The organism is Adlercreutzia sp. ZJ473 (genome assembly GCF_013185065.1).
GTDB lineage: Bacteria > Actinomycetota > Coriobacteriia > Coriobacteriales > Eggerthellaceae > CAAEEV01.
Window position 1 is genome coordinate 1 of sequence record NZ_JAAVTO010000013.1, and the last position, 48,061, is coordinate 48,061.

Annotated in this window: 38 protein-coding genes; 32 read left to right on the forward strand and 6 right to left on the reverse strand. The window is 61.9% G+C overall.

Translation table 11 applies throughout. The features are described 5' to 3' along the window. Both HRL41_RS03955 and HRL41_RS03960 read left to right on the forward strand, forming a co-directional pair. Positions 1-1,227: 5-bromo-4-chloroindolyl phosphate hydrolysis family protein (locus tag HRL41_RS03955; protein ID WP_172135649.1), on the forward strand; the 1,227-nt coding region annotated here is incomplete at its 5' end. A 106-nt stretch (positions 1,228-1,333) separates the two neighbouring features. Then, positions 1,334-2,485, forward strand: coding sequence for a toxic anion resistance protein (locus HRL41_RS03960; protein ID WP_172135650.1), 1,152 nt, complete (start codon positions 1,334-1,336; stop codon positions 2,483-2,485). A 109-nt stretch (positions 2,486-2,594) separates the two neighbouring features. Here the strand turns inward: HRL41_RS03960 and HRL41_RS03965 are convergent, their stop codons facing one another. Then, positions 2,595-3,431 (reverse strand): MBL fold metallo-hydrolase, encoded by an 837-nt coding sequence (locus tag HRL41_RS03965; RefSeq protein ID WP_172135651.1) that lies wholly within the window; start codon positions 3,429-3,431, stop codon positions 2,595-2,597. Between the two features lie 421 nt (positions 3,432-3,852). Here HRL41_RS03965 and HRL41_RS03970 point away from each other — a divergent pair, with 421 nt between their 5' ends. From HRL41_RS03970 to HRL41_RS04010, 9 genes are all read left to right on the forward strand, one after another. Further along, on the forward strand, positions 3,853-6,747 hold the full coding sequence (locus HRL41_RS03970) for a molybdopterin-dependent oxidoreductase (protein ID WP_172135652.1): 2,895 nt from the start codon (positions 3,853-3,855) through the stop codon (positions 6,745-6,747). 12 nt (positions 6,748-6,759) lie between these two features. Further along, positions 6,760-7,338 (forward strand): 4Fe-4S dicluster domain-containing protein, encoded by a 579-nt coding sequence (locus HRL41_RS03975; protein ID WP_165054430.1) that lies wholly within the window; start codon positions 6,760-6,762, stop codon positions 7,336-7,338. Then, positions 7,338-8,315 (forward strand): NrfD/PsrC family molybdoenzyme membrane anchor subunit, encoded by a 978-nt coding sequence (nrfD, locus tag HRL41_RS03980; RefSeq protein WP_165171807.1) that lies wholly within the window; start codon positions 7,338-7,340, stop codon positions 8,313-8,315. Before HRL41_RS03975 ends, nrfD begins: the two co-directional genes overlap by 1 nt. Before the next feature lie 170 nt (positions 8,316-8,485). Then, the gene (locus HRL41_RS03985) at positions 8,486-9,415 is read left to right on the forward strand and encodes a heterodisulfide reductase-related iron-sulfur binding cluster (RefSeq protein ID WP_172135653.1); all 930 of its coding nucleotides are present in this window, start codon (positions 8,486-8,488) and stop codon (positions 9,413-9,415) included. A 4-nt stretch (positions 9,416-9,419) separates the two neighbouring features. Beyond that, on the forward strand, positions 9,420-11,723 hold the full coding sequence (locus HRL41_RS03990; protein ID WP_172135654.1) for a molybdopterin-dependent oxidoreductase: 2,304 nt from the start codon (positions 9,420-9,422) through the stop codon (positions 11,721-11,723). 12 nt (positions 11,724-11,735) lie between these two features. After that, positions 11,736-12,599, forward strand: coding sequence for a DUF2064 domain-containing protein (locus tag HRL41_RS03995; protein WP_172135655.1), 864 nt, complete (start codon positions 11,736-11,738; stop codon positions 12,597-12,599). 99 nt (positions 12,600-12,698) lie between these two features. Continuing rightward, positions 12,699-14,021, forward strand: coding sequence for a radical SAM protein (locus HRL41_RS04000; protein ID WP_172135656.1), 1,323 nt, complete (start codon positions 12,699-12,701; stop codon positions 14,019-14,021). 190 nt (positions 14,022-14,211) lie between these two features. After that, positions 14,212-15,237 (forward strand): DUF169 domain-containing protein, encoded by a 1,026-nt coding sequence (locus HRL41_RS04005; RefSeq protein WP_172135657.1) that lies wholly within the window; start codon positions 14,212-14,214, stop codon positions 15,235-15,237. A gap of 24 nt (positions 15,238-15,261) precedes the next feature. After that, on the forward strand, positions 15,262-15,747 hold the full coding sequence (locus HRL41_RS04010) for a GNAT family N-acetyltransferase (RefSeq protein ID WP_172135658.1): 486 nt from the start codon (positions 15,262-15,264) through the stop codon (positions 15,745-15,747). Between the two features lie 147 nt (positions 15,748-15,894). Here the strand turns inward: HRL41_RS04010 and HRL41_RS04015 are convergent, their stop codons facing one another. Together HRL41_RS04015 and HRL41_RS04020 are read right to left on the reverse strand one after the other, a co-directional pair. Beyond that, entirely contained in the window at positions 15,895-16,542 is a 648-nt protein-coding gene (locus HRL41_RS04015; protein WP_172135659.1) for a flavin reductase, read from the reverse strand. Between the two features lie 140 nt (positions 16,543-16,682). Further along, complete coding sequence (locus HRL41_RS04020) at positions 16,683-17,138, reverse strand: PadR family transcriptional regulator (protein WP_172135660.1); 456 nt, start codon at positions 17,136-17,138, stop codon at positions 16,683-16,685. A gap of 420 nt (positions 17,139-17,558) precedes the next feature. Here HRL41_RS04020 and glmS point away from each other — a divergent pair, with 420 nt between their 5' ends. The 20 genes from glmS to HRL41_RS04120 all read left to right on the forward strand — a co-directional run bounded on the left by glmS (position 17,559) and on the right by HRL41_RS04120 (position 39,582). Further along, the gene (glmS, locus tag HRL41_RS04025) at positions 17,559-19,430 is read left to right on the forward strand and encodes a glutamine--fructose-6-phosphate transaminase (isomerizing) (protein ID WP_172135661.1); all 1,872 of its coding nucleotides are present in this window, start codon (positions 17,559-17,561) and stop codon (positions 19,428-19,430) included. Between the two features lie 382 nt (positions 19,431-19,812). Further along, positions 19,813-20,430 (forward strand): holo-ACP synthase, encoded by a 618-nt coding sequence (gene acpS, locus HRL41_RS04030; RefSeq protein WP_172135662.1) that lies wholly within the window; start codon positions 19,813-19,815, stop codon positions 20,428-20,430. A 726-nt stretch (positions 20,431-21,156) separates the two neighbouring features. After that, positions 21,157-21,783, forward strand: a complete 627-nt coding sequence (locus tag HRL41_RS04035) for a transcription termination/antitermination NusG family protein (protein WP_172135663.1) — start codon at positions 21,157-21,159, stop codon at positions 21,781-21,783. 244 nt (positions 21,784-22,027) lie between these two features. Beyond that, positions 22,028-22,930 (forward strand): glucose-1-phosphate thymidylyltransferase RfbA, encoded by a 903-nt coding sequence (gene rfbA, locus HRL41_RS04040; protein ID WP_172135664.1) that lies wholly within the window; start codon positions 22,028-22,030, stop codon positions 22,928-22,930. Positions 22,931-22,939: 9 nt separating this feature from the next. Further along, a complete protein-coding gene (gene rfbB / locus HRL41_RS04045) occupies positions 22,940-23,947 on the forward strand; it encodes a dTDP-glucose 4,6-dehydratase (protein ID WP_172135665.1) in 1,008 nt (335 codons plus the stop codon). Between the two features lies 1 nt (position 23,948). Beyond that, positions 23,949-24,608, forward strand: a complete 660-nt coding sequence (locus tag HRL41_RS04050) for a thymidylate kinase (RefSeq protein WP_172135666.1) — start codon at positions 23,949-23,951, stop codon at positions 24,606-24,608. Continuing rightward, positions 24,608-25,735: a DegT/DnrJ/EryC1/StrS aminotransferase family protein gene (locus tag HRL41_RS04055; protein ID WP_172135667.1), complete on the forward strand. Its 1,128-nt coding sequence runs from the start codon at positions 24,608-24,610 to the stop codon at positions 25,733-25,735. The genes HRL41_RS04050 and HRL41_RS04055 overlap by 1 nt, the downstream gene beginning before the upstream one ends. A 4-nt stretch (positions 25,736-25,739) precedes the next feature. After that, a complete protein-coding gene (locus HRL41_RS04060) occupies positions 25,740-26,690 on the forward strand; it encodes a sugar transferase (RefSeq protein ID WP_216662497.1) in 951 nt (316 codons plus the stop codon). Further along, entirely contained in the window at positions 26,683-27,606 is a 924-nt protein-coding gene (locus HRL41_RS04065; protein ID WP_172135668.1) for a D-isomer specific 2-hydroxyacid dehydrogenase family protein, read from the forward strand. Before HRL41_RS04060 ends, HRL41_RS04065 begins: the two co-directional genes overlap by 8 nt. Positions 27,607-27,608: 2 nt before the next feature. Next, complete coding sequence (locus HRL41_RS04070) at positions 27,609-28,955, forward strand: MmgE/PrpD family protein (protein ID WP_172135669.1); 1,347 nt, start codon at positions 27,609-27,611, stop codon at positions 28,953-28,955. Then, positions 28,952-29,872, forward strand: a complete 921-nt coding sequence (locus tag HRL41_RS04075; RefSeq protein WP_216662498.1) for a hypothetical protein — start codon at positions 28,952-28,954, stop codon at positions 29,870-29,872. The genes HRL41_RS04070 and HRL41_RS04075 overlap by 4 nt, the downstream gene beginning before the upstream one ends. Continuing rightward, on the forward strand, positions 29,865-31,139 hold the full coding sequence (locus HRL41_RS04080; protein ID WP_172135670.1) for an ATP-grasp domain-containing protein: 1,275 nt from the start codon (positions 29,865-29,867) through the stop codon (positions 31,137-31,139). The genes HRL41_RS04075 and HRL41_RS04080 overlap by 8 nt, the downstream gene beginning before the upstream one ends. 1 nt (position 31,140) lies before the next feature. Next, positions 31,141-32,283: an HpcH/HpaI aldolase/citrate lyase family protein gene (locus tag HRL41_RS04085; RefSeq protein WP_172135671.1), complete on the forward strand. Its 1,143-nt coding sequence runs from the start codon at positions 31,141-31,143 to the stop codon at positions 32,281-32,283. Positions 32,284-32,286: 3 nt separating this feature from the next. Next, positions 32,287-32,817, forward strand: coding sequence for a fumarate hydratase C-terminal domain-containing protein (locus HRL41_RS04090; RefSeq protein WP_172135672.1), 531 nt, complete (start codon positions 32,287-32,289; stop codon positions 32,815-32,817). Next, positions 32,810-33,682, forward strand: a complete 873-nt coding sequence (locus HRL41_RS04095) for a fumarate hydratase (protein ID WP_172135673.1) — start codon at positions 32,810-32,812, stop codon at positions 33,680-33,682. Before HRL41_RS04090 ends, HRL41_RS04095 begins: the two co-directional genes overlap by 8 nt. A gap of 88 nt (positions 33,683-33,770) precedes the next feature. Then, on the forward strand, positions 33,771-34,355 hold the full coding sequence (locus HRL41_RS04100) for a CatB-related O-acetyltransferase (protein ID WP_172135674.1): 585 nt from the start codon (positions 33,771-33,773) through the stop codon (positions 34,353-34,355). A 77-nt stretch (positions 34,356-34,432) separates the two neighbouring features. Continuing rightward, positions 34,433-35,566: a sugar-transfer associated ATP-grasp domain-containing protein gene (locus HRL41_RS04105; protein WP_172135676.1), complete on the forward strand. Its 1,134-nt coding sequence runs from the start codon at positions 34,433-34,435 to the stop codon at positions 35,564-35,566. Next, a complete protein-coding gene (locus HRL41_RS04110) occupies positions 35,554-36,603 on the forward strand; it encodes a glycosyltransferase (protein WP_172135677.1) in 1,050 nt (349 codons plus the stop codon). The genes HRL41_RS04105 and HRL41_RS04110 overlap by 13 nt, the downstream gene beginning before the upstream one ends. A gap of 8 nt (positions 36,604-36,611) precedes the next feature. Continuing rightward, on the forward strand, positions 36,612-38,057 hold the full coding sequence (locus tag HRL41_RS04115) for a flippase (RefSeq protein WP_172135678.1): 1,446 nt from the start codon (positions 36,612-36,614) through the stop codon (positions 38,055-38,057). A 163-nt stretch (positions 38,058-38,220) separates the two neighbouring features. After that, on the forward strand, positions 38,221-39,582 hold the full coding sequence (locus tag HRL41_RS04120) for an O-antigen polymerase (protein WP_172135679.1): 1,362 nt from the start codon (positions 38,221-38,223) through the stop codon (positions 39,580-39,582). A gap of 383 nt (positions 39,583-39,965) precedes the next feature. On the opposite strand, the gene HRL41_RS04125 is transcribed toward HRL41_RS04120, so the two are convergent. Both HRL41_RS04125 and HRL41_RS04130 read right to left on the reverse strand, forming a co-directional pair. Continuing rightward, positions 39,966-41,303: a transposase gene (locus tag HRL41_RS04125; protein ID WP_172135680.1), complete on the reverse strand. Its 1,338-nt coding sequence runs from the start codon at positions 41,301-41,303 to the stop codon at positions 39,966-39,968. Then, complete coding sequence (locus HRL41_RS04130) at positions 41,300-41,605, reverse strand: hypothetical protein (protein WP_172135681.1); 306 nt, start codon at positions 41,603-41,605, stop codon at positions 41,300-41,302. The genes HRL41_RS04125 and HRL41_RS04130 overlap by 4 nt, the downstream gene beginning before the upstream one ends. 331 nt (positions 41,606-41,936) lie before the next feature. On the opposite strand from HRL41_RS04130, the gene HRL41_RS04135 reads away from it, so the two are divergent. Beyond that, positions 41,937-47,417 carry a leucine-rich repeat protein gene (locus HRL41_RS04135; RefSeq protein ID WP_172135682.1) on the forward strand — a complete coding sequence of 1,827 codons (5,481 nt, stop codon included), beginning with the start codon at positions 41,937-41,939 and terminating at the stop codon, positions 47,415-47,417. A gap of 383 nt (positions 47,418-47,800) precedes the next feature. Here HRL41_RS04135 and HRL41_RS12305 read toward each other — a convergent pair whose 3' ends face one another. Beyond that, positions 47,801-47,926, reverse strand: a complete 126-nt coding sequence (locus HRL41_RS12305; RefSeq protein WP_256368267.1) for a hypothetical protein — start codon at positions 47,924-47,926, stop codon at positions 47,801-47,803. Between the last annotated feature and the right edge of the window lie 135 nt (positions 47,927-48,061).

Below are 48,061 nucleotides of genomic sequence, written 5' to 3' on the forward strand. Positions count from 1 at the left end.
AAGCCCGGCGCCGCCGGACCCGGCCGCGCCGGCGCGCCGGCCGACGGCATGTCGCCCGAGGAATTCGCCCAGATGTGCCGCACCATCGAGGAGTCGGTCTCCCAGGTGGCCAAGCTCGCCGTGGCGGGGCTCGGCAAGGCCGGCAGCGCCATGGGACAGGCGGCTGACGCCTGCCAGCAGGCGTACCGGGAGGCCGCGCGGAAGAGCGCGTGGCCCGCGCCGCCGGACGTCGCGCCCGCTCGGAAGGAGCGCGCGGGGGCCGCCCTCGCGAAGGCGCGCTTCCGCTCCACCGCGGGGCTCACGGCGTCGGGCGCCGTCATGGCCGCCGTCGGCGGCACGCTCGCCTTCTCGTTCCTCGCGTCGGCCGTCATCGCGCTGGTGGCGCCGCTGGCAGGCGCCGGCGTGGCCGTCGCGGCCTTCGCCGCCGCCTTCGCCGCGCTCTCCGGCTGGCTGCTCGCCGCAGGCGTGGGGCGCCTGCGCCTCGCGAGCCGCGCGAAGTCGTTCCAGCGCGTCTTCGGCTCGCGCGAGGTGTGCGACGTCTCCGAGCTCGCCCGGCAGCTCGGCGTGAGCGACGCCCGCGCGCTCGCCACGGCGCGCCGCATGCTGAAGCGCGGCCTGCTTCCCCAGGGGCACCTCGACGACGAGGGCACCTGCCTCATGGTGACCGACGACGCCTACCGCCTCTACCGCCAGGTGCAGCGCACCCGCGCCCAGCAGCTCGCCGAGGAGCGCGCGGCGCGTGAGCGCTCGCGCCTCGAGGCCGAGGCCGCGCGCGCGAGGGGAGAGCTGCCGGCCGAGGCGCGGGCGTTCATCAGCCAGGGAGGCGGCTTCCTGAGCCAGATGCGCGAGCTCGACGCGCGCATCGACGACGCCGAGGTGAGCGCGAAGATCGCCGCCCTCGCCGAGGTGATCGAGCGCATCTTGGCGCGCGTGGCGGACGAGCCGTCGGTGATGGGCGGCCTCGAGCGCCTGAACAGCTACTACCTGCCCACCACGGTGAAGCTCCTGGAAGCCTACGACAACCTCGAGGACCAGCCCTCCCAGCTCGGCAACGTCGCCAGCTCGCGCCAGGAGATCGAGCGCGCCCTCGGCGCTCTGCACGGCGCCTTCGAGAAGCTCCTCGACGAGACGTTCCAAGACCTCACCCTCGACGTGTCCTCCGACGTCAGCGTGCTGCACGCCGTGCTCGCGCAGGAGGGCCTGACCGAGGGCCCCTTCAAGAAGTGAGGCGGGCGGGCGGCGAGGCTCACCCTGCGCCGCCCGCCCAGCTTGCCGCAGGCGCCGGGCCGCATCGCGCGCCCGGGCCATCCGCCCGAGAGAAAGGAAACCACCCATGTCCGACGACCTCGCCTTCGACGGCGTCCCCTCCCCGAAGCTCACGCTCGAGCCGCTCGCCGACCAAGGGCCCGCGCAGGTGCTCGAGGCCACCCTCGTCAGCGCCTCCGCCCCCGCCGCCCCCGCGCTCGACGACGTGCTCACCGACGAGGAGCGCGCGCAGGTGGAGGCGTTCTCCCGCCAGATCGACGTCGCCAACTCCCAGCAGGTGCTCCAGTACGGCGCCGGCGCGCAGAAGAAGATGGCGGACTTCTCCGAGATGGCGCTCGAGAAGGTGCGCACGCAGGACCTCGGCGAGGTGGGGGACCTCATCACGGGCGTGGTCACCGAGCTCAAGGGCTTCGACGTCGAGGAGGAGAAGGGGCTGTTCGGCCTCTTCAAGCGCCAGACGAACAAGCTCGCCGCCATGAAGGCGCGCTATGACAAGACCGAGGCGAACATCGACAAGATCACGCACGCGCTCGAAGGCCACCAGATGACGCTCATGAAGGACGCCGCCACCCTCGACAAGCTCTACGAGCTGAACCTGACGTACTTCAAGGAGCTCACCATGTACCTGATCGCGGGGCGCCGCCGCCTGGAGGAGGTGCGCGCCGGGCAGCTCGCCGAGCTGGTGGCGCGTGCGCGCCAGACCGGCCGCACCGAGGACGCCGAGGCGGCGCAGAAGCTCGAGGCGTCGTGCAACCGCTTCGAGAAGAAGCTCTCCGACCTCGACCTCACGCGCACCATCGCCCTGCAGACCGCCCCGCAGATCCGCCTGGTGCAGAACAACGAGATGCTCATGATCGAGAAGATCCAGACGACGCTCGTGAACGCGATCCCTTTGTGGAAGGGGCAGATGGTGCTCGCGCTCGGCCTCGCCAACAACGAGGCGGCCCTGCGCGCGCACGAGGCGGTGACCGACATGACCAACGAGCTTCTGCGGAAGAACGCCGAGAAGCTCAAGACCTCCACGGTGGAGGTCGCGCAGGCGAGCGAGCGCGGCATCGTGGACATCGAGACGCTGCGCGTCACCAACGAGCGCCTCATCGAGACGTTCGACGAGGTCATGCGCATCCAGGAGGAGGGCCGCGCCAAGCGCGCCGAGGCGGAAGGCGAGATGCGCAAGATGGAGGCCGAGCTGCGCGACAAGCTGCTGCAGCTGAGGTAGCCGCGCGGCACGGGGCGGCGGCTGGCGGCTGCGGAGGCGACGGGCTACGTGCCCGCGATCCCCGCAGCCCTGCGCCGCGCCGCGCGTCGCAGGTGCCCCGCGCCCGCCGTCAGATCGCGAACGTCATCCCGTCGAGGGCCGCTTCCGCGCGGCCCTCGTACTGCTCGAGCCACCTCGACAGCTCGGCGTAGGTGATGGGCTCGTCGTAGTGCATGCACATATGCGTGAGGTAGATCTTCTTCGCGCCGAGCGCAAGCCCCTCCTCGACGCACTCCTGGACGGAGTGGTGGTCGTCAGGGCTCCAGTTGCGCTTCCAGAACGTGGCGTCCATCGCGAGCACGTCGCAGCCGCGCACGCGCTCGGCCGTCTTCTCGGGCAGGCGCGCGGTGTCGGACGCGTAGAACACCCGCGTGCCGGGGGTGCCCGCGGCCTCGTCGCCCGGCGTCTCGATGAGGTAGCCGTAGGTCCCCGGCGCGTGCGTCACGGGGCAGGCGGTGTAGCGCACCCCGTCGAACTCGTGGACGTCGAAGGGCTCCATCGCGTGCAGGTCCATGCAGTAGGTCATGTAGTGGAACTCGCCCGCGATCCCCGAGAGCGCCGTCGCGGAGCCGAAGACGGGCATCGTGCGCTTCTGGATGAGCTGCACGAGGTACTCGTACTCGCCGAGGCCGCCGATGTGGTCGAAGTGCGCGTGCGTGAACAGGATCTCGTCGACGCGGCGCACGTCCTCGCGCAGAAGCTGGTGACGCGCGTCGGGCGGCGTGTCGATCACGAGCGTGGGGACGCGCCCCGCCTCGTCGGCCTGCCCGCGTACCATGACGCCGCAGTCGCCGCGACGCAGCGCGGGGTTCGCGCGCGCCTCCTCGCAGGCGGGGCAGTCGCAGAAGAACGAGGGCACGCCGCAGCCGGCGGCGGTGCCCATGAAGGTGAAGGTGTGCTGGGGCATGCGATTCCTCCTCGGGGCGGGGCAGTTGGTGCGCGGGCGGGCCGATGGCGCTCGCCCGCCTCGATTATAGCCGCCTGAGCTCCACTTGTCGGAAAAGAATAAAGGGTGGTGGCAACTACTGAACGCAATCGGTATAATCCCGTACTTGGTTAGGTGCGTCTCGTGCCGTGACGTTGGGAGAGAGCGTCTGAGCAGGGGATAAGCCTGATCGCCGCGCTCGTGAGCCCCAGCGGCGGGCGTCGCGGCTCGTACCTCGGGGTGTAGGCCGTCCGGCCTTTTCCATCCTGCGGGTTCGATGCCTCGGCCCCTCCTCTCGGCTACACTGTTGCGGCAATTTGCGGACATGAGGGCGCGCTCGCGCTCGCGGTGCGCTCATTCATTGGTGATGCAAGTAAGAGACGAGAAGAAGAGGGGAAGGTAGATGGAAATTTCCAAGACGTCGACGGGCCTCAAGGACATCCTGTGTCCTGACACCGAGTCGACTGAGGTTGACATCCACGCCGACGGCGTTGAGATGATCAAGTCACTCTGCTACTTCTGCCATGCCAACTGCGGCGTTCTTGCCTACGTCAAGGACGGCGACGTGATTAAGATCGAGGGCGATCCTAATTACTCGAGCCAGGGCGGCCTGTGCTGCCGCGGCACCAGCGCGCTTCTGCATGTGAACCACCCGGCTCGCATCAACCACGCGCTCAAGCGCGTCGGCGAGAAGGGCGAGGGCAAGTGGGAGCAGATCGACTACGATCAGGCCATCCAGGAGGTTGCCGACCGACTCAACCAGATCAAGGCCGAGAGCGGCGCCGAGGCCGTGGCCTCCGCCGGCGGCACCACGCGTACCGACGACTGGGCGCGCCGCCGCTTCCTGAACCAGTTCGGCACGCCGAACGGCTTCCACAACGCGCTCCTGTGCTGGATCCCCACGTTCATGGCTGAGACCTGCGTGGCCGGCTGGTCGCCGTTCGAGACCGACCTGGGCGGCGCGAAGTCGCTGATCCTGTGGGGCATGAACCCGGGCGCTTCCACCCTGGGCGGCATGCACGGCTACACTGACCTGCAGAAGGCGGGCCTGAAGATCATCATGGTCGACCCGCGCTACTCCGAGACGGCCTCGAAGGCCGACCTCTGGCTGCCGCTGCGCCCCGGCTCCGACGCCGCGCTGGCGCTCGCCATGCTTCACACCATCGTGTACGGCGGCATGGCCGACTACGACTTCATCGGCAAGTGGTGCGACGGCTTCGATGACCTCATGGACCACCTGGCGCAGTACTCGCCCGAGTGGGCTGCGCCCATCACGTGGCTCGAGCCCGAGCAGATCCGCCAGGCTGCCATGATGTACGCCACCAACAAGCCCGGCTGCATCCAGTGGGGCTGCACGTGGGACCAGATCGGCCGCGCGTCGACCACCGGCTCCCATGCGATCGCGCTTTTGCGCGCCGTCACCGGCAACCTCGACGTCCCCGGCGGCGACGGCATGCCCGGCCCGGCCCTGAACTTCCTCACCGACGAGGAGCTCGAGCTCAACGAGTGCCTGCCCGAGGAGCAGAAGGCCAAGCAGATCAGCCGCTACAAGCTGACCTCCTGGCCCGGCTACCAGATCATCTCCGACACCGCGCGCCGCACGTGGGGCAAGACGCTGCCCACCGAGTGGTTCTGCGAGGCCCACGGCCCGAGCGTGTTCAAGGCCATCCTCACGGGCGACCCGTACCAGGTGCGCGCCCTCATCTGCAACGCCACCAACCCGGTGAACTCCTACGGCGACGCGAAGATGACGCTGGCCGCCCTCAAGGCCTGCGAGTTCCTCGTGGTCGTCGACTACTGGATGACCCCGACGGCGCTGTTCGCCGACTACGTCTTCCCGGCCGCCGGCGCGCTCGAGCGTCCGACCATCGTCACCCACTACGGCGCCACCGACTCCCTCATGGGCGGCCGCCGCGCCATCCAGCCGAAGTTCGATCGCCACACCGACATGGTGTTCTGGCGCAAGCTCGGCCTGGCCTGCGGCCAGGACCCGGCGAACTGGCCGTGGGAGACCGAGGAGGAGGCCTACTACGAGGTGCTCAAGGGCATCGGCCTGCCGGTCTCCAACTACAACGAGTTCGTGGACAACGTGCGCATGTACTACCCGCCGCTGCACCAGAGCAAGTTCGAGAAGAACGGCGGCTTCTGGACGCCGTCCGGCAAGGTTGAGCTGAACTCCACCATCATGCGCCAGCTCGGCTTCCCGGGCATGCCCACCTACATCGGCACCATCGAGAACCCGATCGACACGCCCGAGCTGCTCGACGAGTACCCGATCGTGCTCACCACCGGCGGCGGCTTCATGCCGTACCACCACTCCGAGCACTTCCAGATGCAGGGCATCCGCTACCTGTATCCCGACCCGTACTTCTCGATCAACCCCGAGCTCGCCGAGAAGCTCGACATCGAGTACGGCGACTGGTGCTGGATCGAGACGCGCCGCGGCCGCATCAAGATGCGCGCGAACGTGGAGCCCGAGGTGGATCCGCGCGTGGTGTTCGCGCCGCGCGGCTGGTGGTTCCCCGAGCGCGACGGCTCGGCCGACCTCGACAACCCGTTCGGCTGCCTCGAGTCCAACGTCAACACGCTGACCTCGGTCGACGAGGAGCACTGCGACCCGATGGGCGGCTCGTGGGCCAACCGCGGCCTGCTGTGCAAGGTGTACAAGTGCACCGAGCTCGACCATGAGTTCAAGCCCGAGGACGCCCAGTTCTCCATCCCGGGCAGCGTCGCCGAGCCGGGCATCCACGAGATGCCGAGCTCCCGCCCGCTGGCTCGCGAGGAGATCCCGTTCGAGATGCCCCAGTACGAGGGCGGCGAGGTTCCCGAGGGCTACGACTGGGTGTGGCAGAACAACACCCTGTACCAGAAGGGCACGAACTACAAGCTCGACGCCTCCGGCTGGCTCATCAACCCGCGCAACAAGGCGTACTACGACGCGTACACCGGCTGGCGCTACGACGCCGGCGAGGAGTGCCTCGTGGACGACGAGACGGGCAAGCGCTACACCATGGACCGCGAGGAGATCAAGTACATGGGCGCCTACCGCCTCTACCCCGGCGCCGAGGCCCCGTACGCAGTTCCCGAGCAGCTGGTGTGGAAGGAAGAGGGCTACGCCACGCTTCCCGGCCGCGACGAGCTGATCTACGACAGCAACTCCGGCTGGCTCGTGGACCCCGCGACCAACGTCTACTACGACGCCTACTATGGCTGGGCGTACGATCCCACGGCGAACTGCCTGATCGACATGGCGACTGGCAAACGCTACACCATGGAATACCAAGAGATGGCAGAATAGGAGGAGCTGAACATGACACGTTACGTAATGGTCATCGACCAGCGCCGTTGCATCGGCTGCCATTCCTGCACGGTTGCCTGCCGTACTTGGAATAAGCTGCCGCTCGACATCATCTACAACCCGGTCGTCACCGAGGGCGCGCAGGGCACGTGGCCGCACGTCCACAAGAGCTGGACGCCGCTTCTGTGCATGCACTGCGAGAACCCCGAGTGCGTTCCCTGCTGCCCGTCGGGCGCGAGCCAGCAGGACCCGGACGGCACCGTGTGGGTCGACCCCAAGAAGTGCCTGTCCTGCAAGGTGTGCGTGAACGCCTGCCCCTACGGCATGCGCGACGCGTCCCACCTCGAGTCCCGCCTGCACCGCTTCGTGCGCAAGTGCACCTTCTGCCGCGACAAGCGCCAGCTCGACCCGGACGCCCAGCCGTACTGCGTGCTCACCTGCCATCAGAAGGCGCGCGTGTTCGGCGATCTGGACGACCCCGAGAGCGAGGTCTCGAAGCTCATCGGCTCTGTGAAGACCGAGCGCCTCTTCGAGGAGTTCGGCACCGAGCCTCAGATCTACTACATTCCTGAGTTGGGAGGCAAGGCATAATGAAGCATCATTACTGGGAACCGCCTATCGCCCTGTACCTTTTCCTGGGCGGTCTGGCTGGCGGCATTCTGTTCCTGTCCGCCGTCTTCAACACCTTCGTAGTGCCGGGCTTCGCCGAGGTCTTCGCGATGCCCGTGCTCGTCTCGCTCGTGTGCATCGCCATCGGCTGCGTGTTCCTCGTCATCGACCTGGGCCAGCCCGGCGTGTTCTGGCGCGTGTGGACCACGGCGACCTCCATCATCAAGTGGGGCGCGACCTTCCTGGTCATCGCCGCGGTGTTCGCGCTGCTGTTCTTCCTGGCCTACCTGGGCGACGCCTGGCCGATCTTCGCGGGCCTGTCCGACCTGCTCAAGCCGGCTGCCGGCTTCTTCCTGGGCGTGGCGGGCTTCTTCGGCCTGTGCATCATGATGTACACCGGCATCATGCTCTCCACCCTGAAGGCGCATGCGTTCTGGGCGACCCCGGCCCTGCCGGTGCTGTTCACCGTGTCCGCCATCTCGACGGGCTGCGCGGCTGTCGTGCTGTCCATCGGCGGCTGGCCGGCTGAGGTGACGCTCGGCACGCTCATCGTGTCCGAGGTCGTGCTCGAGATCCTGCACGTGGTCGACATCATCCTGGTCATCACCGAGTTCATCATCCTGATGACCATGGTGCTCTCCTTCCTGGGCGCTGGCAACGTCACCGCCAAGAAGGCTGCGAAGCGCTGGGTGTGCGGCTCCTACGCGCCGCTGTTCTGGATCGGCATGGTGCTCGTGGGCCTGGTCATCCCGTTCGCCCTGTACGTGGGCGGCTCGGGTGCCGCGTCCCAGCTCGTCGCCCCCATCCTCGTGCTCATCGGCGGCTGCCTGCTGCGCTTCCTCGTGGTCAACACCGACGATCGCGCCCCCATCCCGGGCGAGATCCGCTACTACGAGCGCGTGGCGAAGCCCGACGCCGAGTTCGTGCACAAGTGGACCTACGGCGAGAACATCTTCTAAGCTTCAGCTAGGGAAGACTCGCAGGTCTTATTGATCTAAGCTGGTGGGGTTCGGCAGGTTTTCTGCCGGGCCCCACCTGTTGCGTTCCCGAGAGGCGCGCGGCGGCCGCCGGGCAGGCGGCGGCTGACGTCGCGGCGCGCTTCCCGGGAAGGCAACGAAGGGGAGGCTTCATGGAGGACTACACGTTTGCGGACGCGTTGACGGGCAACGCGGTCACGTTCGACTACCAGACGGGCGAGGCGCGCCTGGCGCGTCGCGCGGAGGGCGAGGCGCTGCCCGCGTGCGAGACGCTCTTCTTCCCGGGCTGCTCGTTCATCAACTACGCGATGCCGCTCGTGGCGGCGGTGTACGACACACTCAAGGCAGGCGGCGCGGTCGACGGCATCTCGCTTCTGTGCTGCGGCAAGATCCTGTCGTATGAGCCCGACGGCGGCGAGGTGCGCGCGGGCTTCGAGGCCCAGCTGCGCGACCACCTCGCGGGAAGCGGCATCACGCGCATCGTGGCGGCGTGCCCGAACTGCGTGACCGCGCTGCGCCAGGCGCTTGAGGGCGACGCGCGCGTGGAGGGGATCGAGGTCGTGGCCCTGCCGCAGGTGCTGGCCGACCTGGGCTACCGCATCGACCGCGACACCGTGGCCGAGCAGGTGAAGGGCGACGCGTCCGCGCCCGTGCTTCTGTGCACGCACGACTCGTGCCCCGACCGCGCCACCGGCGAGTTCGCGGACGGCCTCCGCGCGCTTCTGCCCGAGGGGCTCTACGCCGAGCCCGAGCACGCGCGCTCCCGCTCGCTGTGCTGCGGCTCGCTCCCGCGCGCGGCGGGCAAGCTCGAGGCGGCCGACAAGTGCGCGCGCCGAAACGGCGAGGAGGCGCTCGCGGTGGGCGCCGACGCCATCGTCACGGCGTGCATGAGCTGCACCTTCCAGCTGAACATGGCGCAGAGCTCCGTGCAGGTGGTGCACTTCCTCGAGCTGCTCTACGCGTGGCGCGTCAACTGGGCGACCGTGGGCGCGTGGATGAAGCTGCGCTTCCTGTTCGACGACACCATGGGCGTGGCCGAGGACGAGGGAAGCGGCCGCGCGTTCAAGGGCCTGGGGAGGTAGCGCCATGACGCAGGAACGCAAGAGGACCAACTGCCACTTCTGCGGCTACTGCTGCGCCTTCGTCGCGACGGTCGACGAGGGCGGGCGCGTGGTCGACCTCGAGCCCGACCCCACGCGCTACCCGTACGACCCGCAGGTCCTGGCGGGGTGCCGCCGCTGGCGCATGAACCTCGACGTGCTCGACGGGGCCGACCGCGTGAACTACCCGCTGCGCCGGGTGGGGGAGCGCGGCGCGAACCAGTGGGAGCGCGTGAGCTGGGACGAGGCGATCGCCGACATCGCGGCGCGCCTGAAGGCGCTCGCCGCCGAGCACGGCCCGGGCACGCTCGCGTCCATGATCGGCGGGCCGCACACGTCGTTCTGGCCGCTGCACCGCTTCATGACGCTGTTCGGCTCGCCGAACAACATGGGGATCGGGCAGATCTGCTGGAACCCGCGCATCTGGATGGACGTGCTCACCTTCGGCTGGACGGTGGAGGCCGACATCCGGCCCGAGACGGGCTGCGTGCTCATCTGGGGCACGAATCCGGCCGAGTCCGACAACTCGCTGTTCTGGCGCAGCCTCCTCCACATCGGCAAGTCCGAGGACACCGCCCTCGTGGTCATCGACCCGCGCTTCACGCGCACGGCGCGTGCGGCCGACCTGTGGCTCGCCCCGCGCCCCGGCACCGACTGCGTGCTCGCGCTCGCCCTGCTGAACGTCATCATCGCCGAGGACCTGGTGGACCGCGCGTTCGTGGACGCGTGGTGCTACGGCTTCGACGAGCTGGCCGCGCACGTGGCGCGCTTCACGCCCGAGTACGCGGAGGGCGTCTGCGACGTGCCGGCTGCCGACATCGCGCGCGCGGCGCGCCTGTTCGCGGGCCCGCGCGGCGAGGGGGCCTACCCCTCGGCGCTCGTGTCGGGACGCGGCATCGACCAGGTGGGGCGCTCGGTGGCGCCGACGCACCGCGCCATCTGCTGCCTGCGCGCCATCACGGGCAACGTGGATCGGCCCGGCGCGTGCGTGCTCGCCGAGGGGAGCGACTTCATCCCCGAGGTCGACCTCGAGCTCACGCTCGAGCACGCAGGCGAGCTCTCCGCGCGCTGCCTGAACACGCCGCACACGCCCCTGCAGTGCTACGAGGGCTACGCGCACGTCGCCGCGCTCACCGAGCGCCTCGGGCGCAAGCTCCCAGCGCGCTACCTCACCTCGGCCCACCCCGACCTGGTTCTCGCGGCCATGGAGACCGGCGAGCCCTACCCGGTGCGCGCGCTCGTGGTGGAGGCCACGAACCCCCTGCTCACCTACGCCGACACGCACCGCGTGTTCGACGCGCTCATGGGGCTCGACCTCATCGTGGTGCTCGACTACTACCTGACCTCCACGGCCTCCATCGCCGACTACGTGCTGCCGGCGGCGGGCGCGATCGAGCGCTCGCTCTTCCAGGCGCACGGCGGCGTGGCCAACATGGCCTACGGCGGCCCGAAGGCGACGGACCCGTACTACGAGCGCAAGAGCGACTACGAGATCTTCCGCCTGCTCGGGTGCGCGCTCGGGCAGGAGGAGTCCTGGCCTGACGAGACGTTCGAGGACGCCATCGCGCGCACGCTCGCGCCGACGGGCATGGACTGGGACACGTACTGCCTGCTGGGCCTGTGCTCCGTGCCGCCCGCCTACGAGAAGCACCTCATCCCCGGCGCCGACGGCGCCCCGCAGGGCTTCGCCACCACGACGGGCAAGATCGAGCTCGCGAGCGTCGCGCTCGAGGAGCTCGGCGGGCCGCGCCTGCCCGAGCCGGGCGAGCCGCGCCGCCTGTGCAGCCCCGAGTTCGTCGCCGCGCGCGAGGCGCAGGGCTGGGCGCACCTGACGCTCACCACCGGCGCGCGCAAGCAGCCCTACAACGCCTCCATGTACTTCAACAACCGCGCCTTCCGCGAGAAGGCGCCCTACCCGGTGGTGGAGATGAGCGAGGCCACGGCGCGCGAGCTCGGGATCGAGAAGGGTGATTGCGTGGTCGTGGCGACGGATCAGGGCGAGGCGCGCTTCATGGCTGATACAATACGTATGCGCGATGGTCTGCTAAATGCGGACTACGGATGGTGGCATCCCGAGTGGACGCCGGGCGCGCCCGCGTTCGGCGGCATGTGGGAGTCCAACATCAACTGCCTGACCTCGTGCTCGCTCGACCAGGGCGAGCCCATGATCGGCACGTGGTCCTACAACGCGATCGACTGCATGATAAGGAAGGACGACGCGCCCTTGAGCTGGCAGCCCGGCTTCACGCCGGAGGATGCCGCATGCGGGGCTCGGCGTCGTGAGGATTAAGGAGCATTGCAAGTGGCAGAGAAAAAGCAAGCGCTGCTGGTGTTCAGCAAGCCGCCCATCCCGGGCATGGTGAAGACGCGCCTGACCGTGAAGCACGGCGGCTTTCTGACTGACGAGCAGGCCGCCGAGTTCTTCAGGCGCAGCCTGTACGACGTGTGCGAGGCGTCCATGCACGCGCTCATCGAGCTGCAGCGCGCCAACGACGCGCTCGTGGAGGCCGACCCCACCGCCGACAAGATCACCTACGACTTCTTCGTGTCCACCACGCCGGCCAAGAACGTCGAGCTCATGAAGGAGACGTTCGACGCCATCGGCCCGTGGCCCATGGAGATCCACTACCTGACCGACGCGGGCGCCACGTTCGACGACCACTTCGACGACGCGTTCAAGCAGATCTTCGACTTGGGCTACGAGCACATCGTGTCCGTGGGCGGCGACATCCCCACCATGCCGAAGTCGCACATCACGCAGGCGTTCCAGTGGCTCGACTACTTCCAGTCGCTCGGCACGCCGGGCTTCGTGCAGGCGCCCTGCCAGGAGTGCGGCACGTCGCTCGTGGGCTTCAGCTACAACACGCCCATCAACCACCAGGGCGTGTACTACAACCTCGACGGCAAGCCGGCGCTCGACGCCTACATGGAGAAGACCGAGGCGGCGAACATCCCCACGGCGTACTTCTCGCCCGTGGCCGACATCGACGAGAAGACCGACCTCGCGCACGCCATCTCGTGCATGAACGCCATCAAGCAGGCGGCGAAGTACCAGAACGAGCTCTTCGTGCCGCAGCGCGTGCTCGACTGGGTGAACATCATGGGCATCCGCGTGTCCACGCCGCCCAACGACGAGCACGACCCGCGCCAGTACATCGACGAATAGCTCCGCTTGCCCTGACGGGACGAGCGGAACGGCTCGACGCCGCGGCTTCGTGCGCCAGCCTGCGGCGGGTGCTTTGTTGAGAGGACAAGGAACAGCAAGTTGAAACTACTGCATAGAACAGGGGCCCTGTGCCCGACGTGCCTGAAGGAGCTGCCGGCCGAGGTGTACGCCGACGAGGCGGGCGTGGTGTGGATGAGCCGCACCTGCCCCGAGCACGGGCGGCTCGACACGCGCATGTGGCCTGACGCCGCGCACTACGAGTGGCTGCGCTCCGAGGCGTTCCCCAAGACCAAGCCGGCGAACGCCGAGCCCGTCAAGGGGCCGTGCCCGTTCGGCTGCGGCACGTGCGCGCGCCACGAGCGCCGCGGCACGCTGCTCGAGATCGAGGTCACGCGCAACTGCAACCTGCGCTGCCCCGTGTGCTTCGCGAGCGCCGAGGGCGGGGAGGACGACCCCACGCTCGAGGAGATCGCGGCGATGTACGACGTCATCGCGCGCGCGGTGGGGACCGACGGCGCCGTGCAGATCACGGGCGGCGAGCCCACGTGCCGCAAGGATCTGGTCGACATCATCTACGAGGGGCGGCAAAAGGGCTTCTGGGGCATCGAGGTCAACACGAACGGCCTGGTCATCGCCAACCGCGAAGGGTATCTGGAAGACCTCGTGGGCGCGGGCCTCACGGGCGTGTACCTGTCGTTCGACGGCCTGACCGGCGACGTGTACGAGGCCACGTGCGGGCGCGACATCCTCGACGTGAAGCTGCGCGCCATCGAGCGCTGCCGCGAGGTGGGCATCCAGGTGGTGCTCTCCGTGGCGGTGGTCGCGGGCGTGAACGACGGCCAGCTCGGCGACCTTCTGCGCTTCGCGCTGGAGAACTCCGACGTGGTCGCGGGCCTGGCCCTGCAGCCGGCGTTCACCTCGGGCCGCTTCGACGCCGAGCGCGCCATGCCCATGAGCGCGGGCGACGTGATCTTCTCGCTGGCCGAGCAGTCCGACGGGCTGCTCGAGGTGCGCGACATCTGGCCCCTGGGCTGCTCGAGCCCGCTGTGCGACACCGGCGTCTTTCTGGTGAAGAGCGACGACGCGGAGCATGAGAGCGGCTTCTACCCGGCCACGCGCCGCATGACCATGGAGGAGTACGCGGAGGGCTACAGCCCCGACTCCCCGCAGGGCTCGGTGTTCCTGGACATCCTGTACAAGAAGGGCGTCGAGGTGAAGACGGGCCTGTCGATCATCATCATGAACTACATGGACGCGGTGTCGATGGACACCCAGCGTCTGCGCGAGTGCTCGATGATGGTGACGGTGCCCGACGGCCGCGCCATCCCGTTCTGCTCCTACCACCTGACGAACGCCGCCGGCAAGCGCGTGTACCCGCCCTGGTGCAAGGAGGAGCTGCGCGGGGTGGGGGACCGGCACTAGCGGGCCGCCGCGAGCGCGGGCGTGAGCGCAGGCGTGGGCGCACGCGCGGGCGCGCCCGGGGGGCGCGGACGAGCGCGGCACCCGGACCCCAAGGCGCCGCCGGGGCGAGGAGGCTTCGGCGACAAGGCGGCAGGACTTCGGCTGCAAGACGGCAAGACTTCGACGGTGAAGCGACGAGACGAGAGGCGTTATGGACAAGAACGAGCAGAAGGCGCTGTGGGACGCGCAAGACATCGCGAGCGAGACCGCCTATGCGGTGACCAACGACCCGACCCGCTGCGTGCAGTGCGGCCTGTGCGTGGCGTTCTGCCCGTGCGACGTGCTCGAGCTTGACGAGGAGGGCTACCCCTACGCGGCGCACATCGACAACTGCGTGGGCTGCACCACGTGCGCGGGGAACTGCCCGCAGCGCGCGCTCCTGGTGGAGGCGCAGGGCGACGCCACCTTCGACCCGCTCGCCGACGAGCCGCGCGCCGAGCCCGTCTCCGAGGAGCTCCGCGCGCAGTACGCGGAATGGCAGCGCGTCATCATGGAGAAGCTGGGGCTTCGCTGGCAGCCGGTGGCGGTGAGCCTCATCGACAAGGACGAGCTTTTGCCTTCGGCCCCGCTGCCGCCTGAGAACCTGCGCTTCTGCCAGGCCATGATGGCCGCGCGCCGCGGCGCGTCCATCCTCATGCCGCCGTACCGCCACGCCTGCCCCGACGGCACGTCCATCTTCGGCATGACCGGCGTGCCCGAGAAGCTGGCCACGGGCGAGATCTACGTGCTGTTCCACAAGCTGGTGAACGCCGAGGCCGCGGCGCGCATGGTGGCCGAGCGCCCCACGCTCGAGCCGAAGAGCCGCCGCGCCACCTACGTGGCGCCGCTCGACAAGACGGTGCGCGAGCCCGAGGTGGTGGTGTTCACGGGCACGCCCGAGCAGATGATGTGGCTGTGCATGTCCATGAGCTACTACACGGGCCACCGCTTCGACTTCCACGCGAGCGGCTACAACTCCATGTGCGTGGAGGCGGTGCTCTACCCCATGCTCGAGCAGCAGCCCAACATCACGTTCGGCTGCTACGGCTGCCGCGCGGCCACCGACCTCGGCGAGGACATGATGTTCATGGGCGTGCCCACCTCGGCGCTTCCCACGGTGGTCAAGGGCCTGACCGAGCTGGCGAAGAAGTCCATCCCGCACTCCCGCATGAAGATCTACGTCCCGCCCATCATGTAGCGCGAAGGGCCGGTGAGAAGGAACATGGCATCAGGGCAGCTCTTCACGTTGCGCCCCGCTGAGAAGCGGGACCGCGCCTACCTCGACTCGTACGCCTACGCCGAGGGCATGGACTACCTGCCCTCGCTCGAGAACGTGACGGTGGCGGCGAACGACGCCGACGAGCCGGTGGGCTTCATCCGCATCGCGCAGGGCGCCAACGGGTTCGCGCACGTGAACCCCGTGGTGGTGCACGAGAGCTGGCGCGGGCACGCCGTGGGGCGCGCGCTCGTGGACGACGCGCAGCGCACGTTCGGCGAGCTGCGGCTTGTGGCGCGCGGCGCGTCGAAGCCGTTCTACGACGCGCTGGGCTTCGTGTGCTGCGCGTGGGACGAGGTGGACGTGAGCGTCACCGAGGACTGCGACGGCTGCCCTTTGCGCGACGAGTGCAACCCCCAGCCCATGCGCCGCACGGCCATCCCCGCCCGCCCCAAAGCCTCCAAGAAGCCCCGCCCCAAGAAGAAACGCTAACCGAAATATTCATTGACTCCGTTCTTCATGTCATCCTATATAACATGGAGTCGAAGGATCTGGCTGCAAGCGGACGGCGCATGCGCGGCGGAGGGGCTAGGACGCGACGGACGCGCCTTCCTGTCCCATGGCTCTCTCCTCCTGTCGCTAGAGGCGCTGCGCGGCTGCGGCGTAGGCGCCGTGCTGCACGCAGAGCAGGCTGTCGTAGGGGGTGAGCTGCCCGCGCTCGTCGCGCGGCGCCCGCGTGCCCGCGCGCGTGACGGCGCCGACCGCCAGCAGGTGGTCGCCCGCCTCCTGGATGCTCTCGATCACGCCGACCTCCCACGAGTAGCTGTGCAGCGGGACGGGCACGAGGCCCGCGCGCCCGGCGTCCGCGGCGGCTTCGGCCGGCGCGGCGGGGCTTGCGGCCGCTGCTGCTGCGGTTGCTGTTGCTGTTGCAGGGGCCGCGCTCACCAGCGCGTGCGCCACGGCGGCCCCCTTGTCCACGAGGCGCCCGGTGTTGCCGCCGCAGAACTCCACGAGGCGCACGCCCTCCGCGTCCGCGGGGGGCACGGCCAGCGAGAAGCGCCCCGTCTCGCGGATGATGCCCATGGTGTGGGACTTCGCGCGCAGGGCGAACGCCACCAGGGCGGGGCTGTGCGAGACGGGCGTCACCCAGACGACGGTGGCGAAGCACACCTCGCTCGCGTCTGACCGCGCGCCCACGAGCACGGCGGGGCGCGGGTCCTGCAGCGCGGCGACGTCGCGGCCGCCTACCAGCTCGAAGTCAAGGGGGTTGAGGTCAGCATCTCTCATGGCGTGTCCTTTCGAAGGGCGTCTCGCGTGAAGAAGGGCGCGCACCTGCGTTCGCAGCTGCGCGCCCTTGCCGGGATCGTGAGGCTCATGCCGTCGCGGGCGCACGAGCGCGGCGCACCGCGCCCGGCCGTGCGCGTGGGCTACTCGGCGCCCGGCTCGGCGGCGCCGTGCGAGCACACGGGCGCGTCAGGCAGGTCGATGCCGAGCGCGCAGGCCGCCTGGCCGCGCAGCTCCTCGAGCGTGAGCTCGTAGCAAGCCAGCGCGTCGATCCAGCGGCGCAGGCAGCGGTAGCCCTTGTCCGTGAGCGTGAACAGGCGCTTCGCCGACCCCTCGGCGGGCGTGTCCCACTCGGACGTCACGAGCCCCGCCTCCTCCATGCGCTTGAGCGCGCGGTAGATGCCGGTGGCGTCGGGCTTCTTGCCGCCGAACATCGGCGAGTTCGCCGCCTGCTGCACGATGATGTAGCCGTGCATGGGCGCCTGGTTCTGCGCGAGCAGGGTGAGGATGGTGGGCTGGGACAGGCGGTTCAGCGACTTGCCCAGCTCAGCGCATTCTTTCAGGTCTTCGTCGGACTGCGGGTGGCAGCTGCTCCACATAGGTGGGACCTCTTTCTCCTAGGTCGTGGTCTGAAACACGCCTACATCATCCCATAACTATTTTCACGATACAAATATTTTCCGAGAAGGAAAGAAGGAATCCGCAAACGCGTCTCGTCGGCTGGTTCCGCAGGGAGAGCTCTATTTGGCTCCAGCTCCAGATGCTTCCATAGGTGAGCGCCGCCCGAGCCCGTCCCCGGCCGCTTCTTCGGGGGAACTCCACCCGGCCCCGTCCCCGGCCGTTTCCGCGGGTGAGGGGAGTTCGCCGACGCAAACGTGGATATAGCGAGGGGCGGCGCGGCGGCTGCGAAAGTTGCCCTACAATAGCGGGAGCGGTTTTCGTTCCGCCCAAGCGCCTGACGCCCGGATGAGGGCGCCCGGGAGGCGCTGGGGGAACGCCTGGAGGCAAGGAGGCTCGCCATGTGCGGCATTGTGGGATATACGGGAGCTGATGCGGCTCAGGGGATTCTGATCGAGGGGCTCACGCGCCTCGAGTACCGCGGGTACGACTCGGCGGGCGTGGCCGTCCAAGATGACGGAAAGCTCCAGGTCGTGTGCCGCAAGGGCAAGGTGAGCGGGCTGGCGCACACGCTGTCGCACTTCGACTTCGCGGGCACGTGCGGCATCGGGCACACGCGCTGGGCCACCCACGGGCGCCCCTCCGAGGTGAACGCGCACCCGCACGTCTCGTGCAAGGGCGACGTCGCGGTGGTCCACAACGGCATCATCGAGAACTTCGCCGAGCTGCGCGAGGAGCTCGAGGGCCGCGGGCACGTCTTCGCCAGCGAGACCGACACCGAGGTGGTGGCGCACCTGGTGGAGGAGGCGTACGCGCGCGGCGCGGCGCGCGCGGTGGCGGGCGAGGAGCCTGCGGGCGGAAGCGTGCTCATGGAGGCCGTGGTGGAGGCGGCGTCGCGGCTCGTGGGCGCGTACGGCCTGGCCGTGGTATGCGAGCAGGAGCCGGGCGTCATCGCCGTCACGCGCAAGGACTCGCCCATCGTGGTGGGGCGCGGCGCGCGCGGCAGCTACGTGGCCTCCGACATCATCGCCATGATCGACGCCACGCGCGACGTGGTGGTGCTCGCCGACGGGCAGGTGGCGCTGCTCACGCCCGAGAGCGTCAGCTTCTTCGACGAGTGCGGCTCCCCGATCGAGCCGCGCGTCACGCACGTCGACTGGGACGTGGACATGGCGGAGAAGGGCGGCTACCCCGACTTCATGCTGAAGGAGATCCACGAGCAGCCGCGCGTCATCCGCGACACGCTGGCGGGCCGCCTGACGGCGGGCGCGCTCACCATCGACGAGCTCGACATGACCGCCGAGGAGCTCGACCTCGTCGACCGCGTCTACGTGATCGCCTGCGGCACGAGCTACCACGCCGGGCTCATCGCGAAGAACCTGATCGAGGGCTGGGCGCGCATCCCCTGCGAGGTGGAGGTGGCCAGCGAGTTCCGCTACCGCAACCCCATCATCACGCCCACCACGCTCGTGGTGGCGGTGAGCCAGTCGGGCGAGACGGCCGACACGCTCGCGGCCATCCGCGACGCGCGCGTGAAGGGCGCCAAGGTGTTCGGCATCACGAACGTGGTGGGGAGTCCCGTGGCGCGCGAGAGCGACGGCGTGATCTACACGAAGGCCAACAAGGAGATCGCCGTGGCCTCCACGAAGAGCTTCCTCGGCCAGGTGGTGAGCCTCACGCTGCTCGCGCTCCTGCTGGCGCAGAGCAAGGGCAAGCTCAAGACCGCGCAGATCCGCCTGCTGTTCCGCGAGCTGGCCGACACCGCCGAGCAGGTGGAGCGCATCCTCGTCGAGTGCGCGCCCGAGGTGGAGGCGGCGGCGCTCGCATGCAAGGACGCCGCGAGCGCGCTGTTCATCGGGCGCGGCATGGGCGCGGCCATCAGCTACGAGGGCGCGCTCAAGCTCAAGGAGATCAGCTACCTGCACGCCGAGGCGTACGCGGCCGGCGAGATGAAGCACGGCCCCATCGCGCTCATCGACGAGGGCTTCCCCGTGATCGCCATCGCCACGAAGAGCCCGGTGTACGACAAGGTGGTGTCGAACCTGCAGGAGTCCAAGGCGCGCGGGGCCATGGTGGTGGCCGTCGCCACCGAGGGCGACGAGGACATCCGCGCGCACGCCGACCACGTGATCTACATCCCGAAGGTGCGCGACGCGTTCTCCGCCATCACGGCGAGCGTCCCTCTGCAGCTGTTCGCCCGCGCCATCGCCCTCGCGCGCGGCTGCGACGTCGACCAGCCCCGCAACCTCGCCAAGAGCGTCACGGTCGAGTAGGCGGCAAGGCAGGCTCTACGTTTTGTTTGACGTCGTTGGGGAAAAGAGAGATTTTGCACGTTAGAGCAAGCTCCATGCTGCTACAATAACCTCTTGACTTGACGGCGTAAGTCCTCTGCGTTGGCAGCGCCTTCTTTCTGAGGAAGGAGGTGATTGCCCATGGAGCTTGCTATCGAAGTGGTGAGGCTGGCAACTGCGTTGCTCGGCCTCGTTACGGCGGTGGTGGTACTTCTGTCCAAAGCGCGAGGTATCGTTCGGAAAGGGAAAGGCCGCAAGTAGCAGCTTGCGGCCCAGTACCATCAACGGCGCTGCCTGACCCACATGCGAGGCAGCCGTCGAGTCGTATTATAGCAACCCCCGCGAGGAGATTTCAAGGCAGGCCATGGCGCGAAGCAAGAAAGCACAAAAGACGGTTGACGGCGTGCTCGGCATGCAAGGGGTCGAGGGCCAGGTGGGCCTCGGCGTCGACATCGTGGAGATCGAGCGCGTGCGGCGCATCCTCGCCCGCACGCCGTCGTTCGCCCGCCGCGTGTTCTCCGAGGCCGAGCAGGCGTACTGCGACGGCAAGGCCGATCCCGCGGTGCACTACGCCACGCGCTTCGCGGCGAAGGAGGCCGTGGTGAAGGCGCTCGGCACGGGGTTCGCGGAAGGGGTGGGCGTGCGCGACATCGAGGTGCGCCGCACGTCGAAGGGCCGCCCCTACGTGGTGCTCACCGGCCGCGCGCGCGAGGTGGCGCGCGAGCAGGGCGTGCGCGAGATCCCGCTGTCGCTGTCGTTCACGCACGCCGAGGCCGTGGCCTGCGCCATGGCCATCACCGAAGACGCGGTGAGCGCGGCGAAGAAGCGCGTCGACCCCATGGAGGAGCTCGCCGCCCAGTTCAAGGAGGCCCGGGCCCTGCTCGACGACCTCCCCGCGAAGGGCGCCGCCTCCGAGGGCGCCGTGGGTGCTGCGGGTGTCGCGGCTCCCAAGCCCAAGGTGCTCCAAGGCAAGCTGCTGTAGGGGCGGGCTCCGTGTCCGTCCGGGTTCCGACAGGGTAGCGGCCTGCCTGGCGGTCCATGTGTTCCTGAGGTGCTGAGCCTTTGCCCTGTGCATGGCCTTGTGTGATCGTTGCACCGCATATACGTTAGTTGTGTCGGAAAAGGAATCATTCGCCGATCGTGCCTTCTCAGGCTTCTCCTTATGTTGTATAAATACAACTTAATGACGACGGCGACCAGCAGATAAGCTCGGCCGTCTTTCCTAATGCCTTGTATGTTGTATATACACAACAGACAAGGCATTGTGGACGAGGGGAGAGCTGCCGAGGCTTTCGGCATGCGGAGAACGCGGAGGAGGTTGGTTCCGACGGAGGCGCTTTCACCCAGACGGCGGGGCAGCAACCTGGCGGCGCGCACGCCCGCGTGGTACGTGGCGCGCGTGCGCTGCGCGGCTTCGAGCAGCGCGTCAAGAAGCTTAACCGCCACAAGGCGCTTGCGCTGGTGCAGGTTGACATGTCTGACCGTGCGGTGCTCTTGCGCGCCGGACTCGCGGTGACGAGCCGCACCTAAAGGCGGCGCGCCGCCTCGCAGCTTGTTGCGCACAGGTCGGCTGAACGGTCGGGCTGTGCGCAGGAAACTGCGCCGAACATACCCAGATGCCCTGAACAGCGTCGCGCTCGACGCTCGTTGGCGTCAGGGGAGTGAATGCGTTTTCGATTGAGCGAGCCGAGAGGTCGGGGGCGAAGCCATGCCGGAAATCAGGTCGAAGTGGTACGTGATCCAAGTGCGCACGGGCCACGAGGAGCGCGCGCGTGACCTCATCAGCCAAGCTGTTGCCCATGCTGTGGAAGACGGGTTCTCTTCTGTTGCGGACGCCGCCGTGGCTGTTGCGGATGTCGTGGGTTCCACGGGCGCTGCGGGCGCCGTGGATGCTGCGAGCGTTCTTCGAGAGTGCTTCGTGCCCAAGGCGCGCGTGGCGCAGAAGGTCGACGGCAAGTGGGTTCCCTGCGAGAAGGTGCTGCTGCCCGGTTACCTGATTGCGGTGACTGCGCATGCCGACCAGCTTGAGCCGGTGCTCAGGCGCGTGCCTGACCTCACGCGCATCCTCGGAAACGACAACGCATTCACTCCCCTCGACGCAAGCGAGGTTGCGTGGCTCGAGGCGTCAACCTCCCGGTCCGACCGCGTCGTGGAGATGTCGGAAGGCTGCCTGGAGGGCGGCAAGCTGAGGATCACCAGCGGTCCCCTCTTGGGGAAGGAGGCCTGGGTGCGGAAGGTGAACCATCGCAAGAAGGTGGCGTACCTGGAGATGCAGATGTTCGGCAGGACGATAAAGGCCCAGATGGGCCTGAAAGTGACAAGAAAAAAGGTTTGAAGCAGGATTTCGCAATCGAAGATGCGGCGAAGAGCGTTCAGGTTGTGAGAGGTGCTTTGGCAGTAGGTGCGCGCAGATTCTCAAGTATACTGTTTATGGGACAGTTAACTGCAAACCGAGAGCGTATAGTCTTTCGATCACCTGCAAAGGATTTGCTTGCTATCTTTTCTCCCCTGCTGGGTCAATTGACCCAGCAGGGGAGGCCTTGCGTCGCAGGGCCGAGCGATAGGGAGGTCGCACTCAGATGAAGGGGATAATACTCGCGGGCGGGAGTGGCACCAGGCTCTACCCGCTGACGACTGTGACGAGCAAGCAGCTGCTGCCGGTCTACGACAAGCCGATGATCTACTACCCGCTGTCGATCCTCATGCTGGCCGGCATACGCGACGTCCTCGTCATCTCGACGCCGCACGACCTGCCGAACTTCGAGGGCCTCCTCGGCGACGGATCCCAGTTCGGCGTGCATCTGTCCTACGCGGTGCAGCCCAGCCCCGACGGCCTGGCCCAGGCGTTCGTCATCGGCGAGGACTTCGTCGGCGACGACTCGGTGGCCCTCACCCTGGGGGACAACATCTTCTACGGCGGCGGGCTCACGTCCCGCCTGCGCGAGGCGTCCTCGAGGGAGGAGGGCGCCACGGTGTTCGGCTACTACGTCCCCGACCCCGAGCGCTTCGGCGTGGTGGAGTTCGACGGGGAGGGCAGGGCCGTCTCCATCGAGGAGAAGCCCGAGCATCCCAGGTCCAACTACGCCGTGACGGGCCTGTACTTCTACGACAACCGCGTCGTTAAGTGGGCCAAGGAGGTCGAGCCGAGCGAGCGCGGCGAGCTCGAGATCACCTCCCTCAACCAGCGCTACCTCGAGGACGGCTCGCTGAGGGTCCAGCTGCTGCACCGCGGCAGCGCCTGGTTCGACACCGGCACCGTGCAGAGCCTGGCCAGGGCCTCCGAGTACGTCCGGGTCGTCGAGGAGGGCCAGGGGATCCAGATCGCGTCCCTGGAGGAGATCGCGTTCAACAACGGCTGGATCTCCCTCGACGCGCTGCGCGATGCCGCGGAGCGCTACGGCAAGTCCTCCTACGGCAGGTACCTCAGGACGGTCTCCGAGGGCCGCGTGCGCAGCAGCTCGGGCACGTTGCGAGAGCTCTAGGAGGTGGGGATGCTCGAGCCCAGGAGGATCATAGTGACCGGCGGCTGCGGCTTCATCGGCAGCAACTTCACGCGGTGGGTCGTCGAGAACACTGACTGCGACGTGGCGGTGCTCGACAAGCTCACCTACGCCGGCAACCCGGAGAACATAGCGGGCCTGCCCGAGGACAGGGTAAGGCTCGTCGTAGGCGACGTGTGCGACGCGGACCTGCTCGACGAGCTGGTCCCGGAGGCGGACGCCGTCGTGCACTTCGCGGCGGAGTCCCACAACGACAACTCGATCGCGGGCCCCGAGCCCTTCCTGCGCACCAACGTGGAGGGCACCTACCGCCTCCTCGAGGCGTGCCGCAGGCACGGAAAGCGCCTCCACCACGTGTCCACCGACGAGGTGTACGGCGACCTGGCCCTCGACGACCCGGCCAGGTTCACCGAGGAGACCCCGTACCATCCGTCGAGCCCGTACTCGTCCACCAAGGCCGCGTCCGACATGCTGGTGCGCGCCTGGCACCGCACCTACGGCGCGCCGGTGACCATATCGAACTGCTCGAACAACTACGGCCCCTGCCAGCACGTGGAGAAGTTCATACCGCGTCAGGTGACCAACCTGATCGACGGCGTGCGCCCCAAGCTCTACGGCGACGGGAAAAACGTCCGCGACTGGATCCACGCCGAGGACCACTCCTCGGCCGTGTGGGCGATCCTCACGCGGGGACGTGTCGGCGAGACCTACCTCATCGGCGCCGACGGCGAGAGGAGCAACATCGACGTGCTTCGCGAGGTCCTGCGCGCCTTCGGACGTGACGAAGACGACTTCGACTGGGTGCGCGACCGCCCGGGCCACGACAGGCGCTACGCCATCGACAGCTCGAAGCTCAGGTCCGAGCTTGGCTGGGAGCCCAGGCACACGGACTTCGCCGAGGGCCTGGCCGAGGTGATCCGGTGGTATCGCGACAACGAGAGCTGGTGGCGCCCCGCCAAGGCCGCCGTCGAGGCCAGGTACGCGAAGGCGGGGCAGTAGGATGACGGCCAAGCTCATAGCCGTGGAGGGCCTCGACGGCTCCGGCAAGGAGACCCAGGCGAGGCTCCTCAGATCCGCCCTCGAGGCGCGCGGCCTGCGCGTCGAGTCGGTCAGCTTCCCCCGCTACGGGCAGAGCGGCGCGGTCCTGGTCGAGGAGTACCTGCGCGGGGACTTCGGCGCCGACCCGGAGGCGGTCAACGCCTACGCAGCCAGCAGCTTCTTCGCCATGGATCGCTTCGCCAGCTATTTGCGCGAGTGGAAGGACCTCTACGAGGGCTGCGACGTCTTCCTGGCCGACCGCTACGTCACCAGCAACGCGATCCACCAGTGCTCCAAGCTCCCGCGCGGCGAGTGGGAGTCCTTCCTGCTGTGGCTCTTCGACTACGAGTACGGGAAGCTGGGGCTCCCCGAGCCGGCCCAGGTCTTCTACCTGCACCTGGGCGTGGGGGACTCCCAGCGCCTGCTCGACGAGCGCTATCACGGAGACCAGCTTCGCAAGGACATCCACGAGCACGACGTCGAGTACCTGAGGAAGAGCCAAGCGGCCGCCGAGTACTGCTGCGGGCGCTGCGGCTGGGAGCGCGTCGAGTGCATGCGCGGCGGCCGCCTGCGTTCGGTGGAGGACATCCACGCTGAGATATTGGAAAGGTTGGAGAGTTGATGCCTGGTCAGAGGAAGATCCTTGTCACGCGCTCGTCCATGCCCCCCTTCGAGGAGTACTGCGACGAGATCCGCGAGCTGTGGGACACCCACTGGCTCACCAACCGGGGCGTGAAGCACAGGCAGCTCGAGGACGCCATACAGGAGTACCTCGGGGTCGAGCACATGACGCTGTTCGTCAACGGGCACAGCGCCCTCGAGTGCGTCCTCGAGACGATGGAGCTCGGCAGGGACGGGAGGGACGAGGTCATCACCACGCCCTTCACCTTCGCCTCGACGACGCACGCCATCGTCAGGAAGGGCCTGAGGCCGGTCTTCTGCGACATCAGGCCGGGCGACTACACCCTGGACCCGTCCAAGATAGAGTCGCTCGTCACCGAGCGGACGTGCGCCATCGTGCCCGTCCACGTGTACGGCAACGTGTGCGACGTCGACGCGATCGAGGAGGTGGCCGGCAGGCACGGCCTCAAGGTGGTCTACGACGCGGCCCACGCGTTCGGCGTGGAGAGGGACGGCGTCGGCGTCGGGAGCTTCGGCGACGCGTCGATGTTCAGCTTCCACGCGACCAAGGTGTTCAACACCATCGAGGGGGGCGCCGTCGCGCATCCCGACGGCGTGCTGTCCGACCGCCTGGCGCAGTGGCGCAACTTCGGCATCACGGGGCCGGAGGACGTAGTCTATGTCGGCGGGAACTCCAAGATGAACGAGTTCGCTGCCGCGATGGGCATCTGCAACCTGCGCCACGTGGACAACGAGATCGCCAAGCGCAAGGCGGTCGCGGAGCGCTACTGGGAGCTGCTGGGCGGCGTGCCCGGGGTCAAGGTCTGCGTGCCTCCGAGCAACGTCAGGCACAACTACGCCTACATGCCGGTCGTGTTCGACCCGGCCGAGTTCGGCGCGACCCGCGACGACGTGCTCGACGCGCTCGCCCGCGAGGGCGTCGGCGCACGCAAGTACTTCCACCCGCTCGTCAGCGACTACGCCTGCTACGCGGGGCGCTTCGACTCCTCCGACACTCCGGTGGCGCGCGAGGTGGCCGCTCGCGTGCTGACGCTTCCCCTGTACGCCGGCCTGGCGCTTGCGGACGTGGATCGGATTTGTGGTATCACGTTGAAAGTCGGTGCGTAGTCTAATGGTCAATCAGGTTCAGTCTGTATTTGCAGTTGAAAGAGATCTTCTTGATGGCTCCCAGGAAATGATTAAGCGGCCTCGAAAGGTACAAATGCAGGGAAGGGCTTACACCGAGTCCCAGCAACGTAAGTTCAATCTCCTGACCAAAGAGATGCGCCTTGAGGTCGCTGCCTGTATCAAACGCGATAACTGGGAAAACGCGAATCACATGCAAGAACTGGCGCAACCTGTCGACACCGTCTATTCTCGCTACGTAAAACGTATTCTCGACATCGTGTTTTCTGGGATAGCGCTCATCATCACTTTTCCGGTGAACTTTGCTCTTCTTGTTGGCACTGCCTTGGATGTGGGGAGTCCTATCGTTTTCAGGCAGAAGCGTACGGGAAAGGATGGCAAGCCTTTCTGTCTAATCAAGTTTAGAAATATGACGAACGAGACTGACGAGAATGGAGAGCTACTACCTGCGCGGGATAGAGTAACTAAGTTTGGCAAGTTTGTCCGTAGAGCTTCACTTGATGAGCTTTTGAACTTTTGGAGCATATTCAAGGGTGACATGTCGCTTGTGGGTCCTCGCCCCCTTAAGGAGGAGACAGCGGACCGTTTCAGCAAAAGACATGCCGGAAGATTTGCTGTACGCCCTGGTCTCGAGTGTCCAATTCTTGGAGTAACTGATCATTCACCCACTTGGGAGGAGAGGTTGGAGAACGATGTCTGGTATGTGGAACACCTCTCGTTTTCCACAGACGCGAGGATGCTTTTTGGCGTGGTGCGTATGACGCTCGACTCTAAAGCTCGCTGTTACCGCGCTGGCGCTGGTGGTGGCGGTTTTATGGGCTATGACGAGGACGGCCATGTCATCGATCAGGCATCCATCCCTGAGAAGTACCTTGATGAGGTCCTGCAAAGACACGGCCTTTTGAAGCAGGCGAAGGAAGCTGATTTCCATGCCTAGGATTCTCCTCGGCAATTGCTACGACAACGCGTCATATAAGATCCTCAAGGCATGCGTTCCGACGGGTTATGAGCTCTTTCAGCTTTCCGAAGCAACCCAAGCTGCGCTGCTCGAGGCCATTCCCGAGGCCGAGTATCTTATCGCAAGTGGGCGACTTAAGATTGATGTTGGTGTGATTGCTCGAGCAAAAAAACTCAGGCTTGTTGTCAGAACTGGTGTCGGACTCGATTCTATAGATCTGCCCGCATTGGAGGCGGCTGGTATACCTCTGCGTGTGAACGCCGGCGTCAACGCTGAGAGCGTTGCCGAGCACACGTTGCTCCTCATTCTCGCTGCACTTCGACGTCTACCTGAAGCAGACCGGAAGGTCAAGGCGGGTGAGTGGCCCAAGCGTGCGCTTGGGGTTGCGTCACACGAGCTCAGGGGAAAGAAAGTTTTCGTCGCGGGTCTCGGCAACATAGGCCGTCGCGTTGTCCAGCTGCTCGGGCCGTTTGGCTGCAAGGTAGCGGGCTCGGATAGTCTTGACCGAGCGAATCTCCCGGTCGACTTCTTCGACTCCGATATAGTGACTCTGCACTGTCCTCTTACGCAAAGTACGGAGCGACTCATCGACAAGGATGTAGTCGCTCGGCTGAGGCCGGGATGTATTATTGTGAACACGGCACGCGGTGGTCTCGTGGATGAAGAAGCACTCGCTGAGGGGCTTCGCAGTGGGTGTATTGGATTCGCCTGCTTAGACGTGCGCGCGAGCGAGCCGAGTCGCGATCCCGCTCCCTTTGCCGGACTCGACAACGTGATCCTGACTTCTCATATTGCCGGCATAACTTACGAGTCCTTCGAGAGCATGATGACTGGTGCTGTGAAGAACATAGTAGAGTTTGAAGAGGAATACGACTCGAGCTGTTGCGAGAACTAAAGATGAAGGAGAATCTCTTAGATTGGTTCGTTGGGCATGTGCTTTCTGCTTTCGAGGAGGCCTATCGGTCGGAAGCGTGGGATGGTCCTGTCGCTATGGCGCTTCTTGACTGGCTAGCCATTACTATGGCCGGTTTGTCGGAGTCTCGGTGTGATACTGTTGATAAGATCACCCCCGTCGTATTTGATGCTCGCCTTCTTCCAGGTGGCATATGTGTTTCTAAAGCGATCCTTTATGGCATGGCCTCGCATTGCCTCGAACTTGATGACGGTTATCGGGCCGGTGGTGTTCATGTCGGGGCCCCCGTGATAAGCGCCCTTGTTGCGAGTGACGTTAATGCAGATTGGCCGACAATTCGACAGGCAGTGCTCTGCGGGTATGAGGCGACAGGTACCATTGCCAGACTTATGCAACCCGGGCACAAGAGGCGAGGTTTTCATGCTACAGGTACTTGCGGGTGCATAGGGGGTGCGGTCGCTGTTGCTATTGCCGCAGGCCAAAGCGTTAATGAGATCAAGAGAACCGTTTCAGCTGCTGCGTCCATGGCATCTGGGCTTCTTGAAATGCAGGAGGACGGCTCTCAGATGAAGGCACTCACCGTGGGGAACGCCGCGCTAAATGGGATCGTAGCGGCAGCTGTGGGTGGAGGAAACCTTAGGTTTCCAGCTGACGCGCTTGGTGGTCCTAGAGGCCTTTTTTCATGTATGGATGCTTCTGGGAGTGCGCCAACGGATGCAGAAGGTTTTTGCCTCGCAAACGTGTACAGAAAGCTATATCCCTCCTGCAGACATGGACACTCGGCCATTGATGCTGCTTTCGCAATCCAGAAGTCGAGAGGCTTCGATCCAAATGATATCAAGGATATAGAAATTGCTACGTACAAGGACGCCATACTTGGTCACAACCTTGTCGATATCTCTACCGATAGTCAGGCGAAAATGAGTACGCCATACTGTGTCGCTTCCGTGTTCGTGCGTGGTAGTTTCGGACTCGATTCCTTCGATGAAGCTGCTCTCCGTGATCCTATGGTGCACGGACTCATGCAGAAAACTCATGTCGTTGAGGCAAAGGAACTCAGCGAGCTGGCGCCTCAAAAGCGGGGTGCGCGCGTTACGGTTACTCTTGGCGATGGGACACGCCTGGCGAAAGAGATTCTTGATCCCAAGGGCGAGCCCGAGAATCCATTGAGTGCCGAAGAGCTTGTAGATAAGTGTGCACCACTGCTAATGCGATCAGGCTTAAGTGACAAGGCTACTCAGAAGTGCATTGAGAAGTTGCTCGTGTCATGCCAATGCAGCCTGCAAGAACTTAGGAGTTATTTGACTCTTGAAGAAAGGAACAAACGATGACAGCCATGGACGAGACAAGGGGCTTCTTGGGTAGCTTAGGATTGCCCGAGGGAGATCTATACAGCCTTCCGACCTCTAGCAAAAGATTCCCAGATGGTGGCCAGTATCGCTTTGAAGTTCCTGGGATACAGGGTCCTGCAGCCATGCGATCTCTTCTTGATAAACTTGACGAGTACGGAATTGCTATTCATCGGGTTACTCAGACGAAAGGTATCATGACTCTTCTCGACTCAGAAATCGAGGAGATGGTGTCCCTCGCAAGCGAGCGTGGGATCCAGCTCGTCCTTGCGATTGGCCCTAGGGCCACTACTGACACATCGGCTTCGGTGAAGACCGAAGAGGGAAAGCGTATCGGCTATCGCCTGCGCGGGCAAGAGCAGATCGTACGCTCCATCGAAGAGGTGAGACGTGCTGCAAAGCTTGGCGTTCGAGGCTTCATCCTCTATGACGAGGGCTGTCTTTGGGTGCTTTGTGAGGCTCGTAAAGCTGGGCTGATCCCCGCAGACAGTCATTTCAAGATGTCTGCTCACGCAGGTATCTCGAACCCTTGCTCAGCTAGGCTTTTCGAGTCGATTGGGCTTGACTCTGTCAACCCTGTTCGTGACATTCAGCTGCAGATGCTCGCAGCCATCCGTCAGGCCATTTCGATTCCTGTCGATGTTCACACCGAGAACCCGCTGAGTTCGGGAGGTTTTATCCGGCACTATGAGATTCCCGAGATGATTAGGACCGGGGCTCCAATTTATCTCAAGACGGGAGGAAGCGTTGCGGGAACGCACAGCTGGGATACGACGGCTGAGCAGGCAAAGCAGCGCGCCAAGCAGGTCGCTCTCGTCAAACGCATGATCGATGAGTACTATCCCGAGGCTGTTGCTTCACCAGCTGGCTCTATTTCTTGGGGAGGTGCAAATGAATGATGGTCGTAAGGTCGCTGTCGTCCTCGGCGGCACAGCTGCTCATATTGCGCTTCTGAAGGAGCTAAAGGGGCGTGGCTACTATACGGTCCTTGTAGATTACTATCTCAATCCTGTTGCAGCACCCTTCGCTGACGTTCATATTCGGGAGAGTACGATGAACCAGGAAAAGGTTCTTGAGATAGCACGCTATTACGATGCAGATCTGGTTCTGAGTACCTGCGTTGATCAGGCGAATATCACTGCTTGCTACGTCATGGAGGCCCTTGGGAAAACCCCGCCGTATACCTACGAAACAGCACTATCCATCACTGACAAGCTTGAAATGAAGCGTGTGATGCTGGAGAGCGGCATTCCCACATCCCGACAGGCTCTTGTAGGCGATGGCATCCCAGACGTCAGCTCGCTTTGCTTCCCGATTATGGTAAAGCCTGTCAACTGTTGCGGAGCGACCGGGGTCAAGAAGTGCGAGGACATGGAGCAATTCAAAGAGTACTATCCCTTCGCTGTTGAGTGCAGCAGAGACGGTAGGGCTCTTGTCGAGGAGTTCGTCAGTGGAGTAGAAGTTAGCGCTTACTTCTTTGTGACAGATGGGGAGCCGGTCTTACTCTCTACTGCTGAGCGTCTTAGCGTGCTCGACGGCCCCAAAGACGTTCTCAAATGTTATGGCACGATTATGCCCTCTTCCTGCGGTGAGGACGCTATTGCCAAGATCAAGAAAGCTGCTGGTGACATCGTCCGCTGCTATAGCCTGGACAATACACCTCTTCACGTTCAGGCAATCGTCGACGGGGATAGCATCAGTCTTCTCGAGTTCGCGCCGCGTGTTGGCGGAGGCCTCAGCTACATTACCGTTCGAAAGCGCACAGGCTTTGATGTCATCTCGGCTGCCGTAGACTCATGGGAAGGTAAGCGCGTCCAAGCTGCGATTTCCGAAAGCCCTGTCACTCAGATCATTCACCTCATCTATGCCAAGCCTGGTTACTTTGGCCGCATTGAGGTGTCAAGTGAGATTCTCGAGGACAGACTCATCGATGCGCTCTTTGAGTATAAGAGTACTGGAGTGCGCATTGGCGAGGAGACGGCATCTGCGGGACGGGTCGGTGCTTTTGTCGTGAGCGGCGTGACGCAGGAGGAGGCCTTCGCAAAGATAAGAAGAGCCTTTGCGGGTGTGAGGGTCTTCTCAACCGATGACGAGGACATTACGCAAAGAAATCTCTCTATAGCTGATCTATACACCATTACACTGATAGAAAAAGGAAACGAGTAAAGTGAGACACCAAGAATACAACCCGAATTATGAGTTCTACAAGGCGCCCATGCCGTTTGACAAATACACCAGCCGCGATCTCCTGCAGTATTGTCTGGGTGCGACGATGTACATGCCGGGTACGAAGGACTTCGCGCAGCAGATCATAAGTCGGCGTCATCCCGGTCTCACCTCTATGGTGATGTGCTTCGAGGACGCTTGCCCCGAATCTGATGTACCTGCTGCCGAGTTAAATGCAATCGCTCTTTTAGACACGCTAAACGAGGCACTCGACTCGGGAAGGCTCGCCTATGATGATGTGCCGCTCATTTTCTTCCGCATTCGCAATCATGAGCAGTTCGACCATTTCGCAGGTATGCTACGCCCAGAGCATGCACGCCTTGTATGCGGTATCAACTTCCCCAAGTTCAATGCGAATAACTGCGCCTGCTACATGGATCAGCTCGTCGCACTTAATGGCAAGATGGGTGAGGTCATATACGGCATGCCTATTCTCGAAGATTGCGAAATCGCCTTTGAGGAGTCTCGTATAGAACAGCTTCTGGGTGTTAAAGAGGCGCTCGACGCGCACAAAGAACTCGTGCTGAATGTTCGGGTTGGCGGCACGGACTTCTCCAGCTGCTTTGGCGTGCGGCGAGGCGTCAACTACACCATCTACGACGTGATGACGGTCCGAGGCTGCCTTTGCGATATACTGAATGTTTTTTCGCGGAACAACGACTACACGATTTCGGGGCCGGTATGGGAGTACTTCCGAGCATCAAAGGAGATGAAATTCCAGAACGAGCTGCCGCCGGTGAGCCTTGAGGACACGCTGCTTAAGCGCCGCCCCATCGTGAACGACGTGGTCGACGGTCTTATGCGCGAGCTTATCCTCGATCAGGCCAACGGCTTCATGGGTAAGACTTGCATCCACCCGTCGCACCTGAAATTCATAAACGGCATGCTGGCTGTGACTAAGGATGAGTATTTGGACGCTGATCAGATCATGCACACGGCGGGTGGCGTTGTGAAGGGCAGCAGAGGTATGAACGAGATAGGTCCTCATCGCAGCTGGGCTGAACGTATCTGCCACAGGGCCGAGGCATACGGCGTCCTAGAGTCTGAGGCCGAATATCTGAGACTCTTCGGGGAGGACGAGTAACGTATGGCAGGCATTCGCGAGCTCCGCATTCCCATATTGCCCGAGGAAGTGGATTCGTTGGAGGTTGGCGAAATGATTACTATCTCGGGAGGAGTCTTGGCTGGGCGTGACGCGGTCCTACCCAAGATCTGCGCACTTATTGAGGCTGGTGACCTGGGCAGTCTGTCTCGCTTTCTCAGGGGGGGCGTGGTTTTCCATACGGCAGTGAGCCTCGCTGGTGTAGGGCCCACGAGCAGCAACAAGATTGAGATAGAAGGCAGCTTTGACGTGCTGTCATCGGTGGGTGTGCGCATGCACCTGGGTAAGGGGAGTATCTCGTCCGAGACGGTCTCGGCGCTCGCCCGACGTCACGCTTGCTTTGCAGTGATTCCTCCTGTGACGGCTCTTCTCGGCGAAAAGACGCGCTCGTCTAAAGTCCTCGCGTTTCCAGAACTTGGCATAGAGGCCCTGCATCTCCTGGAAGCTGAAGGCTACCCTGCGATTATCGCGGCTGTGAACGGGCGGAGTATGTTCGAGAGTGGTACGAATGGATAGGATACGTGTTATTGACGCTGTTGCTGAGGCCCTAGTCACGGCTGGTAGCACCTACTCTCCCGAGAAGATGCGAGCGTATGAGCGGGCTCTTGCGGTTGAAACTAACGAACGAGCGCGATGGGCCTTGGAGCAGATAATCGATAACGGCAGAGCCGCTACCGAGGCGCGCTCGCCATTGTGTGATGACACGGGCATTCCTCACCTTTTCCTTGAGGTGGGGCGGGAGCATGCCGTTTCAGACGATCTCATAAGATTCATTATCGAGGGCGTTGCCGAAGGCCTGCGGCGTCTCCCTGGTCGCCCAATGGCCGTCTGTGGTGAGGGCGACGTCCGCCTTGCGCAGGCTGAGGGCATGTACGAGGATCCTAGCATGTTGGAGCCTGCCCCTATGGCCGTGCGCGTGGTAGACGAGGACGTACTGCGACTCTCCGTACTCATGCTCGGTGGTGGACCGGCCATACGGGGCCGAAGCTTCCGCGTATTTCACCGACACAGCGCTCGAGTCGTCAAGGAGCAGATAGTCGAGTGGGCGGTTGAGGCCACTTCGCAGCTTGGCTGCACGCCCTGCACGCTCGCTGTCGGCATCGGCCGGAGCCACTACGAGGCCGCGAACCTCATGCTAGAGGCTCAGGTTTACGGTAACTATGACGTTCAGAGCGACTTTGAGCGTCAAATAACGGAGGCAGTGAACACTCAGGGTGTGGGTGCGCTGGGTCTCGGCGGCCATACCACAGCACTCGCCACCTTTGCCAAGATCGGTCCTGCTCGTGCAAGTGGCGTGCGCATTGTGTGTTTTCGCCCATGTTGCTGTTTCGAGCCTCGCATTGCTAAGGTAGACCTTGCGGAGGTGATGGGCATTGGTTAGTCACATCGAACGCTCTGAGATTGATTCTACGGCCCGCGTGTACGAAGGGGTTCGCATTGTCGATTCCACCGTGGCAGAGGGTTGCGTTGTGGCTGATGGTTGCGATCTTGTGCGCGTGGGGATGGCCTCCTATTCCGAGCTGGGGCGGCGCAACATCGTGCGCAAGGCGCAGATCGGTGAGGGAACCTACACTGGTACGAACACTGTAATAAAAAACGCCTCCATTGGCAGATACTGCAGCATCGCCTGGAACGTGAGCGTCGGCGGAGGCAACCATAATGTGGATTCTGTGAGCACTTACACGCCCTACTGGTGGAAGCGGACTTTTGGAGTTGATCTTCCCGACGATCGCGAATCTGCATATTGCGAAGTGGGCAGTGATGTGTGGATGGGGGTTGGCGTCAACATTACGACTGGTGTGACGATTGGGCATGGCGCGGTGCTCGGTGCGGGGTCCGTTGTCGTGAAGGATGTGCCCGCTTATGCAGTTATGGGCGGTGTGCCCGCTCGGGTGATCAGGTATCGCTTCGATGAAGAGATTCGGGAGAGGTTACTGTGGCTTGGATGGTGGGACTGGCCGCGCGAGATCATCGCGAAGGTCGCGCCGCTGTTGCACAGGAGGCTCGACGACGCCGTCTTGGTAAAGCTTGAATCTATTTTCAGAGAATTGTGAGGCAGCTTATGCTTAGGGCAACTCTCAAGTGTCTTGTGCGCGAGCACTGTCCCGAAATAGACGCTCTTCGTCGCCTCATGTCTGAGGTGAAGGTTAGGGAGTGTGTCAAGTACAGCCTCCCCCAGGCTGAAATCACGCTTGGAGAAGCTGGGGGGGAAGCCCTCGAATCTGTTGTGGCCCGATGCAAGGGGCGCTGGGCTGCTGAGTGCGCTCGTATAGTTAATAGCGCAAAGGCGCACTATGCCCGATCTGGCGTTGGACTTTCCGGGGAGACGCTAGACGACGTCTTGTTCTGTTACTTTGCTTATGGCTTCATGCCCGATGAGTATATGTGCTTTGGTCTTGCGGGCCGCGCTCCTGAGCAACGCCGCGAGTTTCTCTCCAACCGTGATCGCGATGTCATTGTTTACAGCGTAAATGACATCATCGAGTTGGAGCGCTTTCTGGACAAGTGGAAGACCTACAGAGCCTATAGTAGCTGGTATGGAAGGGCTGCCGTGAGCGTGGGAAAAAAGGCGAGCTACAAAGACTATCTGACCTTCGTCGAATCTCACGACTCTTTCGTTTGCAAGAAGGTTAGGCTCTCGAAAGGCGACAGCATTCATTTGGTCAAGAATTCCGAAATGGGTGATCCCAGGACCTTCTTCGATGAAACTGCGTCGAGCGGGAATGCGATCCTCGAGGAGCCTATCGTCCAGTCCGAGGTGATGGCGGCCCTCAATCCCTCGTCCGTTAACACGCTGCGCGTCATCACCTTGAATACGCGGTATGGCGCGGAGGTGCTTGACTGCTTTCTCAAAATCGGGCGTAATGGTTCGTTCGTAGACAACGGCGGAGCCGGAGGTCTGCTTGTGGGTATAGACGCTGGCGTTGGCGTCCTCTCCACAGATGGGCGGGATGAGTTTGCCGATTCATATGCCGTTCACCCGAATACTAAGGTACGGTTCCAGGGGTATCAGCTGCCCGACTGGAACGGGGCCATGGGCCTTGCAAAGGAGCTCTCGTCTCGCGAATCGCGCGTTCCCTACATCGGATGGGATCTCGCTCATACTGACAGCGGTTGGGTCGTCGTCGAAGGGAACGCGAGCGGGCAGCTTATTGGTCCCCAGATCGTGAGTCAGGTTGGCTCGCGCCGACGCGTCCTTGCGGCTTTGCATGACGTTGAACAGATCGTCCCATTGAACCTAGAGGAGAAGTCTTGCCTAAAGTAAGCGTCATAGTTCCAGTGTACGGTGTGGAGCCGTACCTCAGACAGTGTCTAGACAGCATCCTTCGTCAGACCCTTGAGAATATCGAGATCATCATCGTCGATGATGGGAGTCCTGACGACTGTCCTTCCATCATTGATGAGTACGCCGAGCAAGACTCTCGGATTATAGCCATTCACAAACAGAACGCCGGTGTTTCTGCCGCTCGCAACGACGGCATAAAGCTTGCCAGTGGCGATTACGTCTTTTTTTGTGATAGCGACGATTGGCTGCCGGTCGATGCTCTGAAAGCCCTGTTGGAAGCTGCTGAGCATGCCTCTGCTGACGTCGCCATAGGAGACTACATCGAGAGCAGCGGGTCCAGCGAGCGGGAACTTAGGATGTTTTCAAACGAGTTCGAGACAGAAAGCCGCATCTCTATTGATTGTATACAGAAGGCTGTGTTCAACAAGGGGCGTGCGAACTATTCATGTGGCGATTTTAAGTATGCTCGGGGATTGGGCGCTCCTTGGCATCATCTTATAAGGAGAGAACTCGTCGCCGACCATGGGCTTGAGTTCAACTGTCGCGTCCGCGGAATTTTCGATGATGGCATTTTTATGCTGGAAGTTTTCGAGCATGCAGGGTGTGTGGTTTACATTCAGGAGCCAACATATTATTACCGTGTTGTCGGCACATCCATTACTCACGGATATAAGGCCGACCTTCTCGATCGCTATCAGAGGGTCTATATGGAGCTCGAGAGCTTTATCGATCGCAATAAAAAAGACGAAGCGTTCAGATGTGCCTACTATGTCCGCGTGTATGCGTATCTCAACAAGGCCATGTCGGCCTACTTTTTGAATCCCGCCAATGAGATGACGGAAAAAGAGCGATACGCCGAGTATGTGCGCACGGTTAAAGGTGCTCCCTATGACGTGGCAATACGCGAGATGGACGAGTCTGCACTCGGTTACAGAAGGAGTCGTGCCCTTTCGCATTTGCTTAAATTGCACAGATACAAAGCCTATTGGCTAGTCAAAAAGCTCTTTTCTGGATGAGGCGGTTTATGCCTGTATCGGTAAAAAAGAACTTTCTGTATCAGGCGTCCTATCAAATTCTCCTGATTATCACGCCTTTGGTTACCACTCCGTACCTTTCTCGTACGCTCGGGGCGGAGGGTGTGGGGATGTTTTCTTATACGCACGCTATCACAAACTACTTCGTGATGTTCGCAACTCTTGGCATGGCGAACTACGGCGTGCGCGCTATAGCGTTGTGTGGGGGGAGCCGCGAGAAGAGGTCTCGGGTTTTCTGCAGTGCATACCTTTGTCAGCTGGGGGTTGGCGTCGTTGTCTTGCTCGCCTATGTCAGCTATGCTACTACTGCGCCGCAAGGAGGCACGTTTCTCGCCGTTATCTGGGGCTTGTGGGTCATCTCGGCTCTCATGGACGTCTCCTGGTTGCTTTTTGGTGTTGAAGAGTTCAAAGTTCCCACGATCAGGTCGACTGTGACTAAGCTTCTCAGTCTTGTGGTCATCTTCTCCTTCGTGAAGTCGCAAAATGACCTATGGATCTATGTGCTTGCTATCTCTGGAAGCTTTTTTTTGAATCAAGTACTCATTTGGCCATTTGTTAGAAGATATATTGATTTTGTTAAGCCTGCGTGTTGCGAAATTATTGCGCACCTATTGCCCAATCTCAGGCTCTTTGTCCCGGTGGTGGCGATAAGTCTTTACACATCGCTGGATAAGATTCTGCTTGGCGCTATTGCTGGGGCAGAGCAAACCGGCTACTTCGAGTATTCGGAAAAGCTCTCCAAGATACCTATGGCGCTGATAACCGCCATTACAACTGTCATGCTGCCAAGGATGTCCTCCTCGGTCGCAGCGGGCAACAAGCAAGAAGCGCTATCTCAGCTAGAGAACTCGCTCTGGGCTATGCTTGTGCTAGCGTTTGCCTTCTGCTTTGGAATAATTGCCGTCGCTCCAGAGTTTGCTCCTGTATTTCTCGGTGACGATTTTGCGGCGTGTGATGATATGATGGCATTTCTAGCGGTGATCATTCCGTTCGTTTCGGTGAGTAACGTGCTCGGCAAGCAGTACCTGCTGCCCACGCTTAGAGACACGAAATACACGGTGTCCCTTTGTATCGGTGCAGCGGTGAATGTGGCGGTAAACCTGTCGCTTATACCGAGCCTCGGGGCGATGGGCGCAGTTATCGCTACGGTTGCTGCAGAACTCTCGGTTATGACTATCCAGATGTTCATCGTTCGTAATGAATTACCACTTATGCGTTACGTATTCAACTCGCTGCCCTTTCTCGTCATGGGCATGATAATGGCTGTAGCCGTGAGGTTTTCCGCCGAATTATTCAATTCCATTTGGGGACATTCCGTTCAAGGGCTCGTGCTTGAGGTGCTGGTAGGCGTTGTGGTTTACGCAGTGTTGTCAGTGGCGTACTGTTTCGTCACTAAAGAGAAGCATTTTAAGGCCATTGTTGGGAGTAGACGATGAAAGCGTGTGACGCTACTCTGGGCATAGGTCTGACAATTTGGGGATTTGCGAGATGCACCAAGGCTCGAGACTGCGGACGTATGCGTTACGGACACTCGCGCGTCCCGATGGCTTATTCTCAGGATATCAGCTTCGTTGACTCTCGTTGCAAGGGGGCGCTAGCGTGGAGTTAGGGCTGTTCGTTTTTCTCTTCGGCCTGCTCCTTTTGGCCTATCGGCTCTTCGACTTCGACTTCCTAGCACCTGCGGTGCTCTACATAGCAGGGTTTGTCGCCTGTGCTTTCGTCGTGGTCTTATTTGCCGATGCGTGGTCGTTCTCAATGCACAGCAATACGTTCTTCGTCATTAGCTTTGGCGCGGTTTGGTTTGTGTTTTGCGCCTTGTTTGTACACTCCGTCTGCTCGGCAAAGTTGGCGGTAGGTGCAGCAGGGAGGGCGGCTCCTGTGATGAAGCCGCGGCGTGTGCTACGACTTTTTGATGCGCCGGTGCCATACTCGCAGGCAGTTATATGGGTCATAATTGCGCTTCAGATTGGTGTCATCATATTATCTGCATTGAAGGTGTGTTCGCTGTTTCCTGAAACGGATTTGATTAGCGCGATTGCAGGGTTCCGTCAATCCAGAACTTTCGATGCCGAGAAACTTTCCTGGGGCTTTCCTTTGAGCCCGTTGAGGAATTTCTGTTACGCGATTGGCTACTTGATTGTTATTCTTACCGCCCAATCTATCCATCGCAACGAACTCTGCAATCGAAAACTTCTTGTGCTTTCTTTAGCTCTTGCAATAGTGCTTGAAATGGAGTCGGGTAGCCGTACGAACGCGGTTGGCTATCTGCTCGCCTTGTTTCTGCTGGTTTTGCTACAGAAACGTCAGGAAAAGAAGAGCGGATCGCTGCTATCCATTAGGCAAGTCTTGGGCGCTTCCATTATCCTTGTAGTGTTCCTCGCTGTGTTTCAGAGCATGGCAATAGGGCGAAGCGTCAACCGTGGCGTAGTCGAATACGTCTCTGTTTACTGTGGGGCACAGATCCCCAATCTCGATGCATTCCTTGATGGGTCCTTGGGGGAACCAGCTGCCTCTTCAAATCTGTTCGGAAGCATGACCTTTGTACGTATAATTAACTACCTCGGCACCCAGTTAGGCGTTACGGAATGGGTCTATGAACTTGATTTGCCCTTTCATTTCCAGAACGGAATGAGTCTAGGTAATGTATACACGACCTATTATGCTTTTATTTACGATTTTGGCTATGCTGGAGTAGGGATCTTTGTATCAATAATGGCGGTCGTGAGCCAGCTTGTATATGAGACGGCCAAAAAGAATCCGAGATCATTCTTCAGCCCGTTTTTGTATTCATATCTCTCCTACAAATTAGTACTTTGTTTCTTCTCGAACAAGTTTTTCGAGGCAGTTGCTTCGCCCACGCTCGTGAGGTTAATCCTTTACCTGATTGTTGCAGTGATCCTATATCGCTGGTTGTGCAAACATGCTTCCGAAAGGAAAGGGCGCCTGAAGGGGATTCGCTAACCCTCTCGTGCCTGCAGGGGCCAGATATGCGAGTTGAGTTGGCCTTTCCGAAAATCGTGTTGCCGATAGGCCATAAACATTAACTTGACCAGGTGTTTTAGATGAGAATCAAGGCGGCAACACCAGATTCAGGCCTTTCCGAAAATCGTGTTGGCGATAGGCCTAAAACATTAACTTGATCAGGTGATTTACATGCAATCTAAGGCGGCAACACCAGATTCAGAAGAAAAGCGGTAGGTTTTTGGCCGTACTGTCAGATGCCCTCTAAGCTGAGGGTTAAAAAACAAGCTATGAGATGCAGCTTTACAACTAAAGAAACGACATCATGTGACCTTGAGCACAGGCGGGCTTCTGGGTGCAGACAAGTGCGTCACACTCAGCCCCTAGCGCTTCTTCTTTCGCTTGGAAGATTTGGAGACAAAGGCAGCAGCTTGAGCCTTCTTCCTCCTTGTGTAGGCAGTGGCGCCCTCAACAGCATCCGGTGCGCCGAAGGCCAAGAGCAGCCGTCTTCTGGTCTCCTCGAAGGTGCCGAACCCGCGGCTCTTGCGTTTGAGCTCCTTGATCTTGTCGTTGGTCGACTCTGCCCGCGCCGTGTTGACATGGCTTATCGTTGCCGTTACCAGGTAGCGCTTGTACCTGGCGACGGTTTTGGCAAATCTCCTCATCTCAGGCACCTCGAGCGCGCTTGCCTTGCTAATCCAGCTGTCAAGAGCCTTCTCGCATTCGCATCTGTCGGTCCAGTGATGGTCTTGCCATATGCAGCAGGGCTGAAGTGTCAGGTAGGCCTGCCTGAGGTGAGAGTGCTTGGTATCGCAGATGGCGAGCATGCCGCATACCGTATTCTTTTCTACTTCAATCCACGGCGCGTCTTCGTGCTCGCGTCTTCTCTTGCCCCGGTTGGCCGCAAGCTTGCGGTGACGTCTCTTGATGTCGGCTCCGTTGCTCGCGCCCTTCTGCAGACGACACCGGGCATCATCCATGCAGGAAACGCCGGTCTTTGCGACATGGAACCGGTCAACTCCCATGCATGCGAGCCTACACCACCTCTTTGCTGCGCTCAGATAGGCGTCGTGCATGTCCGAGCAGAAGAAGACGACGTGTTTGCGCTCGTCGAGACCGAATTGAGCGAACCACCGGTCCATGTCACTGGCGTCCCTGCCCTCGATGACGTCTATCAAGTACCCTGTGGCACCGTCATAGGCGCAGGTCCAGAACACACAGACCTGTTTTCCTGTGCCAGGTTCCCGGTAGCTCATGGCATGTATCTCGTCTGTGAGCAGGATGCAGGGAAGCTTTGGCTTTTTGATATGTACGCTGTTGATGACAAGGCGCACCGTGTCATGCGAGACGTTGCATGCATATGCCACCTCGGTTATGGTCTGTCGTCTGCGCAAAAGATTGATGACGTGTTCCTCGAGCGCATCGGTGATGGTAGGGCTTACGACAGAAGCGAAGGGAACATCTGCGCTTTTCGTGGCCCCACATCTTTTGCACCTGTACCTTTTGACCTTGACGGTCAAGGTACAGGGAGTCTCACCCACGACGTGTGCCATGCGTTTGGCGTAGCTGCCATGCCCTGTCATGGTGTGTTTGCACCCAGGACATGTAAGATCGCAAGTATCGATAGTGACGTGGAGGTCGGTAAAGCCGGCGCTGGCTCCCGCCTTATCGACGCGGACGCTGTTTGGCAGGCCAACATCTGCCGGGCGTATCCTGCTCATGAGGCCATCACCCAGCCCTCGAATCCTAAGATGGCAAACCCGCGCCACCCGGGGCAGTCCTCGATTGCACCGTCATTAAAGGCGCATCCACGTGAGAAGCACTTCTCTGAGAGTGCCTCAACACACAGCACGTCCCATGCGCTATGCTCGTCTTGCTCGATTCTTTTCAGCGCGGCGAGCTCGACTTCGTGTGCAGCAACAACGCTGCCGTCGGGCTTTTCGCGCTCATTTGCGTATGAGTCGGGCAAAAGACCCTGCGCATGCGCGAGCCTTCTTTTCTTGTTGGCTTCTCTGCTGTTCATGGAGTCGTTCCAATCCTCCGATGACGCAGATGCCGCAATGGGGGTGTGGGGCGCTGTAACCACCCTGCACCCTTCGATTCTTTGCTTCCGATGCGCTTCGGTATCCGCGTTATCGGAAATCGCTGTCAATAGATTTACTCGGAAGCTCGAGACAAGCATGAAAGTGGTCGCATGAAATCGCAATACCCCAGGTCAGGACAGGTGAGCAACACAACTTTCCACAAGAGTTGTGTTGCTGAGTCCAAAATGGAGGCAGAAATTGGCAAAACAACATCAGATTCAGAAAAGCCAGAAATGGACTTCTTGAAAGAGTCAAATTGTGTGCCCTTTTTTGGATGTCAGGAAAAAGGAGGTAGATCGTATGTCGCCTAGTAAATCTTGCGTCAGCTTGCCGGCAAGAGTGCTTTCGGTGCTTCTGTCTATAACGATGGTCGTTTCTCTTGCCCCAATTGTTCCAGCGTACGCAAAGGAAGCTGATGCTGCGGGCGAAGCGCCCCAGTCGGCATCTGCGGTCACCGTCCAGGAAGATCCCATTGAGATCGAGACCGTTATCCAGAGTGAAGCTAGCAAGGCATCAGGCGACGGTGCTCTCGTGTTGGGAGCTGCCGAGCCGGCAGATATGGAGACCGCTGAGGTCTCCTTTAAGGTGACGTGGGACGACGGCGACAATGCTAGCGGAGCGCGACCCGACTCCGTCACGCTGCATTTGTTCGCGGACGGTGAGGATACGGCGAAAACCGCCGTGCTTGACGGAAAAAAAGACGAAGCTAAGGGCGAATCTTGGGAAAAGGATCCCTGGGTTGCAAGCTTTGAAAACCTTCCGAAATATGCTGAGGGCAGCTCCTCTGAAGTTGAGTACGTAGTTAAGGAAGATGTCGACCTGCTGTCTGGGTTTGGCTACCAGGTGAAGTACGAGGACTCCGACTCCGACCAGTCGGGCGACGGCGCACCAAGCGGTGGCGCGGTCATCAATACGCTAGAGGTGCGGGAGAGTGAGTCGACCGAGGCGGCAAGCACGGATGTGGCGGCGGGTAGCGAAGGACGGGGGGCCGCTGAAGAGGATCGAGATGGAGAAAGCTCGGAGATTTCGGTCGAAAACGACTTAGGTGCTGCGGAGCTATCCTTGGCTGGTGAAGCTGTTGAAAACGGCGATGCGGACAAAGACGGCGGCAATGGTTCATCGCAAGAAGCGGTCAAAATCAATCAATCATCCATTGACTCCGAGTCGACAGTGCCAAGTGACGCGGAGAACGCAGGCGCGACGGTGGATGACGAAGAACAGCGGGAAGCTGAAGAGGGCGAAGATAGAGAAGCCTCAGAGGATCCTGCTGAAGACAGCTTAGATGTGACGGAGACTTATTCGGCCGATGAGCCCGTGGAGGTCAATACCGTGGACAGCGAAGGCAGCGCTGATTCGGGTGCAGCGCAAACAGCAACTGAGATCGAGCAGTCGCCTGCTGATCCCGAGTTGGCAGCGGCGAGCGAGGTTGAGTCAGACGCAGAAGCTGTTGCTGAGAGCGAGAGAGACCGTTCAGCTCAGCTGCTGCAGGCTCGAACGCTTGCGGTTCAGGCAAATACGTCCGAGCTGAACTACACGGTTGAATCAGACGGTAGCGTAACGATTACGGGATTAGCAGACGAAAGTCTAACCGCGCTGGTCATACCTGCATCCATCGATGGACATGGCGTTGCCAAGATCGACTCGTCGGCCTTCGAGGGCTGCGGATCCCTCGTATCGGTTGAGCTGCCGGATTCGCTGAAGACCATCGGCTCCTGGGCCTTCCAGGGTTGCGCGCTCACCTCGATCGACCTGCCGGACTCGCTCGAGTCCGTCGGCTCCTGGGCCTTCGAGGACTGCGTGAGGCTCGAGTCCGTGACGCTGCCGGACAACGCCCAGTGGGGCTGCACCCTCGAGGGCAACGTGTTCAGCGGGTGCGAGCGGCTCGCGAGCGTGACCGTGCCCGCCTCGATCAAGACAGACGGGTGCCCGTTCAACTCCTCCGGGCTCACCTCGGCGACGCTCGCCCCGGGCATGAGGGAGGTCCCGTCCGGCCTCTTCAGCGGGTGCGCCTCCCTCGCGTCCGTGACGCTGCCGGACGCGCCCACCAGGATCGGCTCGTCGGCCTTCGCGTACTGCGCGCTCACCTCGATCGACCTGCCGGATTCGCTGAAGACCATCGGCTCCTGGGCCTTCCAGGGTTGCGCGCTCACCTCGATCGACCTGCCGGACTCGCTCGAGTCCGTCGGCTCCTGGGCCTTCGAGGACTGCGTGAGGCTCGAGTCCGTGACGCTGCCGGACAACGCCCAGTGGGGCTGCACCCTCGAGGGCAACGTGTTCAGCGGGTGCGAGCGGCTCGCGAGCGTGACCGTGCCCGCCTCGATCAAGACAGACGGGTGCCCGTTCAACTCCTCCGGGCTCACCTCGGCGACGCTCGCCCCGGGCATGAGGGAGGTCCCGTCCGACCTCTTCAGCGGGTGCGCCTCCCTCGCGTCCGTGACGCTGCCGGATTCAGTTACCGTGCTCGGAAGCTCAGCTTTTGCGCAGTGCGAATCGCTCAAGAACCTTGTGCTGCCTGCTTCGGTGTCGACGATAGGCGACTGGTGTTTCGAGAGCACGTTCTCGCTGACCCGCCTGACGATGTCGAGCTCGGTCCAGAACATTGGGTCGAATGCGTTCTCAAACAGCGCGGTTACCTTGTATTGCGGCGCCGACACCTATGCCGTCGTATACGCCATCGAAAACGGCATACCTTTCGTGATCACTTCGAGCTCGTCAGACGGCGAGTCTCTGGCATTGGATCGGAGTAGCTCGAGATATGTCGCCAACTTGGACGCGATTTCAACGAATGGCTATGTAAGCGTTTCCGCCAAATACGGCATCAAAGACTCTTGGAAGAGATCAGTATCGCCGAGTTGCGTGACGATTTGTCTTCCGAAGGGCGTTGACCTCGACGAAGATTCCCTAACTTTGGACGGTCGCAGCGTTACTGACTATTCGCTCGGCTACGACGAACGAATGCTCCAGGTGCCTGTCAGCAAGGCTGCCGGAACAGTCAGGTATCAAGTGCGCGCGACATCGCAAGAGGACTTCACGAGCTATGCGTATCTTGAGATGCGCAAGGGCGGACAGGATGTGGAAGAGGTTATAGGCGTCATTAACGAGCCCATGAGCGTTCTTACGCTGGACGTGCCCCCAATCATCTCGAAGAGCTCTTTTGAGGTAGGCGGAATCGCGCCGCCTCAATCGTCCATATCGATTCTTGTGGGTGGAGAGGAAGTGGCGAGCACGTCTTCTTCGAAGGCTGGCTCTTGGAGCGCGCCAGTTTCCCTTGCGAGTCCGCAGAACTATCGGACATACGAGGTCAAAGCGGTCTGCTACGCAGATTCAGGCGAGCTTGAGCAAACGGCAAAGACCACTTACGAGCAAGATGCCGCCGAGATGAACAAGTTCACTGTCTCGTACAGCGAGAACGGCAAGGCGACAACCTGCGATCTCCTGAACAGCGAGGCCAAGCCGCTCATCTACTATGCTCCTTCGCAGGAGTTCACGTTTGAGGTCGGATATACCCACCCTGAGCAGATAGACGCACTCTACGTGACGAGTACGCGCAATGGTGAAAAGAAGTACATGCAGGCGACCTACGATCCGAGCAAGGATGCGTTCGTGGCGTCGGGATTCTTTGATCCGGATGACCACGACTATGTTCCAGGGACCTTGAGCGTTGAATACACGAAGTCCAGGGCCGAGGCATTTGCGACAGAGGACTTTGACTGGTCCGCCTACTCTGACTATCTCCCCGCGGAAACCTTCTCGGCGGTTAAGAACGCCGACGGCCAATACGAAGCGATGATCGATCTTGCTGAGGCGTATCCGGACCTCATCAAGGAATCGACCAAAATCGGCCTCGCCATCTCGGACTGGAAGAACGAGACAGAAGTCTCGTCCACCTTCAAGGACTGGCTGTCCATCGCCGAAACGAACGACACCATTCTTTCTTACATTGTGCCGGGAAAAGACGGCAAGCGCTATATCTTCGACTTTGACTATACGGACGAAGATCGGTGGCTGATGCTTGTCAAGGACGTTGCGGACAACAAGTACCTCGAGATTATCATCAACGACGTGCTTGACCAGACGACGGACGTCAAACTGTGGGAGAAGCTCTCCAATGCTTCAGGCTATCTCTCTACTGCGGGAACCGTCGCAGGAATCCTGTTGAAGCAGAAGGGCATTGACTCCGACATAGCGGACTTGCGCAAAGAGGTTTACGGTCTCGGGCTGTCGCCAGCCGAGGAGGCTGCCGCTCTGAAGAAGGTCGATCAGTTGCACAAGGACCGTACGAACTTCATGTTGCTTTCAGCTACCATTCCCCTCTTCATGGCTGCGGCTGGATTGTCGGGCCCCGCTAGCTTGGTTCTCACGGGGATGCTTGGCGTCATCAACGCGTCGTCCTCGTTCTTCTTGGACATGCGGGTGGGCCAAATCACTGGCGGTGAGGTTCGTCCCAGCTGGGTCGTTGACCCGAGCGGCTCTGTGTACGACGCCGTCACGAACGAGCCGCTCGACAGTGTTAAGGTAACTGCGTACTGGATTGAGAGCGACGGGACAAGCGAGTTCTTCAACACCGTTCCTGCCGCGACGGAGTATGGTACATTATGGGATGCAAGTGAGTATGACCAGGAGAATCCGCTGGTCACGGGCGGAGATGGCAAGTATGCCTGGAATGTTCCCGAGGGATGGTGGCGCGTTAAATATGAGAGGGATGGCTACGGTACCCAATGGAGCGGCTGGATGACGGTGCCGCCCATCCGGACTGGTGTTGACGTGCACATGAAGCGGTCTATCTCTCAAGCGACGATTTCGGCTATAGCCAGCCAGTCGTTCACCGGGACCTCTATAACCCCGAAACCGTCTGTAAAAATCGGTGACACAACCCTAGTCGAGGGCACCGACTACACCGTCTCCTACAAGAACAACACGGCCGTCGGCACGGCGACGGTCACGATAACCGGCAAGGGCGGCTACTCGGGCAGCAAGAAGGCGAGCTTCAAGATCAACAGGGCCAGCGTGTCCGGCGCGTCGGTGACGGTGGCCGCGCAGACCTACGCCGGCAAGGCGCTCAAGCCCGCCCCCACGGTCAAGGTGGGGGGCAGGACGCTCAAGAGCGGCACCGACTACACCGTCTCCTACAAGAACAACACGGCCGTCGGCACGGCGACGGTCACGATAACCGGCAAGGGCGGCTACTCGGGCAGCAAGAAGGCGAGCTTCAAGATCAACAGGGCCAGCGTGTCCGGCGCGTCGGTGACGGTGGCCGCGCAGACCTACGCCGGCAAGGCGCTCAAGCCCGCCCCCACGGTCAAGGTGGGGGGCAGGACGCTCAAGAGCGGCACCGACTACACCGTCTCCTACAAGAACAACGTCAAAGCGGGAACTGCTACGGCTGTGGTTACTGGAAAGGGCAACTTCACTGGCACAAAGAGCGCCACGTTCAAGATCAGCAAGGCGAAGCAGCCGATGACTGCCAAAGCTGTTAACAAGACGGTCAAATACGCCAACGTGAAGAAGGGTGCGATTGCCTTGTCTAAGACGGTGACGGTCAAGAGTAACCAGGGGGCGCTCTCGTACAAGAACGTCAGCACGCAGGGGGCCGTAAAGAAGTTTAAGGTGAATGCGAAGAACGGAACAATCACCGTCCCCAAGGGCACTAAGAAGGGCACCTACAAGGTGAAGATCGAAGTCACAGCAAAGGGTAACACGAATTACGTCTCTGGCAGCAAGACAGTTACGGTGACGATTGCGGTCAAGTAGCGCAGATTAATGATAAATGCTGCTGTTGGCGCGGATCAGGGTTCTAGACAAAATGTTGGGTAGAAAATCGCAATCAACTCGCCATCAGGCAAAACTCTCTGAATTGAACGTATCTTTGGGTTCTAGACAAAATGTTGGGTAGAAAACCGCAATAATCAACTCGCCATCAGGCAAAACTCTCTGAATTGAACATTTCATTGACAACTAAAACCCCTGTTCAAACCCAAATTCGGGTACAGCGACTTATACCCTCAGCAGGGCAAATTATCGCGGATTCATCTTTCAGCGCCCTACGGACGCGGATCGACAAAGGGCGTCACCGCCCTCTTGCGCGGCAGCGCGGCGTCGGTCAAGCGCATCGCCTCCGCTTCACGGGTTGTCCGCTAGCCCCTCGGGTCCTCGAGCTTGACGCCGTTGATCCTGACGCCGCGCTCGACGATCCTCATGCAGCCCAGGGACAGCAGGCAGCGCCTGCGCATGCGCTCGAAGGTCTCGAGCCCGCAGCTCATGCGTCTCGTCACCTTGATGGAGTTGTTGAGTCCCCATATGACCCGGATCCTGTCAAGCGGGCGCAAGGAGAGGCCCCTCGTCCGTCGGCGAGGGATCTCTCTCCATATGCATCGACCCTGTGGTGCGGATCCCGT

Excerpts from the sequence above, each read along its gene's own strand:
- HRL41_RS03960 (WP_172135650.1), top strand. The coding sequence starts at position 1,334 with ATGTCCGACGACCTCGCCTTCGACGGCGTCCCCTCCCCGAAGCTCACG.
- HRL41_RS03965 (WP_172135651.1), bottom strand. The coding sequence starts at position 3,431 with ATGCCCCAGCACACCTTCACCTTCATGGGCACCGCCGCCGGCTGCGGC.
- HRL41_RS03970 (WP_172135652.1), top strand. The coding sequence starts at position 3,853 with ATGGAAATTTCCAAGACGTCGACGGGCCTCAAGGACATCCTGTGTCCT.
- HRL41_RS03975 (WP_165054430.1), top strand. The coding sequence starts at position 6,760 with ATGACACGTTACGTAATGGTCATCGACCAGCGCCGTTGCATCGGCTGC.
- nrfD (WP_165171807.1), top strand. The coding sequence starts at position 7,338 with ATGAAGCATCATTACTGGGAACCGCCTATCGCCCTGTACCTTTTCCTG.
- HRL41_RS03985 (WP_172135653.1), top strand. The coding sequence starts at position 8,486 with ATGGAGGACTACACGTTTGCGGACGCGTTGACGGGCAACGCGGTCACG.
- HRL41_RS03990 (WP_172135654.1), top strand. The coding sequence starts at position 9,420 with ATGACGCAGGAACGCAAGAGGACCAACTGCCACTTCTGCGGCTACTGC.
- HRL41_RS04005 (WP_172135657.1), top strand. The coding sequence starts at position 14,212 with ATGGACAAGAACGAGCAGAAGGCGCTGTGGGACGCGCAAGACATCGCG.
- HRL41_RS04010 (WP_172135658.1), top strand. The coding sequence starts at position 15,262 with ATGGCATCAGGGCAGCTCTTCACGTTGCGCCCCGCTGAGAAGCGGGAC.
- HRL41_RS04015 (WP_172135659.1), bottom strand. The coding sequence starts at position 16,542 with ATGAGAGATGCTGACCTCAACCCCCTTGACTTCGAGCTGGTAGGCGGC.
- HRL41_RS04020 (WP_172135660.1), bottom strand. The coding sequence starts at position 17,138 with ATGTGGAGCAGCTGCCACCCGCAGTCCGACGAAGACCTGAAAGAATGC.
- glmS (WP_172135661.1), top strand. The coding sequence starts at position 17,559 with ATGTGCGGCATTGTGGGATATACGGGAGCTGATGCGGCTCAGGGGATT.
- acpS (WP_172135662.1), top strand. The coding sequence starts at position 19,813 with ATGGCGCGAAGCAAGAAAGCACAAAAGACGGTTGACGGCGTGCTCGGC.
- HRL41_RS04035 (WP_172135663.1), top strand. The coding sequence starts at position 21,157 with ATGCCGGAAATCAGGTCGAAGTGGTACGTGATCCAAGTGCGCACGGGC.
- rfbA (WP_172135664.1), top strand. The coding sequence starts at position 22,028 with ATGAAGGGGATAATACTCGCGGGCGGGAGTGGCACCAGGCTCTACCCG.
- rfbB (WP_172135665.1), top strand. The coding sequence starts at position 22,940 with ATGCTCGAGCCCAGGAGGATCATAGTGACCGGCGGCTGCGGCTTCATC.
- HRL41_RS04050 (WP_172135666.1), top strand. The coding sequence starts at position 23,949 with ATGACGGCCAAGCTCATAGCCGTGGAGGGCCTCGACGGCTCCGGCAAG.
- HRL41_RS04055 (WP_172135667.1), top strand. The coding sequence starts at position 24,608 with ATGCCTGGTCAGAGGAAGATCCTTGTCACGCGCTCGTCCATGCCCCCC.
- HRL41_RS04060 (WP_216662497.1), top strand. The coding sequence starts at position 25,740 with ATGGTCAATCAGGTTCAGTCTGTATTTGCAGTTGAAAGAGATCTTCTT.
- HRL41_RS04065 (WP_172135668.1), top strand. The coding sequence starts at position 26,683 with ATGCCTAGGATTCTCCTCGGCAATTGCTACGACAACGCGTCATATAAG.
- HRL41_RS04070 (WP_172135669.1), top strand. The coding sequence starts at position 27,609 with ATGAAGGAGAATCTCTTAGATTGGTTCGTTGGGCATGTGCTTTCTGCT.
- HRL41_RS04075 (WP_216662498.1), top strand. The coding sequence starts at position 28,952 with ATGACAGCCATGGACGAGACAAGGGGCTTCTTGGGTAGCTTAGGATTG.
- HRL41_RS04080 (WP_172135670.1), top strand. The coding sequence starts at position 29,865 with ATGAATGATGGTCGTAAGGTCGCTGTCGTCCTCGGCGGCACAGCTGCT.
- HRL41_RS04090 (WP_172135672.1), top strand. The coding sequence starts at position 32,287 with ATGGCAGGCATTCGCGAGCTCCGCATTCCCATATTGCCCGAGGAAGTG.
- HRL41_RS04095 (WP_172135673.1), top strand. The coding sequence starts at position 32,810 with ATGGATAGGATACGTGTTATTGACGCTGTTGCTGAGGCCCTAGTCACG.
- HRL41_RS04105 (WP_172135676.1), top strand. The coding sequence starts at position 34,433 with ATGTCTGAGGTGAAGGTTAGGGAGTGTGTCAAGTACAGCCTCCCCCAG.
- HRL41_RS04115 (WP_172135678.1), top strand. The coding sequence starts at position 36,612 with ATGCCTGTATCGGTAAAAAAGAACTTTCTGTATCAGGCGTCCTATCAA.
- HRL41_RS04125 (WP_172135680.1), bottom strand. The coding sequence starts at position 41,303 with ATGAGCAGGATACGCCCGGCAGATGTTGGCCTGCCAAACAGCGTCCGC.
- HRL41_RS04130 (WP_172135681.1), bottom strand. The coding sequence starts at position 41,605 with ATGAACAGCAGAGAAGCCAACAAGAAAAGAAGGCTCGCGCATGCGCAG.
- HRL41_RS12305 (WP_256368267.1), bottom strand. The coding sequence starts at position 47,926 with ATGAGCTGCGGGCTCGAGACCTTCGAGCGCATGCGCAGGCGCTGCCTG.